General features: G+C 65.4%; 49 protein-coding genes, 2 tRNA genes, 1 pseudogene, 1 riboswitch and 1 other annotated feature (1 of these 54 running past the window's edge). Of the genes and pseudogenes, 25 read left to right on the forward strand and 27 right to left on the reverse strand.

The features are described 5' to 3' along the window. Nucleotides 1-2,023, forward strand: a 2,023-nt coding sequence (locus tag ACFMO3_RS09180) for a DNA gyrase subunit A (protein ID WP_376790113.1), incomplete at its 5' end; no start/stop codon positions are given. Nucleotides 2,024-2,100: 77 nt separating this feature from the next. Continuing rightward, complete coding sequence (gene rpmB, locus ACFMO3_RS09185) at nt 2,101-2,286, forward strand: 50S ribosomal protein L28 (RefSeq protein ID WP_376790114.1); 186 nt, start codon at nt 2,101-2,103, stop codon at nt 2,284-2,286. A 176-nt stretch (nt 2,287-2,462) separates the two neighbouring features. Here rpmB and pyk read toward each other — a convergent pair whose 3' ends face one another. The 6 genes from pyk to ACFMO3_RS09215 form a co-directional block, all read right to left on the reverse strand. Beyond that, nucleotides 2,463-3,893, reverse strand: a complete 1,431-nt coding sequence (gene pyk / locus ACFMO3_RS09190) for a pyruvate kinase (protein ID WP_376790115.1) — start codon at nt 3,891-3,893, stop codon at nt 2,463-2,465. A 130-nt stretch (nt 3,894-4,023) separates the two neighbouring features. After that, the gene (locus tag ACFMO3_RS09195) at nt 4,024-5,157 is read right to left on the reverse strand and encodes a beta-ketoacyl-ACP synthase III (RefSeq protein WP_376790116.1); all 1,134 of its coding nucleotides are present in this window, start codon (nt 5,155-5,157) and stop codon (nt 4,024-4,026) included. Nucleotides 5,158-5,265: 108 nt separating this feature from the next. Continuing rightward, complete coding sequence (gene fabF / locus ACFMO3_RS09200; protein WP_376790117.1) at nt 5,266-6,513, reverse strand: beta-ketoacyl-ACP synthase II; 1,248 nt, start codon at nt 6,511-6,513, stop codon at nt 5,266-5,268. A gap of 180 nt (nt 6,514-6,693) precedes the next feature. Further along, entirely contained in the window at nt 6,694-7,653 is a 960-nt protein-coding gene (locus ACFMO3_RS09205) for a hypothetical protein (RefSeq protein ID WP_376790118.1), read from the reverse strand. Between the two features lie 148 nt (nt 7,654-7,801). Then, nucleotides 7,802-7,874: transfer RNA gene (locus tag ACFMO3_RS09210), tRNA-Thr, on the reverse strand. A 118-nt stretch (nt 7,875-7,992) separates the two neighbouring features. After that, a complete protein-coding gene (locus ACFMO3_RS09215) occupies nt 7,993-9,153 on the reverse strand; it encodes a type II CAAX prenyl endopeptidase Rce1 family protein (protein ID WP_376790119.1) in 1,161 nt (386 codons plus the stop codon). A gap of 146 nt (nt 9,154-9,299) precedes the next feature. Here ACFMO3_RS09215 and ACFMO3_RS09220 point away from each other — a divergent pair, with 146 nt between their 5' ends. The 6 genes from ACFMO3_RS09220 (at nt 9,300) to ACFMO3_RS09245 (ending at nt 14,140) form a co-directional block, all read left to right on the forward strand. Further along, a complete protein-coding gene (locus ACFMO3_RS09220) occupies nt 9,300-9,956 on the forward strand; it encodes a metal-dependent transcriptional regulator (RefSeq protein WP_376790120.1) in 657 nt (218 codons plus the stop codon). 59 nt (nt 9,957-10,015) lie between these two features. Further along, nucleotides 10,016-10,885 carry an alpha/beta hydrolase gene (locus ACFMO3_RS09225; protein ID WP_376790121.1) on the forward strand — a complete coding sequence of 290 codons (870 nt, stop codon included), beginning with the start codon at nt 10,016-10,018 and terminating at the stop codon, nt 10,883-10,885. Between the two features lie 27 nt (nt 10,886-10,912). Continuing rightward, entirely contained in the window at nt 10,913-11,767 is an 855-nt protein-coding gene (yqeB, locus tag ACFMO3_RS09230) for a selenium-dependent molybdenum cofactor biosynthesis protein YqeB (RefSeq protein ID WP_376790122.1), read from the forward strand. Between the two features lie 76 nt (nt 11,768-11,843). Next, a complete protein-coding gene (locus ACFMO3_RS09235) occupies nt 11,844-12,182 on the forward strand; it encodes a Rieske (2Fe-2S) protein (protein ID WP_376790123.1) in 339 nt (112 codons plus the stop codon). Continuing rightward, entirely contained in the window at nt 12,179-13,330 is a 1,152-nt protein-coding gene (gene nagA / locus ACFMO3_RS09240; RefSeq protein ID WP_376790124.1) for an N-acetylglucosamine-6-phosphate deacetylase, read from the forward strand. Before ACFMO3_RS09235 ends, nagA begins: the two co-directional genes overlap by 4 nt. A gap of 90 nt (nt 13,331-13,420) precedes the next feature. Further along, a complete protein-coding gene (locus tag ACFMO3_RS09245; protein ID WP_376790125.1) occupies nt 13,421-14,140 on the forward strand; it encodes an HAD family hydrolase in 720 nt (239 codons plus the stop codon). On the opposite strand, the gene hpt is transcribed toward ACFMO3_RS09245, so the two are convergent. Further along, entirely contained in the window at nt 14,137-14,670 is a 534-nt protein-coding gene (gene hpt / locus ACFMO3_RS09250) for a hypoxanthine phosphoribosyltransferase (RefSeq protein WP_376790126.1), read from the reverse strand. The two genes, ACFMO3_RS09245 and hpt, sit on opposite strands and share 4 nt — an antisense overlap. Before the next feature lie 128 nt (nt 14,671-14,798). Between hpt and ACFMO3_RS09255 the strand changes: the two genes are divergently transcribed. The 3 genes from ACFMO3_RS09255 to ACFMO3_RS09265 all read left to right on the forward strand — a co-directional run bounded on the left by ACFMO3_RS09255 (nt 14,799) and on the right by ACFMO3_RS09265 (nt 18,112). Further along, entirely contained in the window at nt 14,799-17,150 is a 2,352-nt protein-coding gene (locus ACFMO3_RS09255) for an endonuclease MutS2 (protein WP_376790127.1), read from the forward strand. A gap of 101 nt (nt 17,151-17,251) precedes the next feature. Beyond that, nucleotides 17,252-17,497, forward strand: coding sequence for a Trm112 family protein (locus ACFMO3_RS09260; protein ID WP_376790128.1), 246 nt, complete (start codon nt 17,252-17,254; stop codon nt 17,495-17,497). Between the two features lie 36 nt (nt 17,498-17,533). Continuing rightward, nucleotides 17,534-18,112 carry a HEAT repeat domain-containing protein gene (locus ACFMO3_RS09265; RefSeq protein ID WP_376790129.1) on the forward strand — a complete coding sequence of 193 codons (579 nt, stop codon included), beginning with the start codon at nt 17,534-17,536 and terminating at the stop codon, nt 18,110-18,112. Nucleotides 18,113-18,207: 95 nt separating this feature from the next. Here the strand turns inward: ACFMO3_RS09265 and ACFMO3_RS09270 are convergent, their stop codons facing one another. After that, nucleotides 18,208-18,888: a prepilin peptidase gene (locus tag ACFMO3_RS09270; protein WP_376790130.1), complete on the reverse strand. Its 681-nt coding sequence runs from the start codon at nt 18,886-18,888 to the stop codon at nt 18,208-18,210. Nucleotides 18,889-19,078: 190 nt separating this feature from the next. Further along, nucleotides 19,079-19,367 (forward strand) — a binding site (T-box leader). A gap of 99 nt (nt 19,368-19,466) precedes the next feature. On the opposite strand from ACFMO3_RS09270, the gene trpS reads away from it, so the two are divergent. The 5 genes from trpS (at nt 19,467) to ACFMO3_RS09295 (ending at nt 24,588) form a co-directional block, all read left to right on the forward strand. Further along, complete coding sequence (trpS, locus tag ACFMO3_RS09275; protein ID WP_376790131.1) at nt 19,467-20,507, forward strand: tryptophan--tRNA ligase; 1,041 nt, start codon at nt 19,467-19,469, stop codon at nt 20,505-20,507. 129 nt (nt 20,508-20,636) lie between these two features. Further along, entirely contained in the window at nt 20,637-22,010 is a 1,374-nt protein-coding gene (locus ACFMO3_RS09280) for a TrpB-like pyridoxal phosphate-dependent enzyme (RefSeq protein WP_376790132.1), read from the forward strand. A gap of 693 nt (nt 22,011-22,703) precedes the next feature. Continuing rightward, complete coding sequence (locus tag ACFMO3_RS09285; RefSeq protein WP_376790133.1) at nt 22,704-23,726, forward strand: D-2-hydroxyacid dehydrogenase; 1,023 nt, start codon at nt 22,704-22,706, stop codon at nt 23,724-23,726. Between the two features lie 335 nt (nt 23,727-24,061). After that, a complete protein-coding gene (locus tag ACFMO3_RS09290; protein ID WP_376790134.1) occupies nt 24,062-24,313 on the forward strand; it encodes a PRC-barrel domain-containing protein in 252 nt (83 codons plus the stop codon). A gap of 20 nt (nt 24,314-24,333) precedes the next feature. After that, complete coding sequence (locus tag ACFMO3_RS09295; protein ID WP_376790135.1) at nt 24,334-24,588, forward strand: hypothetical protein; 255 nt, start codon at nt 24,334-24,336, stop codon at nt 24,586-24,588. Nucleotides 24,589-24,712: 124 nt separating this feature from the next. Here the strand turns inward: ACFMO3_RS09295 and ACFMO3_RS09300 are convergent. Further along, a tRNA-Pro gene (locus tag ACFMO3_RS09300) sits at nt 24,713-24,787 on the reverse strand. 230 nt (nt 24,788-25,017) lie between these two features. On the opposite strand from ACFMO3_RS09300, the gene ACFMO3_RS09305 reads away from it, so the two are divergent. Then, nucleotides 25,018-26,319, forward strand: coding sequence for a nitrate/sulfonate/bicarbonate ABC transporter ATP-binding protein (locus tag ACFMO3_RS09305; RefSeq protein ID WP_376790136.1), 1,302 nt, complete (start codon nt 25,018-25,020; stop codon nt 26,317-26,319). A 54-nt stretch (nt 26,320-26,373) separates the two neighbouring features. Here ACFMO3_RS09305 and tkt read toward each other — a convergent pair whose 3' ends face one another. The 5 genes from tkt to ACFMO3_RS09330 form a co-directional block, all read right to left on the reverse strand. Continuing rightward, nucleotides 26,374-28,401, reverse strand: coding sequence for a transketolase (tkt, locus tag ACFMO3_RS09310; RefSeq protein WP_376790137.1), 2,028 nt, complete (start codon nt 28,399-28,401; stop codon nt 26,374-26,376). 75 nt (nt 28,402-28,476) lie between these two features. Next, complete coding sequence (locus tag ACFMO3_RS09315) at nt 28,477-28,626, reverse strand: hypothetical protein (protein ID WP_376790138.1); 150 nt, start codon at nt 28,624-28,626, stop codon at nt 28,477-28,479. Between the two features lie 66 nt (nt 28,627-28,692). Continuing rightward, nucleotides 28,693-28,989, reverse strand: a complete 297-nt coding sequence (locus ACFMO3_RS09320) for an anti-sigma factor family protein (protein WP_376790139.1) — start codon at nt 28,987-28,989, stop codon at nt 28,693-28,695. 6 nt (nt 28,990-28,995) lie between these two features. Continuing rightward, nucleotides 28,996-29,610, reverse strand: a complete 615-nt coding sequence (locus tag ACFMO3_RS09325; protein ID WP_376790140.1) for an RNA polymerase sigma factor — start codon at nt 29,608-29,610, stop codon at nt 28,996-28,998. Between the two features lie 45 nt (nt 29,611-29,655). Beyond that, a complete protein-coding gene (locus tag ACFMO3_RS09330; RefSeq protein ID WP_376790141.1) occupies nt 29,656-30,726 on the reverse strand; it encodes an LCP family protein in 1,071 nt (356 codons plus the stop codon). 254 nt (nt 30,727-30,980) lie between these two features. Between ACFMO3_RS09330 and ACFMO3_RS09335 the strand changes: the two genes are divergently transcribed. The 3 genes from ACFMO3_RS09335 to ACFMO3_RS09345 are packed head-to-tail and all read left to right on the forward strand — an operon-like array spanning nt 30,981 to nt 33,838. Then, nucleotides 30,981-32,150, forward strand: coding sequence for a substrate-binding domain-containing protein (locus ACFMO3_RS09335; RefSeq protein WP_376790142.1), 1,170 nt, complete (start codon nt 30,981-30,983; stop codon nt 32,148-32,150). Nucleotide 32,151: 1 nt separating this feature from the next. Next, entirely contained in the window at nt 32,152-32,961 is an 810-nt protein-coding gene (gene modA, locus ACFMO3_RS09340; protein ID WP_376790143.1) for a molybdate ABC transporter substrate-binding protein, read from the forward strand. Nucleotides 32,962-32,986: 25 nt separating this feature from the next. Then, nucleotides 32,987-33,838, forward strand: a complete 852-nt coding sequence (locus tag ACFMO3_RS09345) for an ABC transporter permease (RefSeq protein WP_376790144.1) — start codon at nt 32,987-32,989, stop codon at nt 33,836-33,838. Nucleotides 33,839-33,873: 35 nt separating this feature from the next. Here the strand turns inward: ACFMO3_RS09345 and ACFMO3_RS09350 are convergent, their stop codons facing one another. From ACFMO3_RS09350 to ACFMO3_RS09360, 3 genes are all read right to left on the reverse strand, one after another. Next, complete coding sequence (locus ACFMO3_RS09350; RefSeq protein ID WP_376790145.1) at nt 33,874-34,959, reverse strand: Vms1/Ankzf1 family peptidyl-tRNA hydrolase; 1,086 nt, start codon at nt 34,957-34,959, stop codon at nt 33,874-33,876. Nucleotides 34,960-35,107: 148 nt separating this feature from the next. Next, nucleotides 35,108-35,824: a DUF72 domain-containing protein gene (locus ACFMO3_RS09355; protein WP_376790146.1), complete on the reverse strand. Its 717-nt coding sequence runs from the start codon at nt 35,822-35,824 to the stop codon at nt 35,108-35,110. 113 nt (nt 35,825-35,937) lie between these two features. Continuing rightward, a complete protein-coding gene (locus ACFMO3_RS09360; RefSeq protein WP_376790147.1) occupies nt 35,938-36,999 on the reverse strand; it encodes an L-threonylcarbamoyladenylate synthase in 1,062 nt (353 codons plus the stop codon). A 130-nt stretch (nt 37,000-37,129) separates the two neighbouring features. On the opposite strand from ACFMO3_RS09360, the gene ACFMO3_RS09365 reads away from it, so the two are divergent. Together ACFMO3_RS09365 and ACFMO3_RS09370 are read left to right on the forward strand one after the other, a co-directional pair. Continuing rightward, nucleotides 37,130-38,242, forward strand: coding sequence for a DUF711 family protein (locus ACFMO3_RS09365; protein ID WP_376790148.1), 1,113 nt, complete (start codon nt 37,130-37,132; stop codon nt 38,240-38,242). 17 nt (nt 38,243-38,259) lie between these two features. Beyond that, nucleotides 38,260-39,693, forward strand: a complete 1,434-nt coding sequence (locus tag ACFMO3_RS09370) for a DUF512 domain-containing protein (protein WP_376790149.1) — start codon at nt 38,260-38,262, stop codon at nt 39,691-39,693. Between the two features lie 47 nt (nt 39,694-39,740). Here ACFMO3_RS09370 and ACFMO3_RS09375 read toward each other — a convergent pair whose 3' ends face one another. Then, a complete protein-coding gene (locus ACFMO3_RS09375) occupies nt 39,741-41,942 on the reverse strand; it encodes a hypothetical protein (RefSeq protein WP_376790150.1) in 2,202 nt (733 codons plus the stop codon). Nucleotides 41,943-42,260: 318 nt separating this feature from the next. On the opposite strand from ACFMO3_RS09375, the gene ACFMO3_RS09380 reads away from it, so the two are divergent. Then, nucleotides 42,261-42,968, forward strand: coding sequence for a hypothetical protein (locus tag ACFMO3_RS09380; RefSeq protein ID WP_376790151.1), 708 nt, complete (start codon nt 42,261-42,263; stop codon nt 42,966-42,968). Here ACFMO3_RS09380 and ACFMO3_RS09385 read toward each other — a convergent pair. The 5 genes from ACFMO3_RS09385 to ACFMO3_RS09405 all read right to left on the reverse strand — a co-directional run bounded on the left by ACFMO3_RS09385 (nt 42,948) and on the right by ACFMO3_RS09405 (nt 48,210). Beyond that, the gene (locus ACFMO3_RS09385) at nt 42,948-43,745 is read right to left on the reverse strand and encodes a hypothetical protein (RefSeq protein WP_376790152.1); all 798 of its coding nucleotides are present in this window, start codon (nt 43,743-43,745) and stop codon (nt 42,948-42,950) included. The two genes, ACFMO3_RS09380 and ACFMO3_RS09385, sit on opposite strands and share 21 nt — an antisense overlap. A gap of 43 nt (nt 43,746-43,788) precedes the next feature. Further along, complete coding sequence (locus ACFMO3_RS09390) at nt 43,789-45,420, reverse strand: M2 family metallopeptidase (protein ID WP_376790153.1); 1,632 nt, start codon at nt 45,418-45,420, stop codon at nt 43,789-43,791. Nucleotides 45,421-45,448: 28 nt separating this feature from the next. After that, the gene (locus ACFMO3_RS09395; protein WP_376790154.1) at nt 45,449-45,787 is read right to left on the reverse strand and encodes a hypothetical protein; all 339 of its coding nucleotides are present in this window, start codon (nt 45,785-45,787) and stop codon (nt 45,449-45,451) included. 211 nt (nt 45,788-45,998) lie between these two features. After that, entirely contained in the window at nt 45,999-47,048 is a 1,050-nt protein-coding gene (locus tag ACFMO3_RS09400) for a FecCD family ABC transporter permease (RefSeq protein ID WP_376790155.1), read from the reverse strand. Between the two features lie 124 nt (nt 47,049-47,172). Beyond that, a complete protein-coding gene (locus ACFMO3_RS09405) occupies nt 47,173-48,210 on the reverse strand; it encodes an ABC transporter substrate-binding protein (RefSeq protein WP_376790156.1) in 1,038 nt (345 codons plus the stop codon). 165 nt (nt 48,211-48,375) lie between these two features. Beyond that, a riboswitch (cobalamin riboswitch) is annotated at nt 48,376-48,527 on the reverse strand. A 253-nt stretch (nt 48,528-48,780) separates the two neighbouring features. Between ACFMO3_RS09405 and ACFMO3_RS09410 the strand changes: the two are divergent. Further along, nucleotides 48,781-49,053: pseudogene (locus tag ACFMO3_RS09410) on the forward strand (hypothetical protein); the annotation flags it as partial. Between the two features lie 10 nt (nt 49,054-49,063). On the opposite strand, the gene ACFMO3_RS09415 reads toward ACFMO3_RS09410, so the two are convergent. From ACFMO3_RS09415 to ACFMO3_RS09430, 4 genes are read right to left on the reverse strand one after another with little or no spacing between them, the layout of a single operon-like run. Next, nucleotides 49,064-50,737: a methylmalonyl-CoA mutase gene (locus ACFMO3_RS09415; RefSeq protein WP_376790157.1), complete on the reverse strand. Its 1,674-nt coding sequence runs from the start codon at nt 50,735-50,737 to the stop codon at nt 49,064-49,066. Nucleotides 50,738-50,790: 53 nt separating this feature from the next. Further along, nucleotides 50,791-51,288 carry an acetyl-CoA carboxylase biotin carboxyl carrier protein subunit gene (locus ACFMO3_RS09420; RefSeq protein ID WP_376790158.1) on the reverse strand — a complete coding sequence of 166 codons (498 nt, stop codon included), beginning with the start codon at nt 51,286-51,288 and terminating at the stop codon, nt 50,791-50,793. A gap of 3 nt (nt 51,289-51,291) precedes the next feature. Continuing rightward, complete coding sequence (gene accC, locus ACFMO3_RS09425) at nt 51,292-52,794, reverse strand: acetyl-CoA carboxylase biotin carboxylase subunit (protein WP_376790159.1); 1,503 nt, start codon at nt 52,792-52,794, stop codon at nt 51,292-51,294. 31 nt (nt 52,795-52,825) lie between these two features. Beyond that, a complete protein-coding gene (locus ACFMO3_RS09430) occupies nt 52,826-54,385 on the reverse strand; it encodes an acyl-CoA carboxylase subunit beta (RefSeq protein WP_376790160.1) in 1,560 nt (519 codons plus the stop codon). Nucleotides 54,386-54,638: 253 nt separating this feature from the next. Between ACFMO3_RS09430 and ACFMO3_RS09435 the strand changes: the two genes are divergently transcribed. After that, on the forward strand, nt 54,639-55,898 hold the 5' portion of the coding sequence (locus ACFMO3_RS09435; RefSeq protein ID WP_376790161.1) for a penicillin acylase family protein. The gene runs 1,077 nt beyond the window's last position; only the first 1,260 of its 2,337 coding nucleotides appear in the window; it begins with the start codon at nt 54,639-54,641; its stop codon lies off the right edge, out of view.

Raw genomic sequence — 55,898 nt, forward strand, 5'->3', positions numbered from 1 at the left:
GTTGAAGGAGCCGGTGGTGCTGCCGGCGAAGGCGCCGCAGCTGCTGATCAACGGGGCCTCGGGGATCGCGGTGGGGATGGCCACCAGCATCCCCCCCCACAACCTGAGCGAGGTCTGCGATGCCCTGTGCTACATGATCGACCGCTGGGAAGAGCGGGATGAGGTGACCGTGGAGAATCTCATGGGCTTCATCCCCGGACCTGATTTCCCCACCGGCGGGCTGATCCTGGGCCAGGAGGGGATCCGGACAGCTTACGCCACCGGCCACGGCCGCCTGGTGGTCCGGGCGGTGACGCGAATTGAAGAAATGAAAGGCGGGCGCTGGCGGATCGTGGTGACGGAGCTGCCCTATCTGGTGAACAAGGCCGCCCTCATCGAGCGGATCGCCGAGCTGGTCCGGGAGGGACGGATCGATGACATCGCCGATCTCCGAGACGAATCCGATCGCCACGGGTTGAGCATCGTGATCGAGCTGAAACGGGGCGCCCGACCCCAAACGGTGCTTAATCAGCTGCTTAAATTCACGCCCCTCCAGACCACCTTCGGCGTCCAGATGCTGGCCCTGGTGGACGGCCAGCCGCGGGTGCTCTCATTGAAGCGGATCCTCCAGCTGTTCATCGAGCATCGGATCCAGGTGGTGACCCGGAGGACCCGTTATGACCTGGAGAAAGCAAAGGCGCGGGCCCATATCCTGGAGGGGCTTCGGATCGCCCTCCAGTTCCTGGACGAGGTGATCGCCCTGATCCGCCAGGCCCCGGACGCGGAGACTGCAAAAGCTCAGCTCATGGAACGCTTCGGCCTCACCGAGGTCCAGGCCCAGGCTATCCTGGATATGCCCCTGCGGCGGCTGGCGGCGCTGGAACGGCAACGGCTGGAGGAGGAATATCAGGGTCTGGTGGCCCGCATCGCCGAGCTGGAGGCCCTGCTGCTGGATCCCCACAAGATCCTGAGGGTGATCCGGGAGGAGCTCCAGCATCTGAAGGAGAAATACGGCGATCCTCGACGCACTCGCATCCTGCCTGAGGTGACGGCCGAGTTCACGGTCGAGGATCTGATCCCGGACGAGCCCGTGCTGGTGCTCCTCAGCCAGCGCGGATACATCAAACGGGTGCCGGTGTCGGCCTATCGGCCTCAGGGTCGGGGCGGGCGCGGGGTCACCGGCATGGCGACCGATGAGGATGACGCGGTGGCCAGCGTCTTCGCCTGCCGGACCCTGGATTACCTGTTCTTCTTCACCGATCAGGGCCGGGCTTACCGGATCCGCGCCTACGAGGTGCCAGATGCCGATCGCGCCGCGCGGGGGATTCCCATCGTGAACCTGATCAACCTGGCGGAGGGAGAACGGATCACCGCCGCTGTGGCCGTATCGCCGGCATGGATGGAAAGAACGGAAGCCGATGGAGGGGATCGTTATCTGGTGATGGCCACATGCCTCGGGAAGGTGAAACGGGTGCCCCTCAATGAATTCCTCACCACCCGATCTACCGGGCTGATGGCCATCCAGCTGGAGGAAGGCGACGTGCTCCAGGATGTCTGCCTCAGCGACGGCGCCGGGGATCTCCTCCTGGTCACGGCCCGCGGGCAGGCCCTGCGCTTTGAGGAGGCCGAGGTGCGCCCGATGGGCCGGGCAGCCGCCGGCGTGCGCGGCATCCGGCTGGAGGAAGGGGACATGGTGATCGCCTTGGATCGGGTGGATCCGGAAGGAGAGCTCCTGGTGGTCACAACGGGTGGGTTCGGGAAGCGGACCCCCATCTCCCAGTATCCTCGGAAGGGCCGGGCCACAGGCGGGGTGCGGACGATCGCAGATCGCCTGGAGGAGATCGGGGAGATCGCCGCAGCCCGCGTGGTGCAGCCGGGGGATGATATCGTGCTGCTCACCGCCAACGGGATGGCCATCCGGATCCCGGTCACGGAGATCCCTCAGGCCGGGCGAGCGACCCGGGGGAGCCGCCTCATCGCCTTAACGGAGGCCGACCGTATCGCTTCTATGGCCCGGATCCGCGCCCTGAAGGAAACCGATTGACGAAGAGGATTCACCCCGCTAAAATCTCAAGGCCAGGATTTTGCGGATGCATCATGCGACATGGGAGGGAAAGCGAGATGGCGCGGTGTGAGATCTGCGGGAAAGGAACCGCCTTCGGCAACTATGTCAGCCACTCCCATCACGCCGAACACCGGCGGTTCATGGCCAACATCCAAAAGAAGCGGGTCACCATAAACGGCGTCACCCGACGGATCCATATCTGCACCCGATGCCTGAAGACCCTGCATAAGGCCCGAGTCTGATCCTCCGATTGACGATTGGCGCAGAGGATCCTGGAACAGAGCCCTATGTGGCCTCATCTACCGGTTTGACGCTCCGCCTTCCCTGTAGATCATCCAGCCCGGCTCCCCTGCCCCTCGTGCCGGGGGGACGGGGGGTGCCCGAGGCGGGGAACTCCAAGCGCCGAAGCGGAGGGGGGCTACGCGGGAGCGGGTTCGATCCGATGCACCTTTAACAGGTTCGTATGGCCTGGGCGGCCGAAGGGGACGCCGGCCGTGATGAGGATGAGATCCCCAGGTTGGGCCAGACCGCGCTGCAGAGCCGCCTGGCTGGCCGCCCCCAGCATCTCATCGGTAGTGCGCACCGAGGGCATCAAAACCGGCTCCACCCCCCACACCAGCGTTAGCCGTCGCAGGGTCGCCGGGACCGGGGTGACGGCCAAAATAGGAACAGGCGGGCGATGGCGGGCGATCATCCGGGCCGTGTAACCCGACATCGTGGACGTGACAATCGCCCGGGCCCCGATCTGCTCGGCGATCTCCACCGTCGCCCGGCTGATGGCCTCCGTCACCTCTGCGGATCCCCCGATCAGGTCCAGCCACTGACGGTGGGGAAGCGCCCCCTCAGCAATCCGCGCGATCCGGGCCATCATCTGCACCGCCTCCACCGGATAGGTCCCCGTCGCTGTTTCCGCCGACAGCATGACCGCGTCCGTCCCGTCCAGGATCGCGTTGGCCACGTCGCTGGCCTCGGCGCGGGTGGGACGCGGGTGGCTGACCATGGAGTTGAGCATTTGCGTGGCAGTGATCACCGGCTTGCCCGCGCGGTTGCACAGCCGGATGATCCGCTTCTGATGGATTGGAACTTCCTCCGGCGGGATCTCCACCCCCAGGTCCCCTCGGGCGACCATCACGGCGTCCGCCGCCTCCAGGATGGCTTCGAAGTTCTCCAGCGCCTCCCGCTTCTCGATCTTGGCGATGATGGGAATCGACGCCCCGAGATCTTGCAGGAGCGCCCGGAGCTGGCGCACATCATCGGCGGTGCGCACAAAGGAGAGGGCGAGATAATCCATCCCCTGCTCCACCGCAAACCGTACATCCAGCCGATCTTTCTCCGTGAGGGCGGGTAGGGTCAGGGGAAGACCCGGCGCGTTGATCCCCTTATGGGAGCTCAATGTCCCGCCCCGCACCACCTGGCAGATCACATCCGTTCCATTGACTTCCTCCACCCGGAACTCCAGCAACCCATCATCCAAAAGCAGGACCTGACCAGGGCGGACCAGGGTGACCAGCTCGGGATGGGGAAGGTGAACCTCCTGGGGGCTCCCCGGGACCGGGCGGGTGGTGAGGGTGATGCGCTGGCCTGGGGCGATGGAGATGTATCCCCCTTCGATGACACCGACACGCCAGCGAGGGCCCTGAAGATCGCCCAGGAGGGCCACAATGGCCCCTTCCTCCTGAGCGATCTGGCGCACCATCGCTATACGGCGGGCATGGGCCGCGTGATCCCCATGAGAGAAGTTGATTCGGGCCACGCTCATTCCCGCCCGGATCATCGCCCGCAGGATCTCCGGGTGATCGGTGGAAGGACCGAGGGTGCAGACGATCTTCGTTCGCGGTCGCAGATCCATGGGCAAGCCTTCCGTGAAGGGAACTCCAGCGGAGCATAGATCCAAACCGGAAGGGTTCGCAAGCGCCTCTCCCCTTGTCCCCAAGGGCGGTGGACTGGACTCCAGGTCCTGAGAGCCCTCCGACCGGTGCTCACTCCCCTTCCTGCCGGAGGATCCGGCTTAGCCATGCGTCGAAACGCCTCCAGAGACGCATGAGGCGCGAGTGGAGCTGTGCAGGAACGTAAAGGGTGAGCCGAGCCAACTGCTCCAGCCAGAGCGGTCGCGGGCGGGCCAGCGGGGCGCCCCACTGAACCAGGGCCGCCGCCCATGTCAGGCCGGCCCCGAAAGCGACCATCACCATCCGATCTCCGGGCCTCAGACGCCCCTGCTGAACGGCCTCGCACAGCGCGATGGGGATGCTGGCTGAGGAAGTGTTTCCATACCGATCGATGTTCACAAAGAAGCGATCCATCGGCAGCCCCAATCCCTTCGCCGCCGCCTCGATGATCCGGATGTTCGCTTGATGCGGGATGATCAGATCCACATCCTCCAGGCGCAGGCCTGCTTGAGCCACCACCTCCCGGGTCGCTTTCTCCATCACCCGCGTGGCGAACCGGAAGACCTCGCGGCCGTTCATCCGGACGAAGTGGCACCCATCCCGGACAACTGCCTCTGAAATGGGCAACCGGCTGCCGCCTGCCGGCAGGATCAGCAACTCCCCTCCCGATCCATCGGCCCGGATCAGCGAGGCGAGCACCCCGCCGGGCGCATCGCTTCCCTTCACCACTACCGCGCCGGCCCCGTCCCCAAACAGGACGCAGGTGTTGCGATCGCGCCAGTTCACAATGCGCGAAAGGGTCTCCGCCCCGATCACCAAGGCCACCTCATGGGTGCCCGCGCGGATCGCCGCCGCGGCCATATGAAGCCCATAAATGAAGCCGGAACATCCCGCAAGCAGATCGAACGCCCCGGCCCGGGAGGCCCCGAGGGCATCCTGGACCAGACAGGCGGTGGAGGGGAAGAGGTGTTCGGGGGTCACCGTCGCCACCAGGATCAGATCCACTTCGCGGGGAGGGATCCCAGCGACAGCGAGGGCCTCCTCCGCCGCCGCGATGGAGAGTGTGGCCGTGCTCTCCTGAGGGCCCGCCACCCGCCGCTCCCGGATCCCCGTGCGCGTGACGATCCACTCATCGGAGGTTTCCACGAACTGCGCCAGCTCGTGGTTGGTCACCACCCGCTGAGGGATTGCCATTCCCCAGCCCACAATATGCGCATATCGCGCCATCCCCATCCTCCACGAATCGATCGTTCCCTCCCCAGGACTCATGCGGTGGGGCTCGAATCGGGAGAGCAGGGAGATCCCTCCCTAGAGCCTCATAGGGAAAATCTGACCTCAGGAGGCGCCGTCCTCGTAACGGCGGAAGATCACACAGGCGTTGTGACCGCCGAAGCCGAAGGAGTTGGACATGGCCACCCGCACCGGCTTGCGGCGCGCGACGTTCGGCACGTAATCCAGATCACACTCGGGATCGGGATGCTCATAGTTGATCGTGGGGGGAATGATCCCATCGGTGATGGCCCGAATACAGACGATGGCCTCGACGGCCCCCGCAGCGCCCAGCAAATGCCCGATCATGGACTTCGTGGAGGAGATGGGCACATCATAGGCGGCTTCCCCGAACACTGCCTTGATGGCCTGGGTCTCGCTTTTATCGTTGAGGGGCGTGCTGGTGCCATGGGCGTTAATATAGTCCACATCCCGCGGCGAGAGGCCCGCGTCGGCCAGGGCACGGCGCATGGCCAGCGCCGCCCCCTCCCCGTTCTCCAGCGGCGCCGTGATGTGATAAGCATCCGCCGAGGTGCCATACCCCACGACCTCCGCATAAATCCGCGCGCCCCGCGCCCGGGCATGCTCCAGCCGCTCCAGCACCAGGATCCCCGCCCCTTCCCCCATCACGAAACCATCTCGGGTCCGATCGAAGGGGCGGGAGGCCCGCTCCGGCTCCTCATTCCGTGTGGAGATAGCCCCCATCACATTGAAGGCAGCCACCGAGATCGGCAGGATCCCCGCCTCTGCGCCGCCCGCAAGGACCACATCCGCATCCCCCCGCTGGATCAGATGCATTGCCTCCCCAATGGCGTTGGTCCCACTGGCACAGGCGGTGACCACCGCCATATTGGGGCCCCGGAACCCATACGCGATGGCGATCAGGCCCGGCGCGGTATCCGCCAGCATCATCGGCACCATGAAGGGGCTGATCCGATCCGGGCCGCGGGTCATCAGGGTTTCCACGCCCTGAACCAGTGCGCCAATCCCCCCGATCCCGGTCCCCAGGATCACCCCCACTCGCTCCCGATCCACATGGGACGGGTCAAGCCGGGCGTCCTGAAGCGCTTGCTGCGCCGCTGCGAGGGCAAACTGGGCGTATCGATCCATCCGGCGCGCTTCCTTGCGCCCAAACCACGCCTCGGGATCGAAATCCCGAACTTCCGCCGCGATCCGGGTCTTCAACATCGAGGCATCGAAGAGAGTGATCGGCCCGACCCCGGACCGCCCGGCCACTACGTTCTGCCAGAAGGTCTCTACATCATTCCCCAGGGGCGTAATCGCCCCCATCCCGGTAATCACGACGCGCACCATCTCGGTCGCCTCCCCATCGATACGAGGGGTCCCGCTCTCCCCCCCACGCCGAACTGGAATCCGAAAGGCCGTTCATAAGAAAAACACCGGAAGGGCCTTCCCGTTACATGGAAGGCCTCAAAACGACGAACGGTCACCGGCAGGAGGATGAAGGGCGAGAACAGCGGCCCGAAGAGGGCCTCAGACGGTCCCGGGGGAACGGCTCATCGCCGCACGAAGCTGAGCCGCTCCGCCGATCCCCAGACCCAGGAAGGCCATCCCCATACTGAGGAGGCGTTGGAGGAAAGTGGGCATGGGGAAAAGGAAGAGCCGATATACGGGACGCGCGGTGAAGCGCAGGACATAGCCCCCTGGGAGGGCTCGCTCGAGCGTCTGGCCGTCCGCGAGCCGGGGCAGTTCTTCCTGCCAGACTACCGCTCCTGTTCCTTCCTCAAAAACCGTTAGCCATCGCCCCTCCTGAACCCGAAGGATCCGGCGGGCCTCCGGGATGGCGGCAAAGGCTTCCCCTTCCAGGGAGGGATACAACAAGATACGAGGGGCGAGCGGAGCATCCAGCGCTGCACGCAGGGGCAGCGGGCCCGAAGGGCCTGCGGCCTCCACCTCCAGCACTGAATGACTGCGCCCGGCGATCCCCCCATACGGCCCCAGGAGGAAGGGGAAGCCCCAGTGGAACATCGTGCGCCCGATCAGATCCCCCTGGCGCCAAAGGGAGAGGCCGTTCTCCTCCAGGACTAGCCGGAAGTCCCCTACGCGCTGCCCCTCCCCGGGGGCCAACGTTAGGGAGAGAGGCGGGGGCAGGTAACGTCCCAAGCCTCCCATCCCGATGGCGAGAACCAGGAGGGCAAAGCTGCAGGCCATCAACGGTCGGCGGGCCCGGGCCGCCTCCAGCGCGTGGACCAGGAAGCTCCAGCCCAGGGCGGCCCAGAGCAGCCGCCAGCCCGGCGTCTCCGTGAGGGACCACAGACCCAGACGCTCCAGGGGATCAAAGAGCGGGCCGAAGCGGAGACGGGCGCGAGCGACCCACAGCCCATAAGCCGGATCATGGGGAGAGGGCGCCTGAGGAGCTACCGTCATCCAGAGCAGCCCAAGGCTCAGCAGCAATGCAGGGATCCCTATCCCCCATCGGCTGGCCAGAAACATCCATCCGCTCGCTGGAAGCCGGATCCAGGAAGCTCCCAGACGGGGAGAAGCCGAGGATTCCGAACCCGAAGGAGCGATCGACACGGTCGGTGAAATCGAGGGCCCTCAAAACGAGAGATCCCCCGGATGAGGGGAGCGCATTGTGGAGAGCCACCTGCGGGATTCGAACCCGCGACCCCCCGCTTACGAGGCGGGTGCTCTTCCGGCTGAGCTAAGGTGGCATCTCGGATGAGCAAAGTTATTATACCGGAGAAGCCGGGGGCGGGCAATTAGGTCGGCTGCTCGGAGCCAGGACGACCCCTCCTCCTGAAATCCGCAGGAACGAAAAAGCACCCCGGATCACTGGAAGAACACTGTCCAGATCCAATCCACTATCGTATGCACTATGGCCGCCGCGGTGACCTTCCCCGTTTGCAGGTAAGTCCGCCCATAGAAGAACCCCGCCACAGTGGCCAGGATCGCATAGAGGCCGACCTTCGGAGGATTGTTCAGGTGGGCCAGGCCGAAAAGGATGGAGGAGAGGATCAGGGTGCGCAACGGGGGCCACCCCAGCGTTCGCTGCAGGTGCACATGCAGCGTCCCCCGAAACAGGATCTCCTCCGGGAGCCCAATGAACAGATAAATCGCCAGCAGGCGGATCAAGACCTCCGGGAAACCAGGGAGCGTGGCCGCCGGCGCGATGAAGCCAGTGAGCCGCCCGAAGGGTAGCGCGAAGGCCGCGAAACCGATGAGATTCAGCGCGATCACCCCCAGATCCCCCCATGTCCATCGAAAGGTGAACCCCAGATCCGAGAATCGCCCGGCCAGGATCAGCAACCACAGGAACAGGGTGATGACGGCGAGCTGCTCATACGATGGTCCCCCGGCAATCAATGGGCTCTCTGGAAGCCGCCGGAATTCCACAGCATACCACATGAAGAGAACCGCCCCGAAGAAGAGCAAATGGGATCGCCCCCGGGTCCCCGCTGGCCATCCGAGCACAAAGGGAAGCGGCCAGAGGGCAGCACCGATCCGGAACGCCCATCCCACGGGATCTGGGGGAGGCGGGCCGGGGATCAGCAGGAACGCCAGCGCCCCAGCGACCATCAGGCCATCGATCGCCTTCCACGAAGCACGGTTATGGATGACCATCACCGTGGGGATGAGGTAGATCCCCAGATCCAGAAGCAGCGCTCCGGGATCCAGGGGCGCTCCCTGAAGGATACGCAGCAGGCCGCCTCCGAACCACAGGGCGAACGGGATCCCGTAGATCCGACGGATATCGGCTCCCATCCAGCGGCGCACGGGATCCCCAGGGAGCCAGGCGCATCCCAGGTAGCCAGCCATTAGAGCGGCGAAGAAGCCGATCGCCGGAAGAGCAAGGGCGATCCGACCCCGTTGGAGGGCGAAGCCCCCAAAACCGAGGACCGCCGCGATCCATAGCCCCAGGCTGGGCCACTCCCGCCGGATCGCTGTGGAAAGCGCGGCGGCCTTCGCCCAGGTGTTCATGTGGGTCTCCATTCCGCCGTGTCCTCCCCCCAACCAAAGTTCTCCAAACCCATTGAACCCCCGTTTTGTTTATGTTACACTTTTAAACAAACGGATTGGAAAGACAGGAGGAACCACTGAACCGGCAAGAACACCTCGGCCGATCCCTCAGCCCGGGGATGCGGGCCTATCTGGCGGAGATCTATCGTATGGGTGAGGGAGGACCTGTACGGGCCGCGGCGCTGGCTCGACGCCTGGACGTCACCATCCCCGCGGTGGTCCGCATGCTGAACCGTCTGGAGTCCCACGGGTTGATCCAGCGGACCCGCCATGGGATCCTCCTGACAAAAGCTGGAGAACGGGAAGCCCTCCGGGGCATCCGTCAGCATCGCATCCTGGAAGCCTTCCTGACCCGCGTGCTGGGCATCGGTTGGGAGGAAGTCCATGCCCTGGCCGACCGATTGGACCCGGTGATCGACGAGGCGCTCTGTGAACGGATGTATGAGGTCGCCGGGCGCCCGACCCATTGCCCTCACGGGGATCCCATCCCCACGCCGGATGGGCAGATGCCGCCGCTTTCCGACATCCCGTTGAGCGAAGTCTGGATTGGCGCGCGGGGGCAGATCACCCGGGTGAAGACGGAGGATCCGGAACAGCTCCGATATCTGGGATCCCTGGGCCTGGTGCCGGGCACTGCCTTCGAACTGATCGCCCGCGCACCGTTCAACGGGCCGCTTCGTCTCCGCTTGGCCCAGCACGATGTGATCATCGGCCTGGAGCTGGCCCATCACATCCGGGTGGTTTTGGAAACCGAATCGCCCACCACCCCACTATGAAGGAGGCTCCAGGGCGAAGACAAAACCCTCGCTCCCCATCCTGATCCATGAGGCCGGCGATGACGACAGCCCGCACCCTGCTGATTGAGGATCATGGTCTTCCGCTTCATCTCTCGGTTTATGAACACTCCCCCCAGGCCCCGGTGGCGATTTTCATCCACGGCATGACCGCTCACGCTGGCTTTTACAGCGACATGATCCCGGGCGCGAACTTCCTCCAGGCCCTGGCGGAGGCCGGTCTTAACATCCTTGCCCTCGACCTCCAGGGACATGGGCGGAGCGGCGGCGCACGGGGGCGCTTTACATATGCCGAAGCGATACGAAACATCCGCCGGGCCGTGGACTTCGCCTTGGGGGCTTACCACGACCGGATCGGGATCACTGGATCCAGCATGGGCGGCATCCTGGCCTTCTACGCCGCCCTGGAGGATCCCCGGATCCGTGCGGCGGTCTGCCACAACGTGCTGGATCTACAGGACATCCGCCCCGTCCTGTATCTGCGCCGCCATTTCCTCCTGGTTCCCCTCGCGCGGGCGGCGCGGCCTCTCCAGCCCATCGTGGGCGAGCTCCCCATTCCGGTGCGCGCCTTCCTGGAGCCTTCCCACGTTTTTGAAAAGCCGGAGAACCGGCGTCGATGGCTCCAGGATCCCCTCTGTGTGTGGAGCTATCGTCTGAAGGCATGGATCTCCATGTTTCTGGAGCCCTCAGACAAGCCGCCTGTTGAGGCGATGACGAAGCCGGTGCGTATACTGGTCGGCGAGCATGACCGGATCCTTCCCGCGGATGCTCATCGGGCGTTTGCGGCGCGACTTCGCAGCCGGAACGACCTGATCATCGTGCCCGGGGCCGGCCATATGCTCCCCCTGGAGTATCTGGAGACCACGGTCCCGCTGGTGGCGGAGTGGTTTCACGAACATCTTCACGCTTGAGCCGTCTCCGCTCGCGCCGGGGAGCCTATGGCGGAGATCAGAATGGAACCCTTCGACGCGAAACCGAAGGCCGTGATGATCCGGGTGGCAGTGAAAGGTGGAGGCGATCTGGGGACGGGAGCCATCCTGCGGCTCCATCGAGCGGGGTTCCGCGTCTGGGTCACCGAGCTCCCCCAACCCCTGGCGATCCGACGGGCCGTGGCGGTGGCCAGCGCCATTTATGAAGGCGAGATCACCATCGAAGGCCATACCGCTCGCCGGGCGACGGATCCCGCGGAGTTCCCAGTCCTCTGGGCACGAGGAGAGATCCCGGTGCTGGTGGATCCGGGCGGGGAGAGCATCCGGCAATTGCGACCGGAGGTCGTGGTGGATGCGATTATGGCCAAGCGCAACACTGGGACCTCGATCGCGGACGCGCCGGTGGTGGTGGCCCTGGGGCCGGGCTTCACGGCCGGGGTGGATTGCCATGCCGTGGTCGAGACTGCCCGGGGCCATGACCTGGGGCGGGTCTACTACACCGGGAGCGCCCTGCCCGACACGGGCATCCCAGGGACGATCGGCGGGCACGATGTGTTGCGGGTACTGCGGGCGCCATGCGCCGGGCGCTTCCGGGGGATCCGGCGCATCGGTGACCGGGTGGAGGCGGGGGAGATCGTTGCATATGTGGATGAAACCCCGATCCGGACAGCGATCGCGGGGGTGCTCCGGGGGATCCTGTTCGATGGACTGGAGGTGACCCCCGGCCTGAAAGTAGGCGATGTGGATCCCCGGGCGGAAACCCGCCACTGCTTCACGGTTTCAGATAAATCATGGGCGGTCGGCGGGGGGGTTCTGGAGGCTGTGCTGAAATGCCTGCACGAGCGCAGATGGCTCCCATGGTAACCGGCGGACCTTCTATGGGCTCCTCACCCGGAAGGGGATGCCCCGGACCCAGAGTCCATGATTCGGAGGTGCTTCCTTGTGGATTGAGGTCGCAACGCTCGAGGAGATCCCGGTGGGATCTGCGAAAGTCTTCCAGGTTGAGGGCCGGGCGATTGCGCTGACCCGGGTCGGGGATCAGGTGTTCGCCTTCGGGGATGTCTGCACTCACGACGGCGGCCCGCTGGCGGAAGGGAAGCTGGAAGGCTATGTGATCCAGTGCCCGCGTCACGGAGCCCGTTTTGACATCCGAACGGGCCGGGTGCTCCGGCTGCCAGCCGTGGTCCCCATTCCCGTTTACGAAGTCCGGGTAGAGGGTGACCGGGTTTGGGTGAACCTGGAACCCGAGGGCGGATATTCTTCCGGAGGGAGCGGATGACCTCGCGCCCCGTTGCCATCCTCCATGCAGCGATCTACACTCCCACCCGACGGATCGAGGACGGAGCGGTGGTGTTCGCCGGGGGCCGCATCCTCGCCCTGGGCCCCACGCGGGAGATCCGCCCGCCCCGTCCGGCGGAACGGATCGATGCGCAGGGACGCCCTGTCACTCCCGGGCTGATTGACCTCCACATCCACGGCCTGGAGGGCTGCGATCTCTTTGGCCCGGAGCTGACAGAAGTGGCCCGACGTCTTCCGCGTTACGGCGTGACCGCGTTCGTCCCCACCACACTGACCATGCCGGAAGAGGAGATCCTGAAGCGCCTGCGGGCAATGGCGCAGGTCATGGAGACCCCACCGCGTGGAGCCCGGATCCTGGGGATTCATATTGAGGGCCCTCACCTTTCCCCGAAACGGCCAGGGATGGCAAACTCCGCATGGTTTCGTCCCCTGACCCCAGAGGCCGTCGCCCGCTATCAGGAGGCCGCCGCTGGATGCATCCGGTTATGGACCTTCGCGCCAGAGGAAGGGGAGGCGATGCAGGCCATCCCGGCGCTGATCGCCCAAGGGATCATCCCCGTGATCGGGCACAGCGACGCCACCTATGATCAGGCGATGGAGGCCATCCGGCGCGGGGCCCGCCAGATCACCCATTTCTTCAACGCCATGCGCCCCTTTCATCACCGGGAACCCGGGCTGTTCACCGCCGCCCTGCTGGAGCGGGAAGTGATCACCCAGCTGATCGCGGACGGGCAGCACGTCCACCCGGCGGCCATACGGCTGCTGTTCCAGATCAAAGGCTCCGCCGGCGTGGCCCTGATCAGCGACGCCGCGCCGATGGCCGGGCTGCCGCCGGGCCGTTACACCTGGCTGGGCTATGAGGTGATCGTGGCCGATGGACGCTGCCAGACGCCGGAGGGGGCGCTGGCGGGATCAATCGCCCTGATGAACGAGGGCCTGCGAGTGCTGATCGAGGAAGCCGGCATCGATCCCCTGGACGCCGTCCGAAGCGCTACCCTCACCCCTGCCCGCGCCCTGGGGCTGCGTCGGATGGGACAGCTGCGCCCGGGAGCATTCGCCGACGTGGTCCTGTGGGCCCGCTGGGGAACCCCTGAGGCCGTCTGGATCCACGGGGAGCGGATCGTATGAGGGGAGACCCGCCCTCCCTACATACCATTCGGCTCCGGGATGGGAGCCCGCCTGACCCCACGGGAAGCCAGCCGCTTGGGAGGATCGAAGATGCCGCGAGGTCCAGGATTTCTGTTCGATCTGGACGGCACGCTGGTGGATAGCGTCTATCAGCATGTGCTGGCGTGGCGCGAGGCGCTGGAGGCGGTCGGGATCTCCCTCTCGGTATGGCGGATCCACCGGCGTATCGGGATGAGCGGCGGATTGCTGCTCCGCGCCCTGCTCCGGGAGACCGGACGGGAGGTCACCCCAGAGGAGATCGCCCGGATCCAGCAGCACCACGCCGAAGCCTTCGCGCGTATGCTGGCCCAGGTACGCCCCCTCCCCGGCGCCCGGGATCTCCTTCAGACCTTGAGGGAGGCGGGTGTGCCATGGGCCATCGCCACCAGCGGACGTCGAGAGGTCGCCCAGCCGATCCTGAGCCTGCTGGATCTGGATCCCCACGTTCCGGTCGTGACGCGGGACGATGTGCAGTATGCCAAGCCGGATCCCGATCTGTTCCTGACAGCCGCAGAGCGCTTAGGGATCCCGATTCAGGAGTGCGTGGTGGTGGGCGACAGCGTGTGGGATCTGCTCGCCGCCCGCCGGGCCGGCGCCCTGGGCGTCGGCCTGCTGTCCGGTGGCTACGGGCGGGAAGAGCTGGAGCGGGCGGGTGCCTATCGGGTATATGAGGACCCGGCGGATTTGTTGCGCCACCTGGATGAGGTCGGAGTCCGTTCATACGAGGCGCGCAGCGACCCAACTCCAAAAGAAATCCCCGGCAAGACCTAATCCAGAAAGCGGACGGCCCCGATGTAAGGAAGATGACGATAGTGCTCGGCCCAGTCGATGCCGTAGCCCACGACGAATAGATCGGGGATCTCAAAGCCTCGATAATCCACCTGCACCGGCACCTGACGCCGATACGGCTTGTCCAGCAGCACGGCCGTGCGCAGACTGCGGGGGTTCTGTTGCCGCAGGTGAGACTGTAGATACTGCAGCGTCAGCCCGGTGTCCACGATATCCTCCACCAGCAGCACTTCACGATCGATCACCGGCGCGTTGAGATCTTTGAGGATGCGGACCACCCCTGAGGTCTCGGTGGCCGTCCCATAGCTGGAGCAGGCAATGAAGTCCACTTGGGCCCGCACGCCCTCCAGATGCCGGAGGAGATCAGCGCAGAACACGAAGGCGCCTTTCAGGACGCCCACCAGAAGCAGCTCCCGCCCCTGATAGTCCGCGGAGATTTGGGCGGCCAGATCCCGCACCCGTTCCGCCAGCTCCTCCGCGCTGATCAGCCGCTCGATCCGATGGGGCCGCATACCGGAAACCTCCCTCCTCGAGTTCCGCCGCCCTGATTATATCGGAGCTGTGTCCCGCCAGGCTCTGGAACGCCGGAGCAAGCGATCCGGGGTATGATACATGGGAGAATCCCCGATCGGAAAATCCCGTGCGCGAGCACGACCTGATCACGCTGGAATGGCCGAAGATCCTGGAGCGGCTGGCGGCCTTTACCGCCTTTGCCTGGGGCGCCGAGAAAGCCCGGGCCTTGCGCCCCTCCACGGATCTGGTGGAGGTCCAGGCCCGCCTGGCGGAGACGGAGGAGGCCCGCCGCCTGCTCGCCCTGGAGCCCAGCCTGGATCTGGGCGGGGTGCGGGATCTCCGCCCGTTGCTCCAGGCCGCCCAGCACGGAGCCTCCCTTCCACCCGCCGATCTGCTCGCCGTGCGGGACACCTTGAGGATCGCCCGGCGGATCCGACGCCTGCTGCTCCGGCGGGCCGAGGGGTTGCCCCATCTGGCTCGGCATGCCGAACGCATGCAGGAGTTCCCCGACCTGGAAGCCGAGATCGAGCGTTGCCTGGATGAGACGGGCGAGGTGAAAGACGAGGCCAGCCCTACCCTCCGCGCCCTCCGGTCGGAGATCCGCCGCTTGACCCATGAGATCCAGACCCGGCTGCAGCGCTATCTCACTGATCCCCGCTACGCGCCCTATCTCCAGGAGCCCCTGATCACCATGCGGGGCGGCCGCTTTGTGATCCCAGTCAAAGCCGAACATAAAGGGAAAATCCCGGGCCTGGTCCACGACAGCTCGGCCAGCGGAGCCACGCTGTTCATTGAACCGCTGCCCATCGTGGAGCTGGGAAACCAACTTCGGGCCCTCCAGGCGCAGGAAGAGAGCGAGGTGGCCCGCATCCTGGCATCTCTGAGCGCCGCCACCGGCGCGCAGGCGGAGGGGATCTGGCGCACGCTGGAAGCCCTGGCGGATCTGGACCTAACGCTGGCCAAAGCCCGCTACGCCCTCGCCATCCAGGCCGAGCGCCCGGAGATCATCCGATGGCCGGAAGAGCCCCCCGAGCGGCGCACCGTCTCGCCCCTCTGGCTGCGCCAGGCCCGCCATCCTCTCCTGGACCCGCAGCGGGTGGTGCCCATCGATGTCACACCGGATCCTTCCACATTCATCCTGGTCCTTACGGGGCCCAATACGGGAGGGAAGACCGTCACCCTCAAGACAGTGGGCCTGCTGGCCCTCATGGCCCAGAGCGGCCTGCATATCCCGGCCGCTGAAGGCTCCCGTCTGCCCGTGTTCGACGGGATCTACGCCGATATCGGCGATGAGCAGAGCATCGAGCAGAACCTTTCGACGTTCTCCGCCCACCTCCTGAACATCCTGAGCTTCCTGGAGTCCACCACCGCCCACTCCCTGGTCCTTCTGGACGAGCTGGGAGCCGGGACGGACCCCGTGGAAGGCGCCGCGCTGGCCCGGGCGATCTTGGAGCACTTCCATGCCCGGAAGACAACCACGCTGGTGGCCACCCATTTCCCGGAGCTGAAGCTGTGGGCCCAGACCACCCCGGGCGCCATCAACGCCAGCATGGAATTCGACCCCGAGACCCTGGCCCCGACTTACCGGCTTCGCATCGGTCTGCCAGGCCGATCCAATGCCTTCCTGATCGCTCGACGGCTGGGGATGCCAGAGGATTTGATCGCCCGGGCCCAGCAGTATGTGTCGCCCCAGGCCCTGCGCCTGGAGACCATCTTTACCGAGGTGGAACGGCTTCGCGAGGAAGCCGCCCAGGCCCATATGGAAGCCGAACAGGCCCGCGCCGCCGCCCGCGCTCTGGAGGAAGAAGGGCGAGCCCGCTTGGCCCAGATCGAAGCGGAACGGGAACGGATGCTTCAAGAGGCCCGAGAGCAGATCACCGCGCTGGTCCAGGAAGCCCGGAAGGAGATCGAGCAGATCCGCCGTTCGCTGCGGGCGGTGCATCAAGCAGAGGTGGAAGCCGCTCGACGCCGCCTGGAGGCCCTACAGGATCGCATGCGAGAAACGCTGGCCCGGGCCGCGCCACCCGTGGAGACCTCCGCGGAGCCCGGTTTCGCGGTGGGCGACCGGGTTTGGGTGCGCCCCCTTCAAATGGAGGGGGAGATCCTGAGTATGGAAGGGGAAGAGGCCGACGTACAAATCGGCCGGTGGCGGCTGCGGATGGCCCTGGCGGATCTCGAACGACGGGAGCGGCCCCAGCCTGCGCCTTCTTCCCCGGCCTCCGTTACGACGGTTCGGCCACCCCAGGTCCCTCTCGATCTCGATCTGCGGGGAATGCGCGTGGAGGAGGCGCTGCCCGTCCTGGAGAAGTTTCTGGACGAAGCCTTCCTCGCCGGCATGCCCTTCGTCCGGATCATCCACGGCAAAGGTACCGGTGCCCTGCGCCGCGCGGTGCGGGAACGGCTGAAAGCCCATCCGCACGTGGAGCACATGGAGCCCACGCCGGATGATGGGGCGACCGTGGTGCGATTCGCAAGGTGACGGAACCTCTCTCCCATCCAACATCCGTCAAAACACCTTGCGGATGCTCCGAGAGAGCAGGATGATTTTACCGGATATAGACCCTGTGAGGAGGTTCGACCATGATCAGTCCAGAGCTGCTGGAGATCCTGCGCTGTCCCCATTGCGTTTCCGGGCCGACCCGCAAAGAAGGGCTGGATCCCGGCCGGCTGGATCTGGTGAAGGAGGTGTGGCTGGTGTGCACGGAGCCGGATTGCGGGCGCAAGTATCCGATCCGTGATGGCATCCCGGTGATGCTCATCGAGGAAGGGGACAAGTGGCGTGACACCCCCGTGGATGCCCTTCCCGTTCCCCCGCCGGCCGCATGATCCATCCCATGATTTCGAGATCCGGCATCCATGGTCATGAGCACAGAGGAATGGCAACGCATATTGCGGGAAGATCCCGAGCAGGCCGAGCTCCGCATCTCGGATCTGCGGGAAGATCCAGAAGGCCTGCGCGCACTGGCCCATGCGCTGCTTCAGGACTCCGATCCGGAACTGCGGGCATGGGCCTGCCGGATCCTGGGGGAGGCACGGGACGTGGAGAGCCTTTCATCCCTGCTGCGCGCCCTGGAAGATCCGGAGCCGGAGGTGCGCGCAGCGGCCGCCTGGGCCCTGGGGATCCGTCCGGTGAGGGAGCAACAAGAGGCGGTGATCTCCGCCCTGCGGCGGCGTCTGGAGGATCAGCCCTGGGTGGCCTGGGTGGCCGCGGAGGCCCTTGCCCGCTACGGCGAGGCGGCGCTGGAGGCGCTGATCGACGGCCTTCGTCATCCCCATCCCCAGGTCCGCGTCCTGGCCGCCCGGGCGCTGGCCCGCATTGCCTCGCCCCGGAGCATCCCCGCCCTCGCGGCCGCCCTGGAGGATCCCAGCCTCCTCGTCCGCCACTTCGCGGAGGCCGGGCTGGATCGGCTCTCAGGAACATCGTGGATATGGTTAACTTAAGAAAGCGATGGCTGCCGCGCAGAGCCTGCCAGGGCGACCTCCTCTTCCCGGAAAACCGGGTCCGAATAGGGATCGCCCCGCAGACTGAACATCCTTCAACTGGTTATCCACCCCAGCAAACCGATCGCCCCGCCCAAGGCCAGGAACGGACCGTAAGGGATCGCTGTCTTCAGCGTGGCTCGTCGGGTCAGCAGGAGGAAAAGGCTTACCCCCCCGGCGATGAGGATCCCGTAAGCCAGCGCATGAAGGCCCTGGGGGAACCCGGTGGTCAGCCCGATGAAGGCGGCCAGCGTGGCATCCCCACCCCCGATCCCCCCACGGGTGAGCATGGCCATCAGGAAAAAGAAAACGAAGGCCCCCAGACCCATCAGCCACGCCCCCACGGGGCCTGCTCCCAGCCACGGGGAAACCGGCGCCAAGATGGCCGCCAGGGCCATGGCGGGAAGCATCACCGCATCGTAGATCCGTCGGCGCTCCAGGTCGGTGACCGTGACCAGAACCAGAACCGTCAGATACAGAGCGACCAGCCCCGCCCGGGTGGAGAGCCCGAAACGGGCAGCCGTCAGCCCCCAGAGGATCGGCACCCCCAGCTCTACGATCAGATCCCGCCGACGGGGGAAAGCCCCCGTTCGCACCGCTCGGATCCAGGCGGAGGGAAGGCCCCCGCCATCCTCCCACAACGGAACCACCCGGCGACGCGGCAGGGCATTCGCTAGGCCGTTGACCAGCATCCCAATGGGCCATCCAATCCATCCGAAGAGAAAGGCTTCGATCATCAGACCTCCAGGCTCCAGGCAAGGATCTGAACGGGAGGGGTCAGACCGTGAAGCGGCCTGCCCCATCGGCATCCGAGGGATGATCCCCCGGACTCCCTCATTATGCCACTAGAAGGCCCTGGGGGAGAACGGATAAAGGATTTGACACCTCATGCAAAGGCTGTTAGAGTATTAATGACAATGAAACACTCGAAAAGCGATGAAGGGGAAGAGTAAGGATCCAGCGCCGCCCAGAGAGTCGGGGTTCAGGTGGGAGCCCGATGCGGATCCTGGATCCTGAATGGGCCCCGGAGCTGCCGCCCGAACCGGAAGGCCTTCTTCCACAGTAGGCGCGGCCGGAGACGCTACCGTTATCGGCTGAGGGCTTCGCCCGGCTGACCGGGCAGCGCCTGCGACAATGAGGGGAGCCGGCTTCTCTACTGGAGAGGTCGCGCTCAAAAAGGGTGGCACCGCGGGCAATCACAGGGCCCGTCCCTTTGTGGGGCGGGCCCTGTTTGATTCTCCCGGAGGGTGCGGACTTCCTCTTCCTGAGGGGCTTTCGGGGCGCGAACTAGGACATCCCCTTATAGGAGGTCGCTATGGCGAAAAAAAAGCGGGTGCTGACGGGCGATCGCCCAACGGGCCCATTGCACTTGGGCCACTATGTGGGGACGCTGGCCAACCGGGTGCGATTGCAGGATAAGTATGAAGTCTTCCTCCTGATCGCGGATTACCACGCCCTCACCACCAAACCGGAGAAGGCGGACATCCTCGCCGCCCGCGAATACATCCGGGAGATCGTGCTGGACTACCTGGCAGTGGGCATCGATCCGGAGAAGACCACGATTTACGTGCAGTCCGATGTGCCGGAGGTCTGCGAGCTGGCGCTGTTATTTTCCATGCTGGTCACCTTGCCACGCGTCGAGCGGATCCCTACTCTGAAGGATATGATCCGGGACCAGAAGATCGAGAACCCCTCCATGGGGCTTATGCTCTACCCCATCCTCCAGGCGGCGGATATCCTTCACGTCAAAGCGGAGATCGTCCCGGTGGGGAAAGACCAGGAGTCCCACGTTGAGCTCTGCCGGGAGATCGCCCGCCGGTTCAACAGCCTCTATGGGGAAGTCTTCCCCGAGCCGGAAGCCCTGATCGGAGATGTGCCCACCCTCCCGGGGATCGACGGGCGGGCCAAGATGAGCAAATCCCTGGGCAATGCGATCTTCCTCAGCGACCCGCCAGAGGAGGTCGCCCGCAAGGTGATGCAGATGTTCACGGATCCCATCCGGATCCGGCCGGATATCCCGGCGGATCCCGATGCGCCCCACAATGTGGTCTTCCGCTACCACGAGGCCTTCAATGATGACCAAGCGGAGGTGGAGGAGCTGAAAGCCCGCTACCGGCAGGGGAAAGTGGGAGACGTGGAGGTCAAGAAACGGTTGATCGCCGCCCTGGAGCGATTCCTGGCGCCGATCCGGGAGCGACGGGCTTATTACGCCGCGCGGCCGCATCTGATCGACGAGATCCTGGCCGCCGGCGCGGCAAAGGTCCGCCCCATCTCTCAGGCCACCCTGGCGGAGGCCCGAGAGGCCATGGGTCTCAGTGCCCGCCCCCTCGCAGAGCTGAAAGCCCGCTATCTATGAAAGGCGCGCGCCCGAGCGGACCTCTTGCTGGGAGTTGGGGGATAGAGCGGCCTATCGAGGGGAGCCGTCCCAGTCCCAGGGAATCTCTCTCACACAGGCTTGCCATCCTGTCCCAGGAGGAGATCACCCATGCGCGATCGAACTCGATTCCTGCTTTCCGAAGAGGACATCCCGAAGGCCTATTACAACATCCTGGCGGATCTCCCCTTTGAGCTGCCGCCGGTGCTCCATCCGGCCACGGGCCGGCCGATCGGGCCGGAGGATCTGGCCCCTCTTTTCCCGATGGCCCTGATCCAGCAAGAGGTCAGCCGGGAGCGGGAGATCGAGATTCCGGAGCCCGTCCGGGAGATCTACCGGCTTTACCGACCCACCCCTCTTATCCGGGCCCGCCGGTTGGAGCGCATGCTGGATACCCCCGCGCACATCTATTACAAGTATGAGGGGGTGAGCCCGGCCGGGAGCCACAAGCTCAACACCGCCCTGGCCCAGGCGTTCTACAACAAACAGGAGGGCGTGCAGGGCCTGACCACGGAAACCGGCGCCGGCCAGTGGGGCAGCGCCCTGGCCATGGCCTGCCGTTTCTTCGACCTGGAATGCACCGTCTTCATGGTCAAGATCAGTTACCAGCAGAAACCCTATCGCCGCATCCTGATGGAAACCTTCGGCGCCCGGGTGATCCCCAGCCCCAGCCCTGAGACCGCCGCCGGGCGCAAGGTGCTGGCCGAAAACCCCAATTCCCCCGGCTCCCTGGGGATCGCTATCAGCGAGGCGGTGGAGGCCGCGGCCACCAGCGGCGGGCGTCTGAAGTATAGCCTGGGCAGCGTCCTCAACCACGTTCTGCTGCATCAGACTGTGATCGGCCTGGAGGCGAAGAAGCAGATGGAGCTGGCCGGGGAATACCCGGATCTGGTGATCGGCTGCGTGGGCGGGGGGAGCAACTTCGCCGGGCTGGCGCTGCCGTTTATGCGGGACCGGCTGGTGGAAGGGCGACCCACGCGCTTTATCGCAGTCGAGCCCACGGCGGCTCCCAGCCTGACCAAAGGCGTCTATGCCTACGATTACGGGGATACGGTGCGCACCACCCCTCTGCTCAAGATGTACACGCTGGGCCATACCTTCACGCCGGCCCCCATCCACGCCGGAGGGCTCCGCTATCACGGCATGGCCCCTATCCTCTGCGCCCTGTATGAGAAAGGCCATCTGGAAGCTGTGGCATATCCTCAGACGAAAGTCTTCGAGGCCGCCGTGCTCTTCGCCCGGGCTGAAGGGATCATCCCTGCCCCCGAGTCCGCCCACGCCATCCGCGCAGTGATTGACGAGGCCCTGCGGGCGCGGGAGGAAGGCGTGGCCCATGTGATCTTGTTCAACCTGAGCGGACACGGGCACTTCGACTTAGCGGCTTACGATCAGTATCTGCGGGGGGAGCTTGCGGATTACGAATACCCCGCCGAGGAGGTGGCCCGCGCGCTGACCTCTCTCCCCTCCGTCAGCGTTGCGGCCTGAGATCGAGCTTCGAATCGCCCGGCGGCTCCATCCCCTCCGGGACCCCCACCGGAATCGGGAAGCGGACAGGCCATGGGGTTCTCCAACAGAACCCGAGACCCGCCCGTGTGAAACCGGAGCGCCTCGATTTCCACGGCCTGTGGAAAACCCGAAAGGTTCCCCCATATCTGGGAGGACATGCAGCCACGGACCGAGGATATAGGCCTATCCCTACCGGATCTCCTGGTCTGGAACTGGGGAAAACCGACGTGAAACCTGTGGAAAAGAAGGTCAGACTGGGGATAACTTGTCCCCAGGAGCAACCTACTTTCCCCACTTTCCACAGCTTTCTATACCGGTAACTCTTCCAATCCGCCAGATCTGGCGGGGGAAGCGTTTTCCACAATTTCCCTAAGTTTTCCACATCATCCTCGATTGAACTGGTTTTCCACAGCCGGCTTTTCGCGGAGATCCAGGGATCCCGACGGCCTTTGCCTAGATCTGGCGGAGGCCCCTTTGTTCCCAGCTATTCTTTGGGCCGGGGTAGGGCATCCGCTTGTGGAATTTCCACAATCCACAGCCTCTACGACGACGAATCTATAATGATGCGGATGGGAAACTCAGAGAGATAAGCCTCCCTAGAGGGCCGAGGGACTGCTTCGCTTCCTGGGCTGGGCTTGGAGAAGGAGATCCTATTTTTACGAGGAGGAACCTATGGAAGGGGAAGCGCGCCGGGTTCTGATCACCGCCCGATTCGATCCGGAGTGGGTGGCCCGCTGGCAGGCCCGCTGGCCGATACTGCGATTCGAGCTCCACCCAACGCGGCATCCAGAGAGGATCCCTCTGGAGATCTGGCGGGAGGTCGAGGTCCTCTACACGTTCAACACGCTTCCCATGCCGGAATGGGTGCCCCGTCTGCGATGGGTGCAATTACATTCCGCTGGCGCGGATCACGTGCTGGAGCACCCGCTCTTTCGAAGCGATGTGCTGTTCACCACGGTCAGCGGGGTACACGCTATCAATATAGCGGAATATGTCTTCGCCATGGTGCTGGCATGGTTCCATCGAATCCCTCGGATGCTGGAATGGCAGGCCCGCGCCGAGTGGCCCCCCGATCGGGAGCGCTGGCCCCTGTTCGTTCCCGAGGAACTTTGGGGAAAGACCATTGGCATCGTGGGCTATGGCAGCATCGGACGTCAGGTGGCACGCCTGGCGAAGGCGTTCGGCATGCGGGTGCTGGCCATGCAACGAGGAGAAGAGCGACGGGATCGAGGGTTCGTCTTCCCCGGAACCGGGGATCCGGAAGGGGTCCTGCCGGATCGCTATTACGCGCCCGCCGAGCTCCATGCCTTGCTGGCGGAGAGCGATGTGGTGGTGATCGCTGTCCCCCTGACGCCGGAGACCCGGGGGATGTTTGATGAAGCGGCCTTCCGGGTGATGAAGCGCAATGCCTTCCTGGTCAACATCGCCCGTGGCCCGATCTGCCAGGAGACGGCGCTGGTGCGGGCGCTCCAGGAGGGCTGGATCGCCGGGGCCGCGCTGGATGTGTTCGAGCAGGAACCCCTTCCCCCCGAGCACCCTCTCTGGCGCTTGCCCAATGTGCTGATCAGCCCCCACGTGGCGGGGTTCACACCCCATTATGATGCCCGGGCCGCGCAGATCTTCGAGGAAAACCTCGATCGCTATATGCGAGGCGAACCGCTATGGAATGTGGTGGATAAGATGCGGGGATATTAGCGTGGAATAAGCCCTTTTTATCTTCAGAGGCCATGCTCTTCTTATGGGAGGATCCCCCGAGGTAGGTAGGGCCACCTTTGGGCGGCCTCGCTCGCCTTCACAGTTTCCCGGCGCCGAATCCCTATATGTGGAGGATACTCATTCACAACCCCAATATATAGGGGTAACCGTGGGGGAATCGTTCACGAAAGCCTCACGAGACCTTCACCGAACGGCCACGAAGGCGGGCCTGGAGCGGCGTTAACATGCGATTGCCGGAGATGGGAGGTGGGGAGGGGATGAGGGGTGGCCCGTTGCTTCCTTGCGGGCGAACAGCGAAACCGGGAGGTTCAGGCATGACCGAATCCGCTCATGAGCTCGCCGGGAAATCGCTGATCTGTCCAGATGGCGTGCTCGGCACTGTGGCTGAGGTGCTGGTGGATCCGGAAACCGGGTGTCCCACCCATCTGGTCTGGCGGGAGCCGGTGATCCTTTATCAGGAGATCAGCATCCCGATCGCCTATATTGAGGGCGTGGATGGCGAGGGGATCCGCCTGCGGGTTCGCCGCGAAGAGATCGAGCGCCTGCCTCGCTTTGTATGGCGTTGATTTCCTGGGGAGAACGCAGCGTGTTGCTCGACGATCTGATCTTCCAGATCGTTAGCGGGTTGGAGGCAGCGGCCACGCCTCCCCCCACCCCAGTTCCCTCTCCCTATCAGGTGTTCATTCCGGCCGTGGGCGCGCCTTCCCCAGTCACCTCCGGGACGCCAGTGAGCCGGCTTCCTTTTTTGGAAAGCCCATGGCTCTATCTGGCTTTCGGCGTGCTGGTGGGCGCGTGGCTGGCGCTGCGCGCTCTGGAGCGCCGTGGGAAGAGGGGCCGGTGAATTCAATAAAAGGGGCTAAAGGAGGGAGCCAGAGGGAGAGGCCCGCTGGTCCTCTCGGAATCCAGCGGCGCAAGCCATCAAAACAAAAGCCGACGGGAGGGAAGAGCTCCTTCCGTCGGCGCTGTCGGGGCGGGCGGATTTGAACCGCCGACCTCGTGGTCCCGATCCACGCGCGCTAACCTGGCTGCGCCACGCCCCGTCCCTAATGAAGATTATATCTTCCTCGGATTTTCCTGGCAAGGATAGATGGCCTCCAACCCCCGGAATCCCTCAATGGGATAGCGTGTTTGACTTCCGTTCTTTCTTGCGTTCGCTCTCCTGAAGGGCACGGGCGGTTTAAGCGGGTTTAAAATGAATAAGGGGATTCACCTCCTGGGCTCTGCTGCTCCGGAGGAACGAGGGGATGGAGAATGCGGCGGGAGGTCTTCAATGGGCTGGACCGGGCCGCTGGTGGAAGTGCGCAATGTCTCCAAGATCTATGGGCGGCCGCCGCGACAAGTCGTGGCGGTGGAGCGGGTTTCGTTTGAGATCCGTCCGGGCGAGTTTGTGGCCCTGCTGGGCCCCTCTGGCTGTGGGAAATCCACCCTGCTGCGGATGATCACGGGCCTGGCCCAGCCCAGCGAGGGGGAGATTCGCTACCGGGGGCAACCGCTGCGGGGAGTCAATCCCCATGCGACCATTGTGTTCCAGACCTTTGCCCTCTATCCCTGGCTGACGGTTCTGGGCAACGTGGAGCTGGCCCTGAAGGCCCGCGGGGTGCCTCCGGCACAGCGTCGGGAGCGGGCCCTTCAGCTGATCGACCTGGTGGGCCTGGACGGTTTCGAGCATGCCTATCCCCGGGAGCTCTCCGGTGGGATGCGCCAGAAGGTGGGCTTCGCCCGGGCCCTGGCGGCCGAGCCGGAGCTGCTGTGCATGGATGAGCCGTTCTCCGCCTTGGATGTGCTGTCCGCAGAAGCCCTGCGGGGCGAGCTCATGGAACTCTGGCTCTCCAAACGTCTGCCGATCCAGGCCATCCTTCTGGTTACCCACAACATCGAGGAAGCGGTCTGGATGGCCGACCGCCTTATCCTGATGGATAAAGACCCTGGCCGGGTGATCGCCGAGCTGGAGGTTCGGCTGCCCCACCCTCGCCGTCGCAAGGATGCGTACTTTCAGTCTATGGTCGATCGGGTGTACGCGGTGATCGCCGGGCAGACGGAGGAACAAGTGCCCGGGAAACGACCAGGGGAGCCAGGCCGGGCGTATCGGATGCCGGAGGCGCGTATCAATGCGGTGGCGGGGTTGACCGAGAAGCTCCTGGAGGAAGGGGGGTGGGCGGATCTCTACCGCCTGGCGGAGGAGCTGCGTTACGAGCTGGATGATCTGCTGACGATCGTGGAAGCGGCTGAGCTGCTGGGGTTCGTGAAGGTGGCGGAGGGCGACATTATCCTCACGCCCCTGGGGGAAGCCTTCGCTGAAGCCAGCATCCTGGCCCGTAAGGAGATCGTAGCCGGGCGTATCCTCCGCCTTCCGATCATCCGCTGGATCTATGAAACCCTCCATTCGGACGATGATGGCCGGGTAAGCGCGGATTACTTCCGCGAACAGCTCCAGCTGGATTTCACCCCGGAGGAGGCGGAGCGGCAGCTGGAGATCGCCATTCACTGGGGCCGCTACGCGGAGCTCTTCGCCTACGATGAGGATTCCGATGAGCTGTTCCTGGAGGAGGTCCCGGCTCCGGCGATCGAGTGAGAAGGCGGACAGAGGCCGCTGACTTCCCATGGAGGGCTTCAAAGGGGCGTTCCTTTATCGCCCGATCAAACGTCCCGCCTCTTCGACGATCCGTTCCACCGTGAAGCCGAAGCGCCAATAAACCTCCGGGTAGGGCGCGGAGGCGCCGAAGCGCTCCAGCCCGATCACTGCGTCCGCATAGCGATACCATCCCCACGGGATCCCCGCCTCGATGGCCAGACGGGGAACGCCGGGGGGGAGCACAGTGCGCCGGTAGTCCTCAGGCTGGGCCTCGAAGAGTTCCCACGAGGGCATGCTGACCACCCGGGTCCGAATCCCCTGAGCCTCCAGTTGCTCCCGCGCCGCGATGGCCAGGGCCACCTCTGAGCCGGTGGCGATCAGGATCAGATCGGGCTTCCCATCCCGGGCCTCGGCCAGCACATAAGCGCCTCGCGCCAGCTCGGAAGCCGGGGCCAGCCCACGGCGATCGAAGATAGGGACTTTCTGCCGGGTGAGGATCAGGGCAATGGGTCCGTCGCGCCGGCGCAGAGCGACCTTCCAGGCCTCGGCCACCTCGTTGGCGTCGGCCGGCCGGATCACCCAGAGGTTCGGGATGGCCCGCAAGGCGGTCAGGTGTTCCACCGGCTGATGGGTAGGCCCATCTTCGCCTATGGCGATGCTGTCATGGGTGAAGACGTAGATCACCGGCTGACGCATCATCGCCGCCAGGCGGATGCTCGGCCGCATATAGTCGCTGAACACTAGGAAGGTACCGCCGTAAACCCGGAAGGGGCCATATAGGCTCATCCCGTTAAGGATGCTGCCCATGGCGTGCTCCCGCACGCCGAAGTGAATGTTCCGGCCGTCAAAGCGGCCGCGGCCAATGGCCGGGAATCCATGCAGGTAAGTCTGAGTGGATTCCATGAGATCCGCGCTGCCTCCTACCAGGTTCGGGATGACCTTCGCCAGGGCGTTCAGCACTTTCCCAGAGGCCGCGCGGGTGGCCATCCCATCAGAGGAAGGCGGGAAGGTGGGGATCGCCTCCTCCCAGCCCTCGGGCAGTTCCCCCCGCCACCAGCGCTCCCATTCCGCGGCAAGCTCCGGGTAGGCGGCGGCATATCCCTCCCATCGGGCCCGCCACTCCGCTTCCCATTGTGCCCCTTCCTCTATAAGCCTCCGCATATGGGCATAAACGGCTTCCGGGACGTAGAAGGGAGGCTCCACGGGCCATCCCAGGCGCTCTTTGGTGCGGCGCACCTCATCGGCCCCTAGGGGCGCGCCGTGCGCTTCCGCCCGATCTTGCTTATTCGGGCTTCCATAAGCGATATGGGTGTGGCAGATCAGCAGGGAGGGCCGGTCCTCCACCTGCTGGGCCTCCGCCAAGGCCTGGGCCACTGCCACGCGGTCATGGCCATCGAGGTCCAGCACATGCCAGCCGTAGGCCCGAAAGCGACCCGCCACATCCTCTGTAAAGGCGAGGTCCGTGGGGCCATCGATGGAAACGTCGTTGTCGTCGTAGAGGACGATCAGTCGCCCCAATCCCCAGTGGCCAGCCAGGGAGGCGGCTTCGTGGGAGATGCCCTCCATCAGATCACCATCGGAGGCGATGACATAGACGAAGTGATCTACGATAGGAAACCCTGGACGGTTGAAGCGTTCGGCCAGGAGACGGGCCGCCAGAGCCATCCCCACAGCGTTGGCAAACCCCTGGCCCAGCGGCCCGGTAGTGGTCTCCACCCCTCGGTGGGGATCATATTCGGGGTGACCCGGTGTGGCGCTGCCCCACTGGCGGAACCGCTGGATCTCTTCCATCGGCATATCGTAGCCGGAAAGATGAAGGAGGGCGTAAAGCAGCATCGAGCCATGTCCGGCGGAGAGAACCAGGCGATCCCGGTTAGGCCAGAGGGGATTGCGGGGATTGTGGCGCATCACGTAGCGCCATAGCACATAGGCCGCGTCGGCCATCCCCATGGGCATCCCGGGATGGCCTGAGCGGGCCTGCTCCACCGCGTCCATGACCAGGGCGCGGATGGCGTTCACGCACAACTGATCCAGTTCAGGGTTCAGGGTGGGAAGCCTCGCTGCTCCTTCCGGGATGATCATCTGCGGCCTCGCTGTATTTTTTGTGGAACTCGGCGCGTTCCAGGCGCTTCTGGAAGCCAGCCATTCGGGTTTCGGTTAATACCGGAGGGGCGGGGCGCGGATCACCTCCCCCCACCGGGCCAGGAGGTCGAGCGGTCGCGCGACGAGCTGGAGGCCCTCCAGGCCCGCGAGGAGATGCGGGATCCGCACCTCCGCCTGCGTGCGCCAGAGATCCAGCCGCCGCATCGCTCTCACCCCCCTGGCCGGCCCGGGATTCGTCGATGGGCACGGCCACTGTATAGTTTAAGCAGGCTATGTGAACATTTCGTTAACACCCCGTTCCGATCCCTCGGATCCGGATGCTGGCCCAAGCAGGTCCTCCAGTCCCAGTGTGCGGAACAGGCGCTCCCGGGCTTCCTCCGGCATCGAGATCCGGCCATACCGACGGTAGAGCTCGATGGTTCGCCGCGTCGTGTTGAAAACCACGTGGCACTCCGGGCATTCCGTCAGATGTTGCTCCAGCTCCCGGCAAAGATGCTCGGCGAGCTCCCCGTCCAGATAGAGAGAGATCCGGCCCAACCATCCCTCACAGCGTTTTGATCGGGGCATCCCGGGTTACCTCCCCATGCGCTCTTCGGCGAAATATCGCGAAAGCCGTTCGCGCAGCTGCAATCGGGCGCGATGCAGGCGGGCCTTCACCGCATCAGTGGAAATCCCCATGATCTGCGCCACCTCTTCCGTCGATAAGCCCTCCACTTCCCGCAACAGAAACACAGTCCGCAAGCTCGCCGGCAGGCTGCGGATAGCTTCGTCCAGCACCGATCGGAGCTCTGCGCGGAGCAGCTCCTCCTCGGGCAGGCAGCACCAGTCGAAGAGCTCCCGGGGGATCTCCTCGTCGCCCTCCAGAACGAGCGGCTGATCGATGGAGATCGTTTCGGGCTCTTTCCGGCGCAAGCGCATCAAGGCCAGGTTGTAGGCGATCCGGTAGAGCCAGGTGCACAACCGGGCTTCCCCACGGAAGTCCTTGAGATGTTGAAAAGCCTGGAGGAACGTCTCCTGAAGGATATCCTCCGCTTCCTCCCGGCTGCCCAGCAGCCGATACGCGACGTGATAGATCGTGTCTCCGCACCGCTCGATCGCCGCTGCGAACGCCTGATGGTCTCCCCGCCGTAAGGCGTCGAGCCAATCCGCCTCCGAGAGTTCTCCCTTCATCCGTCGGGCTATCGGCATGGCTCAAACCTCTCCCGGGTTTGAACAGTTGCCGGTCCGGGCGCGTTATCGTTCCCAGTTGAACGCCTCGATCAGCGTCGCCAGCGCCTGCCGGTTGGGGATCAGAACGGCGGCCCCATTGGGGGTCTGCCAAGGGCGGACCATGGAGGGCTCTACGGCCAGCAGGCGGATGCGTTCCTCCGGCACCCCGCGGGCGAACTGAGCGATGGCTAGCATCTCCGGGATGGTGAGATCCGTTTGCACCGAGTCCCCAAGGGTCCGGAGGATCTCCGGGATCTGGGGCAGGGCCTGAAGGGAGAGGACCTTCGCTCGCAGGGCCATCAGCACCTGTTGCTGCCGCTTCAGCCGCCCGAAATCGCTGTCCGCATGCCGGGTCCGCACATACTTTAACGCCAGCTCCCCATCCATGTGGAGACGCCCGGCCGGGATCACCAAGCGCTCCGTGCGGTAGTCATCGGTGGGGTAGGCGTTGTCCACGATGGTGCGGGGGACGTCCACATCGATCCCGCCCACCAGGTCGATGATCCGCTTGAAGCCGTTGAAATCCAGGAGGATATAGCGGTGCACCGGGACGCCGAAATTGTAGGCCACTGTCCCCTTGGCCAGCTCCCCGCATCCGCCGAGATGGTAATAATCGCCGTAGAAACACGCCGTGTTGATCCGGCTCTGAGATATCCCGCGCTCCTCCAACCCTGGGATGGGCACGTAGAGATCCCGGGGGATGGAGAGCACCGAGATCGTGTTGCTGATGGGATCCAGGCCGATGAGCATGATCCCATCGGAACGGACCGGGATGTCCTGCTCATCGGGCCGGCGATCCACCCCCAGCACCAGGAGATTCAGCCGGCCAGGGACAGGCCATGCGGGCGCCGGGTTGAGCCACTCGATCGGGTTGAGCATCCGCCCCACCTCCGAGATAGGCGGCAGGCCCAGGGGACCGCCTCCAGATCCTCCCCCACTGGCCATCGCCCGCCAGCGCTGGGCGCGCGCGGCCATCACCACCGCGATCCCCAGCCAGGTGGAAAGCAGCGTGGAGGCCAGCAGGATGGCGATGAAGAGCCGATAATACCGCCCGCTGGAGGTCGGGCGGGAAGCGGTCGACGCCACGGACTTCACCGTGTTCCTCCCGTTGCAGATTTCAATCCGCCGCCGGAGGGCTTTCCCATCGTTTCGTTCCTCCAAGCCTTCCGGGACCAATCCCTTATTGTAATCCACCTGCCGCTCCTCCATCGCAACGAAGAAGGATCGCGGGGCGAGAGGGCATGGCCGATGTGCCCCCTGTTTTGTTAATGATATTTGACGTTATGTTAAAAATCATATAAAATGAAAATGGCCGCCTGGATCCGCAGCTCGTTCCGATGGGGGAGGTGATGGGACGACGGGTGGAGCTGGAGGGATGGGAGAGCCGGGTGCGGGAGATCCGGCAGCACCGCGGGTTGAGCCAGGCCGAGCTGGCCCGGCGGTCGGGGTTGAGCCGGCAGGCCCTCAGCGCCATCGAGGCGGGCCGGTATCTCCCCAATGTGGCGGTGGCGCTTCGTTTGGCACAGGTTCTCTCCTGCCGTGTGGAAGATCTGTTCCCTGTTCGGGCTCCCTCTCGGTTGCTGGAGGCGGAGTGGCCTCTGCGGGCGGGCCTGATCCAACCGGGCGCGCTTCGGGTGTGCCTCGGCCGGGTGGGCGGGCGCTGGATCGCCTGGCCGTTGCACGAGATGTGGGGTTTCCATATCGCGGCGGATGGCCGGGTGGTGGAGGGCGGGCGCCCCGGCCGAGTTCAGGTTGCCCTGCTGATCCCCCCCTCGATGTTAGAGCGGACGCTGTTCATCGGGGGGTGCAATCCGGCCCTGGCCCTGCTGGCCGCCCACTTGGAAGAGCGTTTCCCGGCGTATCGACTGCGCTGGATCCCGATGAACAGCCGGTCTGCCCTGCAGGCCCTGGCTCGGGGGGAGCTCCACATCGCCGGCACTCATCTCTGGGATCCGGTGCGTGGAGAGGACAATCTCCCGGCGGTCCGCCGGGCACTGGCCGGGCGTCCGGTGGCGGTCTTCGCGATGGCCCGCTGGGTGGAGGGGGTGATGTTGCCTCCGGGAAACCCCGGGCGGATCCGGCGTCTACAGGATCTGACCCGGCCAGACCTGCGGATCATCGGGCGGGAAGGCGGCGCGGGCAGCCAGCGGGTGTTGGTGTGGCAGCTTCGTCGGGAAGGCATCCCGGCCTCCGCCCTCCCTGGGTTGCGATGGCAGGCCCGGGATCATCTGACGGTAGCCGCAGCCCTGGCCGCCCGCATGGCCGACGCCGGGCCGGGGGTGCTTCCGGTCGCCCGCGCCTTTGGCTTAGCGTTCCTTCCCCTGGCGGAATCCCGGTACGATCTGGTGATCCCGGAGGAGCTGCTGGGCACTCCCGAGGTGGAGGCATTTCTAGAGGTATTGAGCAGCCGCCGCTTTCGGGAGGAGCTGGAGGCCATCGGCGGCTTTGATCCGCGCCCTGCCGGGACGCTGGTGGCCCGTCTGAGCCGCCTATACACCCGCTCCAAAGGAGGTAAATGAAATGCGCCGCCTGGGAATGACTCTGTGGGTTGTGTGGATCCTGGGAGCATGCGCGGGGAAAGGCCTCTCCTCTCCTCCGACAGGCGCTCCATCGCTGGAAGGGGAGCTGATCGTGTTTGCCGCCGCCTCCTTGACGGATCCCTTCCAGGAACTGGCCGCGCTTTTCCAGCAGCAGCACCCCGGGACGAAGGTTACCTTCAACTTCGGCGCCTCCTCCGCGCTGAGAACCCAGATCCTGCAGGGTGCCCCCGCGGATCTTTTCGCTTCGGCCGATGAAAAAAACATGGAAGAAGTGGCGCGGGCCGGCCGGGTGGCGGAGGGCCCATGGATCTTCGCCACCAACCGTTTGGTGATCGTGACGCCAGCCTCAAATCCCGGTCGTATCACTAGCCTCGTGGACTTGGCGCGTCCTGGTCTCCGTCTAGCCATACCGAGTCCAGAGGTCCCCATCGGAGCCTATGCTCGGGAGGTGCTGGCCCGCGCCTCCCAGGATCCAGCCTACGGGTCGGATTTCGCCGAGCGGGTGCTTCGGAACGTGGCCTCTGCGGAGCCCAATGTCAAAGCCGCCCTCTCCCGCGTGGCCCTGGGGGAGGCGGACGCGGCCTTCGTTTACCGCACCGATGTCACGTCAGCCTATCGGGAAAAAGTGCAAGTGGTGGAGATCCCGGATGCGCTGAACGTGATCGCCCGCTATCCGATCGCCCTTTTGAAGGGGGCGCCTCATCCTAAGGCCGGAGGTCTTTTTGTGGAGCTGCTGCGCTCCCCTCAAGGCCAGGAGATCATGCGGCGCTGGGGATTCGGCCCTCCGTAGACGAAGCCAACCTGGAGAGGCGGCTATGGTATGGCCTCATCGTATCCCGTTTGTGCGCCCTGGTGTGGGGAGGCCGGGGATCCGCCCGGCCTCCGCTTTCTGGTGGTGGGTGGGAAGCCTTCCTCTGGCGCTGTTCCTGAGCAGCCCCCTGCTGATCATGGCGCTTTATCTCCTGCGGGAATCTCCCTGGCATGCTGCTGCCTCCGATCTGGTCCGCCAGGCCCTTGTTCTCACGGTGAAGACCAGCGCGGGGAGCACGCTGCTCGCCATCGGGGCTGGGACCCCGCTGGCGTATCTGCTGGCCCGACGGCGGTTCCCGGGCAAAGCCTTGCTGGAAGTTCTGGTGGAGCTGCCCGTGGTCATCCCGCCGACGGCAGCCGGGGTGTTGCTGCTGCTGACCTTCGGGCGGAGGGGGGCGCTGGGCCCGCTCCTGGAAGGGATGGGGATCACGCTTCCGTTCACCCCGGCTGGGGTGGTGGTCGCTCAGCTGTTCATCTCGACCCCTTTCTACATCCGGGGGGCGCGCTTGGGGTTTATGATGGTGCCGCGGGAGTTAGAGGAGGCCGCTGCCGTTGACGGAGCCTCCACCCTGCAGATCCTGCGGCAGGTGACGTTGCCCCTAGCCTTTCCAGGGCTGTTCTCCGGGTTGCTGCTCTGCTGGGCTCGAGCGGTGGGCGAGTTCGGAGCCACCTACCTGTTCGCCGGGAACATGCCAGGGCACACCCAGACCATGCCCCTCGCCATCCTGACCGCGATGGAGCGCGATCTGGGGGTGGCCCTTCTGCTGACGGGGATGCTCACATTGTTCGCCTTCGGTATCCTCCTCAGCGCCTGGCTGCTGCTGGGAAGCCGGGAGGATATCCTGCCTGCCCTGTAGCGGAAACGCCCTGGGGCCCTGGTCGGGCGTTCCCCTCAATACCGCAACAGGGCGGCTGTCCCCAATTCCTGGAGCCGGGGGTGGCCTTCAATGATCTCCACCTGGCCGCCGTTCTCCAGCACGGTGGCGATCATCCAGTCCACGGCGTCGGGCAAGGTTTCGAAGGCCGCGCCGCAGAACGGACAGGCCGTGCGAGGCGCGGTGGTCAGAAACCCGCAGCCGGCGCACCGGTAGGCGGGAGCATGGAAGCCGTCTGCCACCAGCAGCACTTGCACCTGCCCTTCTGCTGCGGCCCGCAGGGTATCCTCCAGATTGATCACGCCGTTGCCGCCTTTGGCTGCTGCCGTGATCGCCGCGTCCACCTGTGCGAACTCCCGGCGGCGCTCGACCTGCTGGAGGATCCGCAGGGCAGCCTCCAGAATCTCCCCCTCATCCGAGGTGCGATCCCCGGGGATCGTCCCCGCGATCCGCTCGCCCCAGGGGCGAGGGAGGAGCTCCTGGAACTCGACAACGGTGGGGTCGGCGCCGCCGAGGAGCAGGTAGCGAGGTTGATGACGTTCGCAGAAGCTCACCGTCAGCTCGGCGGCCTCTTTCAGATTGCGGTAGGCGACTTCATCTTCGTGACGCTGAAGTTTCTCAGCGCCCCATCCCCCCTGTTTGTGGCGCTTGATCGGCTCCCCGCGCAGTTCCAGCGTCTCCTGCAGCTCCCCCATCTGGTAAAACAGCAGGCGGACACGGGTCTTATCAACCAGCGCGACCAGGAAGCGCCCGTAGGCATCCCATAGCTTGGCCAACGGGAACACATAAGGCTTCCGGCCAGCGAAGACGAGGTTCGGGGTGGGCACGGCCAATGAGAACACCCGCCAAAGCCCCAGGCTATGGGAGGAGAAGATGGCCAGTCCCCGCCCGGATCCATCATATTCCAGCTCCACGAAACGCTGGACGGCCTCGCGATCCGCCCGGGGGACCTGATCTTCCACACGCTCCAACAGATGGCGCAGATTCAACCGGTAATGATCCTTGGTTTGACGGCGGGGATCCACATCAAGATAAAGGCTGAGGATGGGGGCCTGAGGGCTTTCCAGCGCGGCCAACTCCCGCAGATCCCACTCGCTCAGCATGAGCACCTCCCAAGCGGTATTCTCCCTGCGACCCAGCAGGCCACGGGGAAAGCAGGGCGCGATCTCGCCCCATCCACGAAATTCTTTGACCGGATCCGGGAGGCGGGATGGCCCCGGAAGTCCCCAAGGAGATCCAGCCGTTCCTCTTCTATTTTAACCTTTCCACCAGCTGTCGGAACCGTAGCGCATCCTCCCACATGGACACGTTATTGAACAGCACGAAGACCTCGTGGAATCCCTGACATCGGTTCCAGAGCTCCTCCAGATCGGCATCCGTGTAACGGTAGGCATATCCGGTCCGCCCGTGGAGGCGAAAATAGGCGATCTCGTGGGTGACAGGAGGACGGGCGAAGGGATCCACGGCGTGGATCAATCCGTAGCGCTCGCAGATCCGCTGGATCACCGGGTCCGGCCAATCCCCCCGGGGTTCCCAGGCGATCCGAAAGGGAACCTCTCCCATGCCCTCCAGAAACGCTTCGAGATTTCGGAGATGTTCCGGGGTGGGCGTGAAGGAGGGCGGGCACTGGAGCACCACCACCGTCGCCATTAGGGCCTTTGCGGCCTCGACCGTGGCGGCCCATCCCCGCTTCACCACCGGGGTCGCCTGGAACCAGCCGGCCATCGGGCGCTCTTGCGGAGCCAGGGGACGTCGGAGCCGACGATAGGTGGGGCTGCTGGCCGGGTGGGTGATGAGCTGCCAGGCCTTCATCGTGAAGATGAAAGCGCGGCCTGCTTCCTCTCGCCAGCGTCGGAGGGTCTTCGGCTGCGGGGGGTCGTAAAAGGTCTGCTGGACCTCCACCACTGGAAAGGTCTGGAAGTAAATGGACCGCGCTTTCGGGAATCCACAGCAGCCGATATGCCACATCCCGGTGTCTGTTCTATCTGAAGGGACTACGCCGCTGGCCTCCTCCCGTGGAGGTTGAGGGCCACGGACGGGTCTGGCCCCAAAGCTCCTGGGAAAGCCGGCCGCGACGTGCCTTACGGCGAATCTTGCGAATCTTCCGCGCGCATCACCCGGCCACCGGCGGCCCGGACCAGCCGATCCCGGATGGCCAGGCCCAGTCCCTGGGTTCCGAAATCCCGCGCGAGGATCAGATCTAGCCCCCGGGCATCCAAATCCCGTATGGCGGGATACAGCCGCCGGGCGATCCCTGCCAGATCCCGCTCCGATCCCAGCACCGCGATCTCCACGGGCAGGTCCGCCACTGCTGGCCCATCCTCCTCCGCGATCAGCAAACCCACCCGATAGCCCTCTTGAAGATACCGGGTGGCCAGCTCCCGGAGGCGCAGGCGGATCCAGTTCCCCGGCCCGATCAGAACTACCATCTCCGCCCGGGGCGCATAATGTTTAGGAAGCATCCCGGGGGCCGGCGCCGGGCCGGCCACTGAGCGATCGAACACCGCCACCGGCCCGAGGGTTTCCTCCAGGTCCTCTCGGGGAAGCCCTCCCGGCCGCAGGATGGTGGGAACGGGTCGGGTGAGATCGACGACCGTGGATTCCACCCCGATGGGAGCAGGCCCGGCATCCAGGATCATGTGGATCCGCCCTTCCAGATCCTCAAGCACATGCTGGGCGGTGGTCGGGCTGGTGTGGCCGAACCGGTTGGCGCTGGGCGCGGCAATGGGCACTTCCGCGGCGCGGATCAGGGCCAGGGCGACCGGATGGGCTGGCATCCGGATCGCCACGGTCGGCAGCCCCGCGGTGGCGAGATCGGGAACCGTGGGTCGCTTCGGCAGGACCATCGTCAGGGGGCCCGGCCAGAAGCGCCGGGCCAGGGTCCATGCCGCCGGGGGGATTTCCCGCGCCAGCAGGGGCAATGCCTCCAGATCGGCGATGTGCAGGATCACCGGGTCCGTGGCGGGCCGTCCTTTTGCCTCAAACAGACGCGCCAGGGCGATCGGGTCCAGGCCGTTTGCGCCCAGCCCGTAGACGGTCTCGGTGGGAAAAGCCACCAGCCCCCCCCGCCGCAGGATCTCCGCCGCCCGGGCGATGACCTCTGGATCGGGATGCTGGGGATCCACGGGAACAACCTGGGTCATGGAAACCCTTCGCCTCCGGCCCTGATTGGAGACCCGCCGTGCAGGCCCTATCCGGTTTGAAGTTTGAAGGAGATGGGAAGGAAGCGCAAAATGAAGCGTGGCGGGCACCTCACCTGGGAGCGAGGGATCCATGCGCATCCGCGCTGTGACGGTTTTCGTTGCGTGGGACCCGCAGGAGCTGGCGCGGGCGGGAGCCCTGGCGCAGGCTGCGCGCGAGGCCCTCACCCGCGCCGGTTACGAAGTCCAGACGATGCGCCTGGCGTTGCCGCCCCTGGAGGATTCCATGAAAGCGGCGGATTTCCTCCGCCAGGCCCGGGAGTGGGAGGCGATGGCGCGGGAGGCCGGGTTCGATTACCTGAGCCTGGGCCCCCTGGGATCGCTGGCGTCGGAGATCCCTCGACTGTTCGCCGAGACGGAGCGGACCTTCGCCGCCATCCGGCTGGCGGATCGCGATGCCGTATGGGTGGCGGCGCGGATCATTCGCGAGAACGCCGCGGTAGCTCCCGATGGGTTCGCCAACCTCCGGTTCGCCGCGCTGGCGGGCGTCCCTCCCCTGTGTCCGTTCTTCCCGGCGGCTTATCACGACGGCGGGCCGTTGGCCATTGCCCTGGCGACCGAGGCGGCGGATCTGGCCGTGGAAACCGCCCGCGCCGCCCGGGATCCGGGGGCGGCCCAGGCCATGCTGCAGGCTCAGGTGGAAGCGAGCGGCCGCTATCTGGCCCATCTCCTCCGCTCCGTTGCCTCCGCTTTCTCCGCCCGCTTCGCGGGGATCGATTTCTCCCTGGCCCCTTTTCCGGAGCCGGAGCGCAGCATCGGGGCTGCTATCGAGCTCCTCAGCGGGGTTCCTTTCGGCGAAAGTGGAACCCTGACCGCTGTGGCCGGGTTGGCGGCAGCGCTGCAGGGGGCGGATTTCCCACGGATCGGTTTCTGTGGAATCATGCTACCGGTTCTCGAGGATGTGATCCTGGCCCGGCGGGCGGCGGAGCAGCGTTTCCGGCTGGAGGATCTGCTGCTTTATTCCGCGGTATGCGGGACCGGACTGGATACCCTTCCCTTACCTGGATCCGTTCCGGAGGAGAAGTTGGCGCGAGTGTTGGAAGACCTGCGTGCGCTCAGCGTTCGTTTGGGTAAGCCCCTGACCGCTCGACTGATGCCCATCCCGGGCCGGGAGCCAGGGGATCCCGTCCGCTTCGATTTCGCCTATCTCGCGCCCTCGGCGGTGATGCGGATTGAATCGACATGACGAGGAACGGCAGCTGAATGTCTTCTGCCCTCTTTGTCCCACCGGAGTTCTGCATTCCGGACCGGCCGCGGGTGCAGGAGCTGGCCGGCCGCATCGTTCACGTGGACCCTGACAGCTGGGGCGCTCGCGTCGGGATCCAAGCGGGGGATCTTTTGCTGCGTGTCAACGGGCGCCCCGTGGAAGATGTGATCGATGTTCACTTCTATGCCGCTGAGGATTTCGTCGCCGTCGAGATCCTGCGGGATGGGAGGCGACATGTCCTCAGTGGGCCCCGGGCGGAGGGAGAGCCTCTGGGGCTAACCTTCGCGCATCCGACCTTTGACATCGACATCCGACGGTGCAACAACCTCTGCACCTTCTGTTTCGTGCTCCAGACGCCGAAGGGCATGCGCCGCACCCTTTACATCAAGGACGATGATTATCGCTACTCCTTCCTGTATGGGCACTTCGTCACTCTCACCAATCTCACGGCCCGCGACTGGCAGCGCATCGTGGAGCAGCGCTTATCCCCCCTTTACATCTCCGTCCATGCCACGGATCCAGAGGTCCGGCGGCGGGTGTTACGGAATCCCCGCGCCCCCGACATTATGGCCCAGCTACGCTGGCTGGCGGATCACGGCATCGAAATGCACACCCAGATCGTGGTCACGCCGGGCCTGAATGATGGGGAGCATCTGGAGCGCAGCGTGTTCGATTTGGCGACCCTCTGGCCTCAGGTGCGCTCTGTTAGCGTGGTCCCTGTGGGGGTGACCCGCTTCCAGCGTTACGGTGTGCGCCCCCATACGGTGGAGGAAGCCCGTCGGGTGCTGCGCGCGGTGCATGCCTGGCAGCGGATCTTCCGCCGCCACCTAAGGGTTCGCTTCGTCTACGCCACCGACGAATGGTATCTCCTCACCGGGCGGCCGGTTCCCTCGAAGGCGGCTTACGATGGGCTCCGGCTTCAGGAGAACGGCCTGGGGATGGTGCGGGATTTCCTGGAGGACTACCGGCGGGTGAAACGGATCCTGCGCCGGCGGAAGATCGAGGGTCTTGCCGGACGTCGGGCGACCCTGGCGACCGGCACCCTGTTTGCGCCGGTTCTGGCCCGGGCCGCCAGGGATTTCAGCGCCCGCACCGGGGCGGCTCTGGAAGTGATCCCGATTGTGAACACGCGGTTAGGGGAAACGATCACCGTGGCGGGCCTGCTGATGGCGGAGGACGTCATCGCCCAGCTCGCCGCCCGGCCGATCGGGGATCTGGTGATCCTGCCCCGTATCATGTTCGATCATCCAGCAGGGGTCTCCCTGGATGATCGCACGCCCCTGGATATTGCTCGCGCGCTTGGCCGCCCGATCGCCTTGGCAGATACCATGGGTGACGTCCTGGAGGCCCTGGAAGGGCGTGCCCGTCGTGTCTTCCACCCTGATCCGGAGGGCATTCCCGTGCCAGCCGGGCCGGCACGATCCCGGTAGTCTTAGGAAGGTGGCCTTTGGTGAGGCTGAGATACATTTTCCGGGGATCACCGAACAACCCAGATCCGGCGGAAGCCCACCGACAGAGCGCGCGTATCTCCCGTAGATGGGGGCGCCGCGTAGGCGAATCGGAACCGCACCTCGTGCACGCCCCGCCGGATCGTCTCCGCTGGGATCTCCCAGCGGATCCGTCGCTCGCCGCAATCGAGGAACAGCTCCTCCCCCAACCCTCGCCCATCGAAGAACGCTTCGATCCGCTGGACGGCTCCTGCCTGGCACAGCGGGAACGCCACCACCTCCAGCGTGGCTGGCCCTCCTCCTCGCTCCGTTAGATACAGCGCCCGCGCTTCCGTCCCCTCGGCCCAGAGCCCCCATGCCTCCGGTCCCGACCATCCGTCGAGCAACAGGAGGTTGGTGATCTCCGGCTCCCCACGATCCGGGATGCGGAAAATGCAGATCGGATAGTCCCAGGGCGATGGGACCGGCGGCGGATCGAAGCATCTGATGAGCGGGAAGGGCCAGCCCCACTTCCGCCAGTCCGGTGGAGGATGATGAACCACCAGGAAGCGGAAGCCGTGTCGGCCTAGCCAGTCCGGTCGGTGTTGGAACAGCAACCCCCGCCCCCGCTGCAGCGCTTCGATCCAGCGGGGATGGAACGGGGGAAAGCCCGACATCGTTGGACGCCGGTGATATTCTGTGGCCATAACGGCCACCCGGGAGAGATGGAGCCCCGGCGTGTAATCGGCGAAGGCGTCGATCACCGCCCCGGGCTCCGGATTCTGTCGCAGCCACTCGAAGGCGGGATGGGGCGCATAGGGCCACGGGAGGGTAGGGATCGGCCGCATCAGGGCCTCCAGGAGCCAGAGGGCCGCCAGCCCTCGCCGGAGCCCTCGGGAGGCGATCCGTGACCAGGCCTCCGCGCCGCCCGTGAACATCCCCAGGGCGGTGAGGGCGATGAACCGCCACACCGTCCCCGCGGCCTCGTAGAACGGCACCACGGCCCATAGCAGCAGCGAGGGGGTGAGGGCCTGATGGGCCCAGTCCTCGGGCAGGGCAGGCTCCCGGAAGAGCTCCGGCTTCCGGACATGGCCGATCCGCCAGATCGCCTCATAGACGCCTCGCGCCCCAGGGATCGCCGGGATCGAGAGCGGCGCGTCGGCCCGGAGGACGATCCCGGCGGCCAGCAGCGCCCCCATAGCCGCTGCCCGCAGCAGCCCATGGCTCTGCAGCCGCCGGCGGGCGAGCCGACTCCACCCCAGGCCGATCAGGCTGCTCCCCGCCGGCAGAAGGCCCAGGGTGAGGATCGGACGATCGGGCCGGGGTGAGGGTTCGGGCCCCCACAGATGATACGGGTTCCAGACCAGGATGTCCGCCCACGGATATCCGTTGCCCCGCGCGGTTTCCAGGGTCTGACCCAGCATCTGATCCTGCTGAATGGCATGGACCCAGAGGCCCAGCCATGGGCCGCCGATGATCACCGCGGTCCCGAGCCCATAAACCAGGAAGCGCTGGAGATATCCATGTCGCCATGCTTTCCAAGCGTAAATCAAGGCCAGCACCCCGCCCAGGAGCACGAGGTAAGGATTGCCGGCGATCCCCAGCCCCCAGAGGAGCCCCGCCCGCCTCAGGAGGCGAGGCTTCCATCCGCCCTCCCGGGCGCGCTCCAGGGCCCAGGCCATCAGGGCCAGGCCACCTGCCCCCCACGCGACCGGCAGGTGATCCCCGTAGATCCGCATGGCCGCGTGGCTTCCGTGGAACATGGCGTAAGCGATCCCGGCCGCCGTGGCTAGCCAGCGGTCCCGGGCGAACCGGTGGGCCAGGCGGAAAGCGCCGAGGAAGGCCAGGGAGTAGGCCAGCCATCCAAACAGGTGGACCGCGAAGGCATCCCCGCCGAGCAACGCCCAGGGGAGCATCAGGCCGATCAGGAAGGGGCCGTGGTGCAGCTTGGCCACATGCCAACCCTGCGGGGCAAAGGCCAGTGGGTGGAAGAGCGGGGACATGTGCTGCTCGAAGAGCGCTCGCCGATACCAGGCGAGGGCCCACATCACCTCCAGGGTGTCTTCTCCCGCCGGTGCGCTCCGGAAGAACCCGTGGGCGGGCCAGGCCTGGTGGAGCCACAGGAACCAGACTCCCAGCGGAATCAACCAGCCGCCGACGCGCTGGATCACGATTCGCCATCGGGGATCCATGGGAGGGCACGCTTTGCCCGTCTGGATGCCTTCATGGTAACACGCCGCGCAGCCGGCCAACGAAGATCCATCCCCCAATTAGACATTCCCACCCCATCGGATTATCATAGTTACGGCCTGGCCATAATCCCCATCCCCGGGAGAGGGATAAAAGCGAGGGGTTCATATGCCGGTTCGTCTGAAGCTGGAGGTGCAGGGGATGACCTGTGATGATGGCGCCCGGCACGGGGAGCGGGCGCCGCGATCCGTGCCGGGGGGGTGCTTTCCGCCCATGTCCCCCACGGGTCCTCCGGGGAAGCGGAAGGCTTGCGGCTGGCGGCCCGATCTTTCCCGCGGGATGTGGCCCGGCTGAGCTGCTGTGCGGGATAGGAGGATGCGATGGCCGAACCCCCCGATCCGGAGCTTCCGGCCCATCGGTTAAGGACATGTCTCAAGCCTTACAATGCGGAGGCCCCGATGGCGTATCTCACCACGGTTTCCGGACGGCTGTTGCCGGTGGACCCAACCTATGCAGCCTTGGCGGCTCGAGATCCCGCGCAGGCGGAGACCATGTGTCCGGTCTGCGGCGGGCGGTTCCCCTTCCGGATCCGGCGCTGGACCCTGGAGCGGATGATCCGGGGTTGGCACTTCGACAAGATCCGGGATGCGGGCTTTCATTTCTGTGAGACCCCCACATGCCCCATCGTTTACTTCCACAACGGGGAGGGCTTCTACTTCGCCCTGGAGGATCTCCAGGTTCCGGTGGGGATCAAGCGCCTGGAGGCTCCTATCCCCGTCTGCTATTGTAAGGGCGTGGATGAGCAGACCATCCTCTATGAGATCGTGGTCAAGCGCTGCTGCGATTCCATCAAGGACATCCAAGCTTACACGAAGGCCCGGACGGGGACGGAGTGCCATATCCGGAATCCCTCGGGGCGCTGTTGTGGGGACCATGTGCAGGCTGTCCTGCGCAAGGGGCTGGCCATGATAGTGGATCTCCCGCCGGTCCTTCGAGCGGAGGCGGAAGAGGCTGCCGCGGCGATCCCTACGGACGATTCATGCTGCGCGGTGGGATCGCAGGATCTTTCATCGCACCTCGAACGCTAAGCGGATCTGCAGGCGGTCCTCGATATAAAGACGGATCTCCCATCGCCCGGGCGGGAAGCCGGCGGGCCGGGTGTTGTAGACGTAACCGGGCTGGTTTGGATGGCCATCCCAGAGCAGCGTGCTGCTATCTTCCAGTTCCCCCTCCCGATACCATGCCACTGTCCAAGCGGCCCCTACCGGCATGTTTTCCACCCGGAACCGCCCGCAGATCCGCTCCGTTCCGGCGGGGAAGGTGGTCGGCGGCGGCGTAGGGATCTGGATCGGCCGCCCGCGCTCATCGCAGGCATCGGTGAGGGCGAGGTCGAAGAACCGGGCGCTGGGCGGCGCGGGCACCGCCTGGGGGATCGGCGTCAGAAGGGTGGGTGGATAAGGGAGCGCCGTTGGCGAGGGGGATGGCGATGGCTGGGGCGTCGGGGAAGGCGTCCAGCGCGGCATCGCAGCGGGAGTTGGCGAGATCTCGATAAGGGGAGTGGCGGTGGGGGAAGGGATCGGGGAAGGAGTGGCCGTCAGGGGAGGGGACAACCATCCGGGCGGGGGGATCTCCAATGGCAGTGGGAATCCGGTGCGGGCGAAGCTGTTCAGGATGCCGGTGCCCAGAGCCAGTCCAAGGGCGATCCAGAACCACTGACGGGCGCGGCGGATGGCGCTGCGGCGCAGGATGAGATAGGGGGCGAAGCGCGCTTCCCGCCATGCCAGGAAGGACAGGGTCAGCGCCAGAAGGACCCCTGCGATGCCGATGCCTGTGAACACCGGAAGCCATGGGATCCCGGAAGCCATTATGCTCCTCACCGGTTGTCGCTTCGAGCGCCTCCAACCATTCCTACGCCTGAAGATCCCGTGCGAACGGCTCCGGCGAGAGGGGGTATCCGGTCGCGAAGACCATGAGGGTGTTCCAGTCCACCGATCGCCCGGGTCGGAAATATCGCTGGATCAGAAACCGCCCGGTCTCTGGGGAGGCGATCCAGGCCTCATCCTCCCCAATCCGGGCCCGCAAGGTCATCAGCAGCTGGGAGGCCGCCAATTCCCCCAGCAGGTAGTTATGATAATAAACCGGTGCGACGCTGAAGTGGATCTTCGCCGCCCAATCGGGCGCATCCCGCCCCTCTGGGCGGCGGACCATCTGGAATTCCTCCACCAGATCCCACCACAAGCGGTTGAGGTCCTGGTGGGGGTTCTGATACAGGGCGCGTTCGAAGTGGGCCATCACCAGTGCCCAGCGGGTGAAGATCAGCAGCTTGGCCCGGTTGCGCCGGAGGGCCTGGGGGAGCGTCCCCTGAAGGGTTTCTTCATCGAGGTGCAGATAGTGCCGCAACCAGGCGGGGTGATGGATCAGACGCCCCATCAGCACGGCGATGGCCTCCGTAGAGAGGATATGGGCCGGCGTGCGCAGCAGGAAGGGGAGATCCCGGTCGATGTATTTATCGTAGACCGCGTGCCCGAGCTCGTGGAGCATCGTCTCCGCCCAGTAGGCGTCGGGCTGGAGGTTGGCCAGGATCCGCACGTCCCCTTTCCGGTCGATATGGACGCAGTAGGCGTGCTGCTGTTTCCCTTCCCGCTCGTAGAGATCGCTCCGGGCCAGGATATCTTCGATCTCCAGCCCAATGGCGCTGTAAAAGGCCCGGGAAAGGGCGACGGGATCGCGCCCCTCGAAGAAGCGGGCCACGCCATCGCCGACTTCTGGGGGCTCCTGGAAGAAGGGATCGCTGTAATGCCAGGGCCGCAGCTCTCGCGGATCGACTCCGAAGCGATGGGCCAGCTCTGCGTCGAGCTCGGCTTTATAGGCGGCGAACAAGGGGCGCGTGAGTTGATCCAGCTGATCGAGGAGCCGGAACAGTTCTCCCTCGTCCTGTTCCGCCAGGGTCAGGCTCATCGTGTAGAAGTTATCGAAGCCGACCTGACGGGCCCCTTCGTTGCGCAGATCGACCAGGCGGAGCAGCCGTTCGGCCACCTGGGCGCCGATCTGTTTGCTGGCTTCCCAGGCCTCCCGCCGCAACACAGGATCGGTGGAAGTCCGCAGGATCTGGCGGATCTGGTTATCGGTGACCGGCCGGCCGCGCAGGGTTGCCCGGAACGCATTGAATACACCTTCCACCGCTTTCTCGAGGTCGGTGATCGCATCGATCAGCGAAAGGTCGATCTGGAGGCCACGGAAGTCGTCATAGAGGAGGCGGGCTTGGCGGGCGAGGAGGGGGGGAACTTCCGGATTGGGGGTGAAGGCGCCATCTTTCAGGAGGCCGACGGCTTCCATCAGCTGGCGCAACCGCGCGAAAGCTTGGCGATCGGCGTAGACCTTGCGGAGGGCGGCGGTCAGCCGCGCGTATTCCTCCTCGTCCTCTTTTCGCCCTGTTGTGGTGAAGCGCCAGTAAGCCTCCGACTGGGCGATGATCAGCGGCTCCACCTGACGGGTGTGGGCCTCGATAAAGGATTCCAGGGCCTGGATCACCGGGCACATTCCCTCCGTGTGAGAATGAAGGCGTCCTTCAAGCGTTCTCCGGGTGCTCCATTGGCCGGGGACGGCGCACCCAGAGGACCAGCACATCGCCCTCCGGCCAGCGCTCCACCCGCGCGGCGATCACATCCGCCCAGTGGCGTTCTCCGGAGGGCGCGGGGAAATCGAGCTGCACCGGCCGGCCCTCCTCCCACGCGCGGCGGCAGCGCTCCAGCATCTTCTCGCCGTTGAAGGTGCGCATCTGACAGACCGCCACCGGCTGGGTGGTCGGCCCTTCATAGATCGAAAATGCCCAGATCTCCCGGGCTGGCTGAAACTGAGGGGTCGGCCCTTCCACGACGGTGATCCATTCCGGCTCTATCCAGCGCATTGCCCTGTTCCCTCCCGACCAGGAGTGTTCCTTCGGCCTCAAAGGGCCTTCCTCGCCCGTTCCGCCGTCCATCCGGCCGCATCTGAACTCAGTGGACGGCAGAGCTTCCCCCTTGCCTCATAAAAATTCTACCACCGTGTGGGCAGGTGGGGCATCACCATGCCCGCTCTGGGGGGCATAGGCTGGGTTTCTTCCTCGCGCTCCAGAGGGGTCAGAAGAAGGCGCCTCGCCGGGTATGACCCAGCAGGTAAAGAAAGAAGGGTCCCCCCAGAAAGGCGGTGAGGATCGTCAGCGGGATTTCCTGGGGGGGGAGGAGCGTGCGGGAGAGGAGATCGGATAGCGTGAGCAGGGAAGCTCCCAACAGCATCGAGGCGGGGAGCACTCGCGGGTAGCGGGGCCCCACGATCATGCGGGCCAGGTGCGGAGCGATCAGGCCGACAAATCCAATGATCCCCGTGAAGGCCACAGCGCCGGCGGTGGCGAGGGTGGCGGCCCCAATGGCCAGCCGCTTCACCCGCTCGACCGGCAGCCCGAGTTGCTGGGCCTGCTCCTCCCCAAACTGGAGAACATCCAGCGGGCGTCCCAGGAGGAGCAGGAGGCCCAGGCCGGTGACCACATAGGGGAGAGCCCCGCGGAGGGCCGGCCAGCCCCCTAGGGCGTAGCCGCCCAGCATCCAGATCCACGCCCGATGAGGGGCGACCCGGCCGACCATAAGCATCAACAGCCCCAAGCTGAGGGCGTTGAGAATGGCTCCCACGGCGACCCCGGCCAGCAGCAGCGCCGTCAGCGGCACTATCCCTCCGATCCGGGCGAGGCGGATCACCAGCCCCACGGTGAGCAGGCCTCCCAGAAAGGCGGCTACGGGAAGCGTCAGCAGCCCGAAGGCGGTGGCCGAGAGGTTCATGGCGACGGCGATCAGCGCTCCCAGGTTGGCTCCCGCCGCCACCCCGATGAGATAGGGGTCCGCTAGGGGGTTACGGAACAACCCCTGATAGGCGGCGCCGGCCCCGGCCAGCGCCGCGCCGGTCAGGGCGAGGAGCAGCACCCGGGGGAGCCGTACCTCCCATACGATGGCGGTCAAGGTTGGATCCCGGGCTTTCCCCAGCAGGATCCGACCCAGCTCCCCCAGGGGAACCGGAACGGGGCCCAGGGCCACCCCCAGGGCCAGGCTGCCGCTGAGGAGCAATCCCAAGCCGACCCACTGTCCGATCCGAACGGACCAGGAGCGCTGGGCGGCCATGGAGCGCGCGCGAAGCGACATGTTCTCCTCCACCCGGAGGGTGAGGAGGGGCTCTCTGGGGAGCGGCAAGGATAGCGGAGCGGAAGATCGGAGAATATACCCGCGCCCACGGAAGCCCCTCCCGAAGAAGGATCATGCGCCCGGATCACCGCACAAGCGTCGGGAGCCGCAGCGCGATCCGCGCTGGGCCCTCCCCGGCCGGTTGCGGGAACAGCTCGGGATGGATGATCCGCGCCAGTGCCTCCAAACCATCGACAATCCGTGGACCGGGTCGGGAGATCAGGTCCGCGTTGATGGGATAGATCCGCCCTTCCCGCACTGCCCGCAGGCGGTTCCATCCCGGGCGCTGGCGGACTTTCTCCGGCGTCTCGCCGTAATTGGCGGTGCCCAAGATGATGAGATCCGGATCCTGTCGGATCAATTCTTCCAGGCTGATCTGTCCCCACTCGCTGGAGAGGCTTGCCCCGATGTTCTGCCCGCCGGCCCGGGTGATCAATCGATCGATAAAGGAGCCGGGGCCGGCTGTCCACGGCTTGCCCGGATCGGTGGCGTCGAGCTCGTAGAAGACCTTGGGGCGGGTGCGGGCCTGGCGGATTTTTTCCTCAATGGCCGTGAGGCGGGATCGCAGGTCCGCGATGGTCTTTTCCGCCTGCTCCGTATTCCCGGTCAGTCGTCCTACCATTTGGATCTGCTGGAAAATCTCTTCGATGTCCTTGGGCGTGCGCTGGTGGAACACCACCAGCCCCAGGCGCTCCAGCGCCTTCACCTGCTCCGGGCTGATGACGCCGGGGGCCAGGATCAGATCGGGGCGCAGGGCGACGATTGCCTCCGTGTTGATCGAGGGGTAGGTGCCGCCGATGCTGGGGACGTTCTTCGCCTCCGGCGGGTAATCCGAGAGCTCGTCCCGCCCCACAAGGCGATCGCCGGCTCCCACGGCGAAGATCATCTCCGTGGCGGAAGGCGCGAGGGTGACGATCCGTTGCGGGCGGGCTGGCAGCACCACGGCCCTTCCGAAGTCATCGGTGACGCTCAGGAAAGGCGCGGGCGTGGGAGTGGCCGTGGGAAGGGCGGTGGGCGAGGGTGTCTGCGTCGGAAGCGGTGTCGCTGTGGGCGTGGGGGAAGGAGCCCCCGCGCAGCCGGCCAGGACCATCAGGATCAGGGCGAATCCTAGGATCCGTCGCATCGTCCGACCTCCAGGTTCGGGATGGGGGCCTCGTCGAAAGGGGCAGAGGCCCATCCCGGTCGGAGGCCGGAAACAGGCGGCCTCCCTGCCGGAACGGACAGGGAGGCCGCGGGAAAGCTCGAGGGGACCCGGAGACGGGTCGGCGGCGCTCCTACCCCTTCCGCGAGGCTCGGAGGAGGCCGAGGCGGGCGACCGGGCTTCCATGGTCCGCGGCTGCGGCCATGGTTACCGTTGCGGGACAGCGCCGGACTTTCACCGGACTTCGCCTTTCAGCCCTGCCATCCGGGGCGTCGGGCACCTCGGCCGTATTCAGCTGTCTAGGATCATGATACGGCCCGCTCACTTCCTGTCAAGACCGATATGGTATAGGCCGCGTGGGCGCGAAGGGTTCTGGGAACTGCCTGTGTGCGCTGTCCGATTCCAGGACGGCGAAGGCACGCACCTGGTCCACGGGCGGGAAGATGTCTGGAAGAAAACGTGTTATGATGGCCGCGTTTGCGGTGGGGGGTGGTATCGGCTTTTTACAGCCCGAAGGGTTGTGGGGAGGGACAACCGAAAGGGGGTGCTGTCATGAAGAAAAAACCGCGCCCTTCCCGGAAGGCTGTAGTGGGCGAGGCACGCGAGGTGTTCACGGAGGAGGAGCGAGCCGCCATACGGGAGCTTGCCCGGGAGCGGAAGGCCGCCGGGCGTCATGGATCCCGGGCGGATGAGGAGAGGGCGGTGCTGGAGAAGATCCAGGGGATGCCCGAACCCGACCGCGCGATGGCCATGCGGCTCCACGCCATCATCCGAGCCAGCGCGCCGGCCCTCGTGCCAAGGCTCTGGTATGGGATGCCCGCCTACGTCCTGGGCTTCACAGGACCTCCGGCGGACGGTATTCCCCCCATATTTGGCGCAGCACCCCACAGATCTCCCCCAAGGTGACGCCCGCGGCCACCGCCTCCACGAACAGTGGCATGAGGGGCTCGTTGGGCTGGCGGGCCGCCGCTTCGATGTGGCTCAGGAGGGCCGAGGCCCGCTCGGCATCCCGTCGGGCTCGCAGCTCCTGCAGCCGCGCCTTCTGGGCTTCCTCGATAGTGGGGTCCACTTTCAACCGCTCCAGATCGGCGGGCTCTTCCTCCACCTGGAAAGCGTTCACCCCGACGATGATCTGCTCGCCCGACTCGATGGCCTGCTGGGTCCGGTAGGCGGATTCGGCGATGGCCCGCTGGATATAGCCGGACTCGATGGCCCGCAGCGCTCCGCCCATGGCCTCGATGTGGTCGATTTCCTCCAGCGCGCGGCGCTCGATCTCAGTCGTCAGGTATTCGATGACGTAGCTGCCCGCCAGGGGATCGATGGTGTCGGCCACCCCGGATTCATAAGCGAGGATCTGCTGGGTGCGCAGGGCGATCCGGGCGGATTTCTCAGTGGGCAGCCAGAGGGCTTCGTCCATGGCGTTGGTGTGGAGGGACTGGCAGCCGCCCAGGATAGCGGCCAGGGCCTGAACCGTCACCCGGATGATGTTGTTCTCAGGCTGCTGGGCGGTGAGGGTGCTGCCGCCGGTCTGGACGTGAAAGCGGAGCATCATGGCCTCGGGGCGGGTGGCCCTTAGGCGATCCCGAGTCAGCCGGGCCCACAGCCGGCGGGCGGCGCGGAACTTGGCCACTTCCTCGAGGAAATGGTTGTGGGCGTTGAAAAAGAACGAAAGCTGGGGTCCGATGTCGTCGATAGAGAGGCCGGCCCGGGCGGCCGCCCGCACATATTCCAGGGCGTGGGCGAAGGTGAAGGCCACCTCCTGCACTGCGGTGGCCCCTGCCTCCCGAATGTGATAGCCGCTGATGCTGATGGGGTTCCAGTTCGGCACGTGTCGGTGGCAGAAGGCCATCACATCTACGGTGAGCCGCATGGAGGGCTCCGGCGGGAAGATATACAGGCCGCGGGCCACATATTCCTTGAGGATATCGTTCTGAACCGTCCCCCGCAGCCGTTTCCAGTCCACGCCCTGTTCCCGGGCCAGGGCGAGGACCATGGCCAGGAGGATGGCTGCGGGGGCGTTGATGGTCATCGAGAGGCTCACTCGATCCAGGGGGATGCCCTCCAGGAGGCGCTGCATATCGTCGAGGGAGCAGATGCTCACCCCGACCCGACCGACCTCCCCGTGGGCCAGCGGGTGATCGGCGTCATAGCCCAGCTGGGTGGGGAGATCAAAGGCGACGGAGAGGCCGGTCTGGCCCTGGGCCAGCAGGTAGCGATAGCGTCGGTTGGACTCCTCAGCGGTGGCATAGCCGGCGTATTGCCGCATGGTCCACAGGCGGCCCCGATACATCGTCCGATAGATCCCCCGGGTGAAGGGGAACTCCCCTGGGAACCCCAGGTCCTGCAGGTAGTCGACCTCGACATCCGCGGGGGTGTAAAGGGGCTCCAGAGGGATGCCCGAGGGGGTCTCGAAGCGGGGACGACGCTGAGGGGCCTCCCGAAGGGCCTCCTGCCATCGTTGCTGCGCTTCCCGGATCTCCCGCACTGGGATCGAGATCCCGATCGCCATCGAGGCCTCCCTTTTTTCGGATTCAAGACGGAGCGCCTGCAGCGGATGGGGCGTTAGCTCAGGATCACCAGGATCTGGTTCTGCTCCACGCTCTGGCCGGGCTTCACCCGGATGGACTTCACGGTGCCATCGCGGGGAGCCCGGATCTCGTTCTGCATTTTCATGGACTCTAGGAGGACCAGCTTCTCGCCCTTGCGGACGGGCTGGCCTTCCTGAACGGGCACGGCGACGATGAGGCCGGGCATGGGGGCCTTGACGGCGACCTCCCCAGCCGGTCCGTGGCGTTCTCCCGAAGCTTCCCGCAGCCGCCGCTCCCGCTCATCCTCCACGCGCACGGCAAAGAGGTAGCCGCGGAGGAAGACCCAGTATTCCCCTTCCCGTTCCTCCACGAGGGCCTCATAAGAGGCGTTATCCAAAAGCAGGGAGTAGACGTGCTGCTGGTCGATCAGGCGGAAATCCACGGTCCGCTCGACGCCTTCGAATAGGATCCGATTCTCGTGGTTGATTTCGATGGTGAACGTTTTATCGTTGAGGGTGGCGACGTATTTCATGGCTCATCCGCTCCTCTGAAGTTGCTCCCAGCGCCCGGCCCATTTCCATGCGTTGATCGCCCGCCCGGCCCGTCGGGCCACGTGGGCTGCCGCCTGGCCCCGGCGATGGGCGACCAGGGTGGCGATGATGGCCGCCACCTCCTCCAGCTCGGGCGGTGTCTCCTCGTCCATGGCGAAGCGCTCTTCCACGAACTTGGTGTCGAAGTGGCCGGCCAGGAAGCGGGTGCTGTTCAAGATGGCCTGGTGGAAGGGGATGACGGTCTGGATGCCGATGATGCGGAACTCCTCCAAGGCCCTTCGCATCCGGAGGATGGCCTCGCCCCGGGTTTCCCCCCAGGTGATCACCTTAGCGATGAGGGAGTCGTAATACGGGGTGATCTCGCACCCTTCGTAGACCCCGCTGTCCACCCGCACCCCGGGCCCAGTGGGCTCGGCCAGGGTGACGATGCGGCCGGTGGAGGGCATGAAGCCGTTGAAGGGGTCCTCAGCGGTGATGCGGCACTCGATGGCCCAGCCAGTCTGCTGGATGTCCTCCTGGCGGTAGCGCAGCTTCCGTCCCCGGGCGATACGGATCTGCTCCTTAACGATGTCCACGCCGGTCACCATCTCCGTCACCGGGTGCTCTACCTGGAGGCGGGTGTTCATTTCGATGAAATAGAAATTGCGATCCTTGTCCACCAAGAACTCCACCGTGCCCGCGTTCACGTAGCCGATGGCCTGGGCGATGCGCACAGCCACCTCCCCCATACGCTGGCGCATGTCCTCGTCCACGATGGGGGATGGCGATTCCTCGATGAGCTTCTGGTGGCGGCGCTGGATGGAGCACTCCCGTTCCCCCAGGTGGATGACGTTGCCGTGCTGATCGGCCAGGATCTGAATCTCCACGTGGCGGGCGCCCTCGATCAATTTCTCCAGGTAAACGTCGTCGTCCCCGAAGGCCGCCATGGCCTCGCGGCGGGCCGCCGCCAGGGCGTCCGGCATCTCCTCGAGGGAGCGAACGATCCGCATGCCCTTGCCGCCGCCGCCGGCGGAGGCCTTGATCAGAATGGGGAAGCCGATGCGCCGGGCGGCCTCCATCAGGTCTTCATCCGAGAGCCCGCCGTCCGTGCCGGGGACAATCGGGACGCCCAGGGCTTTGGCCATTTTGCGGGCGGTGGCCTTGTCGCCCATGGCCCCGATGGCCCGAGGAGGCGGGCCGATAAAGACGATGCCGGCTTCCTCGCAGGCTTCGGCGAAATCCGGCCGTTCCGCCAGGAACCCGTAGCCTGGATGGATGGCGTCGGCGCCTGCCCGGCGGGCGACGTCGATGAGCTTGTCGATGCGTAGGTAGCTTTCGCGGGCCGGGGCCGGCCCGATGCAGTAGGCTTCATCGGCATACCGCACGTGCAGGGCGTTCCGGTCCACTTCGGAGAACACGGCCACGGTGCGGATGCCCAGCTCGCGACAGGCCCGGATAATCCGCACGGCGATCTCGCCCCGGTTAGCGATCAGGACTTTGCGGAACATGGTCGGACTCCTGATGGGGAGCGCTGGAGGATCACAGCGGGATGTTCCCGTGCTTCTTGGGCGGGTTTTGGTCCCGCTTGTTCTGGAGCATCTCCAGGGCGTTGATCAGGCGGGGGCGGGTCTCCTTCGGCTCGATGACGTCGTCCACGAAGCCATAGGAGGCGGCCACATAGGGGTTGGCGAAGCGGGCCCGATATTCCGCCACCAGCTCCGCCCGCCGGGCCTCGGGGTCTGCGGCCTCGGCGATCTCCCGCCGAAAGATAATGTTGACCGCGCCCTCTGGCCCCATCACCGCCAGCTCCGCCGTGGGCCAGGCCAGCACCAGGTCTGCCCGCAGATGCCGGGAGTTCATCACGCAGTAGGCGCCGCCGTAAGCCTTGCGGATGATCACCGTGATCTTGGGGACGGTGGCCTCGGCGTAGGCGTAAAGGAGTTTGGCCCCGGCTTTGATGATGCCGCCGTGCTCTTGGGCGACCCCCGGCATGAAGCCGGGAACATCCTCGAAGGTGATGATCGGGATGTTGAAGGCGTCACAGAAGCGAACGAAGCGGGCCGCCTTCTCGCTGGCCTTGATGTCCAACACGCCTGCCAGCACGGCCGGCTGGTTGGCGACGATCCCCACGCTGTGCCCGCCCAGCCGAGCGAAGCCGATGACGATGTTGGGAGCATAATCCGGTTGGACCTCGAAGAGCTCTCCGTTGTCCACGATCAGGCGGATCACTTCCTTAACGTCGTAGGGTCGGGTGGGATCCTCGGGGATGAGGGTGTTGAGGCGCTCCTCGGTGCGCAGCGGATCGTCGCCGTTGGGTACATAGGGAGGATCCTCCATGTTGTTCGAGGGGAGATACGAAAGGAGCTTGCGGATCATATAAAAGAGGTCGGCCTCGGTGTCGGCGGCGAAGTGGGCTACGCCGCTGATGGTCGTATGGACGTCCGCTCCGCCCAGCTGCTCGAAGGTGACTTCCTCGTGGGTGACGGCCTTCACGACATCAGGGCCTGTGATGAACATATAGCTGGTCCCGCGGACCATAAAAATGAAATCCGTGAGGGCAGGGGAATAGACGGCCCCCCCGGCGCACGGCCCCAGGATGGCGCTGATCTGCGGCACCACGCCGGAGAGCATGACGTTGCGCAGGAAGATGTCGGCGTAGCCCCCGAGGGAGAGGACCCCCTCCTGGATCCGGGCGCCGCCGGAGTCGTTGAGGCCGATGAGGGGTGCTCCGTTCTTCATCGCCATGTCCATGATCTTCACGATCTTCCGGGCATGGCCCTCCCCGAGGCTCCCTCCCAGGACCGTGAAGTCCTGGGCGTAGACGTAAACCAGGCGCCCGTCGATGGTGCCCCATCCGGTCACCACCCCATCCCCCAGGTAGCGGCGCTCCGCCAGCCCGAAGTCGGTGACCCGGGTGGTGACGAAAGGATCCACCTCGCGGAAGGATCCCTTGTCCAGCAGAAGCTCCAGGCGCTCACGGGCCGTGAGCTTGCCTTTGGCGTGCTGCTGAGCGATCCGCTCTGGCCCCCCGCCCAGCTGGGCCTCCGCCCGCAAACGCCGTAACTGCTCCAGCCGGTCTTCCAGAATCTCGATTCGCATAAGTCCGCTCCGGGTATGGAATAAGGGCCATCCAACGAATAAGGACGTGTTTTTCATTATAACTTAAGGATCCGGGAACCTGGAAAGATGGGGATCGAGGGTTGGACGAGGCATGGATCCGAAAAGCGCTTCCGATGTCTGCCTCGTCTGGATCCACGGCGGCGTTTGCAGCAGGGTGGGGATGCCTCAATAATCTAAAGAAAATCGCTGGGGGATAGGTGGAATCCTCTCTTCTCGCCGGCAGGAGGCCGCGATGGCTCGTTCCCGGCTTTTCCGTCTGGAAGGGCTTCAGGCTCCGGTGGAGATCCGGTTCGATGAGTGGGGGATCCCCCACATCGAGGCGCGCACGCTGGCCGATCTCTTCTTCGCGCAGGGCTTCGCCCACGGGCGCGATCGAGGGTGGCAGATGCGGTTCAATCGCCTGGTCGCCCTGGGCCGCCTGAGCGAGGTCTTCGGCCCCATGGGGCTGGAGATGGACCGCTTCGCCCGGGGGATCGGATGGGTGGAACACGCGCGGGCTGGCTTGCAGCGGCTCCCCGAGGATCAGCGAAGACTCCTCGCGGCCTATGCAGCGGGGGTTACGGCGGCCTTCCGCTGTGGCCCCGCTGGGCCGGAGGATCGGCTGGTTCCCCTCCCCAATTTCCCATGGGCCCCGGAGCACAGCGCGGCCTGGGGGCTGGTGATCGCTTGGTCCCTCTCTTGGAACTGGGATAGTGAACTGTGCCGGGTGGCCATGGCCCGGGCCCTGGGGGAGCGGGCGGCGGACCTGGAGCCGGAAGCTCTCTTTGGCGAGACCGCCCTCTTCTCCGAGACCATGGGCATCGAGCCCCTGGCGGAACGGCTGCTCGAGATCTATGCGGCCCTGGCCCGCTGGCTCGGGCCCCGCGAGGGGATCGGCAGCAACAACTGGGTGGTCGCGGGATCCCGAACGGCCACCGGGTTTCCGATCCTTGCCAACGACCCCCATCTTCCCCTTTCCCTTCCCAGCATCTGGTATGAGCAGCATCTCGTCTGCGAGCCGGAAGGGTTCGCGGTCGCTGGGGTGACGGCACCCGGCCTGCCCGGGGTGGTGCTGGGGCACAACGAGGCCATAGCGTGGGGAGCGACCGCCGTCATCGCTGACACCCAGGACTGGTTCATCGAGCGCTTCGATCCGGAGGATCCGCTGCGCTACGAGACGCCGGACGGATGGGCCCGGGCGGAGGTCCGGGAGATCGAAATCCGGGTCCGGGGGAAGCGCACGCCGGAGCGGTTCTGTCTGCGGGTCACCCGTCACGGCCCGGTGCTGACCGATGGGCTCCCCGAATATGAGCCGGAAGGGATCCCCTGGCCCCGGATCGGCCTGGCCCTGGCCTGGGCTGGAGCGCCGGCGGAGACATGGCTGGAAGCCATCCTCCGGCTGAACCGGGCGCATCACTGGGAATCCTTCCGGGAAGCGCTGCGATACTGGCCGGGTCCCGTGCTCAATTTCGTCTACGCTGATCAGGAGGGTCACATTGGCTATCAGATGGCC

Origin of the sequence: Thermoflexus sp. (genome assembly GCF_042408815.1) — a bacterium.
GTDB lineage: Bacteria > Chloroflexota > Anaerolineae > Thermoflexales > Thermoflexaceae > Thermoflexus.

Excerpts from the sequence above, each read along its gene's own strand:
- rpmB (WP_376790114.1), top strand. The coding sequence starts at position 2,101 with ATGGCGCGGTGTGAGATCTGCGGGAAAGGAACCGCCTTCGGCAACTAT.
- pyk (WP_376790115.1), bottom strand. The coding sequence starts at position 3,893 with ATGGATCTGCGACCGCGAACGAAGATCGTCTGCACCCTCGGTCCTTCC.
- ACFMO3_RS09195 (WP_376790116.1), bottom strand. The coding sequence starts at position 5,157 with ATGGCGCGATATGCGCATATTGTGGGCTGGGGAATGGCAATCCCTCAG.
- fabF (WP_376790117.1), bottom strand. The coding sequence starts at position 6,513 with ATGGTGCGCGTCGTGATTACCGGGATGGGGGCGATTACGCCCCTGGGG.
- ACFMO3_RS09205 (WP_376790118.1), bottom strand. The coding sequence starts at position 7,653 with ATGTTTCTGGCCAGCCGATGGGGGATAGGGATCCCTGCATTGCTGCTG.
- ACFMO3_RS09215 (WP_376790119.1), bottom strand. The coding sequence starts at position 9,153 with ATGGAGACCCACATGAACACCTGGGCGAAGGCCGCCGCGCTTTCCACA.
- ACFMO3_RS09220 (WP_376790120.1), top strand. The coding sequence starts at position 9,300 with ATGCGGGCCTATCTGGCGGAGATCTATCGTATGGGTGAGGGAGGACCT.
- ACFMO3_RS09225 (WP_376790121.1), top strand. The coding sequence starts at position 10,016 with ATGACGACAGCCCGCACCCTGCTGATTGAGGATCATGGTCTTCCGCTT.
- yqeB (WP_376790122.1), top strand. The coding sequence starts at position 10,913 with ATGGCGGAGATCAGAATGGAACCCTTCGACGCGAAACCGAAGGCCGTG.
- nagA (WP_376790124.1), top strand. The coding sequence starts at position 12,179 with ATGACCTCGCGCCCCGTTGCCATCCTCCATGCAGCGATCTACACTCCC.
- ACFMO3_RS09245 (WP_376790125.1), top strand. The coding sequence starts at position 13,421 with ATGCCGCGAGGTCCAGGATTTCTGTTCGATCTGGACGGCACGCTGGTG.
- hpt (WP_376790126.1), bottom strand. The coding sequence starts at position 14,670 with ATGCGGCCCCATCGGATCGAGCGGCTGATCAGCGCGGAGGAGCTGGCG.
- ACFMO3_RS09260 (WP_376790128.1), top strand. The coding sequence starts at position 17,252 with ATGATCAGTCCAGAGCTGCTGGAGATCCTGCGCTGTCCCCATTGCGTT.
- ACFMO3_RS09265 (WP_376790129.1), top strand. The coding sequence starts at position 17,534 with ATGAGCACAGAGGAATGGCAACGCATATTGCGGGAAGATCCCGAGCAG.
- ACFMO3_RS09270 (WP_376790130.1), bottom strand. The coding sequence starts at position 18,888 with ATGATCGAAGCCTTTCTCTTCGGATGGATTGGATGGCCCATTGGGATG.
- trpS (WP_376790131.1), top strand. The coding sequence starts at position 19,467 with ATGGCGAAAAAAAAGCGGGTGCTGACGGGCGATCGCCCAACGGGCCCA.
- ACFMO3_RS09280 (WP_376790132.1), top strand. The coding sequence starts at position 20,637 with ATGCGCGATCGAACTCGATTCCTGCTTTCCGAAGAGGACATCCCGAAG.
- ACFMO3_RS09285 (WP_376790133.1), top strand. The coding sequence starts at position 22,704 with ATGGAAGGGGAAGCGCGCCGGGTTCTGATCACCGCCCGATTCGATCCG.
- ACFMO3_RS09290 (WP_376790134.1), top strand. The coding sequence starts at position 24,062 with ATGACCGAATCCGCTCATGAGCTCGCCGGGAAATCGCTGATCTGTCCA.
- ACFMO3_RS09305 (WP_376790136.1), top strand. The coding sequence starts at position 25,018 with ATGGGCTGGACCGGGCCGCTGGTGGAAGTGCGCAATGTCTCCAAGATC.
- tkt (WP_376790137.1), bottom strand. The coding sequence starts at position 28,401 with ATGATCATCCCGGAAGGAGCAGCGAGGCTTCCCACCCTGAACCCTGAA.
- ACFMO3_RS09315 (WP_376790138.1), bottom strand. The coding sequence starts at position 28,626 with ATGCGGCGGCTGGATCTCTGGCGCACGCAGGCGGAGGTGCGGATCCCG.
- ACFMO3_RS09320 (WP_376790139.1), bottom strand. The coding sequence starts at position 28,989 with ATGCCCCGATCAAAACGCTGTGAGGGATGGTTGGGCCGGATCTCTCTC.
- ACFMO3_RS09325 (WP_376790140.1), bottom strand. The coding sequence starts at position 29,610 with ATGCCGATAGCCCGACGGATGAAGGGAGAACTCTCGGAGGCGGATTGG.
- ACFMO3_RS09335 (WP_376790142.1), top strand. The coding sequence starts at position 30,981 with ATGGGACGACGGGTGGAGCTGGAGGGATGGGAGAGCCGGGTGCGGGAG.
- modA (WP_376790143.1), top strand. The coding sequence starts at position 32,152 with ATGCGCCGCCTGGGAATGACTCTGTGGGTTGTGTGGATCCTGGGAGCA.
- ACFMO3_RS09345 (WP_376790144.1), top strand. The coding sequence starts at position 32,987 with ATGGTATGGCCTCATCGTATCCCGTTTGTGCGCCCTGGTGTGGGGAGG.
- ACFMO3_RS09350 (WP_376790145.1), bottom strand. The coding sequence starts at position 34,959 with ATGCTGAGCGAGTGGGATCTGCGGGAGTTGGCCGCGCTGGAAAGCCCT.
- ACFMO3_RS09355 (WP_376790146.1), bottom strand. The coding sequence starts at position 35,824 with ATGTGGCATATCGGCTGCTGTGGATTCCCGAAAGCGCGGTCCATTTAC.
- ACFMO3_RS09360 (WP_376790147.1), bottom strand. The coding sequence starts at position 36,999 with ATGACCCAGGTTGTTCCCGTGGATCCCCAGCATCCCGATCCAGAGGTC.
- ACFMO3_RS09365 (WP_376790148.1), top strand. The coding sequence starts at position 37,130 with ATGCGCATCCGCGCTGTGACGGTTTTCGTTGCGTGGGACCCGCAGGAG.
- ACFMO3_RS09370 (WP_376790149.1), top strand. The coding sequence starts at position 38,260 with ATGTCTTCTGCCCTCTTTGTCCCACCGGAGTTCTGCATTCCGGACCGG.
- ACFMO3_RS09380 (WP_376790151.1), top strand. The coding sequence starts at position 42,261 with ATGGCCGAACCCCCCGATCCGGAGCTTCCGGCCCATCGGTTAAGGACA.
- ACFMO3_RS09385 (WP_376790152.1), bottom strand. The coding sequence starts at position 43,745 with ATGGCTTCCGGGATCCCATGGCTTCCGGTGTTCACAGGCATCGGCATC.
- ACFMO3_RS09390 (WP_376790153.1), bottom strand. The coding sequence starts at position 45,420 with ATGTGCCCGGTGATCCAGGCCCTGGAATCCTTTATCGAGGCCCACACC.
- ACFMO3_RS09395 (WP_376790154.1), bottom strand. The coding sequence starts at position 45,787 with ATGCGCTGGATAGAGCCGGAATGGATCACCGTCGTGGAAGGGCCGACC.
- ACFMO3_RS09400 (WP_376790155.1), bottom strand. The coding sequence starts at position 47,048 with ATGTCGCTTCGCGCGCGCTCCATGGCCGCCCAGCGCTCCTGGTCCGTT.
- ACFMO3_RS09405 (WP_376790156.1), bottom strand. The coding sequence starts at position 48,210 with ATGCGACGGATCCTAGGATTCGCCCTGATCCTGATGGTCCTGGCCGGC.
- ACFMO3_RS09415 (WP_376790157.1), bottom strand. The coding sequence starts at position 50,737 with ATGGCGATCGGGATCTCGATCCCAGTGCGGGAGATCCGGGAAGCGCAG.
- ACFMO3_RS09420 (WP_376790158.1), bottom strand. The coding sequence starts at position 51,288 with ATGAAATACGTCGCCACCCTCAACGATAAAACGTTCACCATCGAAATC.
- accC (WP_376790159.1), bottom strand. The coding sequence starts at position 52,794 with ATGTTCCGCAAAGTCCTGATCGCTAACCGGGGCGAGATCGCCGTGCGG.
- ACFMO3_RS09430 (WP_376790160.1), bottom strand. The coding sequence starts at position 54,385 with ATGCGAATCGAGATTCTGGAAGACCGGCTGGAGCAGTTACGGCGTTTG.